The organism is Microbacterium sp. NPDC087592, from assembly GCF_044743585.1.
In the GTDB taxonomy this organism is placed as follows: domain Bacteria; phylum Actinomycetota; class Actinomycetes; order Actinomycetales; family Microbacteriaceae; genus Microbacterium.
In genome coordinates, this window is record NZ_JBIUWT010000001.1 from 57,672 (window position 1) to 113,355 (window position 55,684).

Consider the following 55,684-nt stretch of genomic DNA (forward strand, 5'->3'; position numbering starts at 1 on the left):
TGCCACGATCGCGACGAGCAGTGCCGCCCCGAAGATGCACGCCCATGCCTGCTTCAGCACGAACACCGCGAACTCGATCAGGCCGGCGCGGATTCCGTGCGCCGGAGCGCCGCGGAGGAGCTGGTGAGCGATCGCATCGACGCGCCGCTCCAGGGAAGTCGCTCGCTGCATGCCTCGGACGGTATCGGTCGCCGTCGACAGCCGGCCGGGAGATGACCGACAGATTGCCGAGGATCAGGGATAACGCGGGGAGATGCCGGTGCCGCGTGCTATGAGCCGCGCGACCATCTCGTCGGACGTGGTGTTCTCGCCCGGACGGTTGGGTTTGCCGCTGCCGTGATAGTCGCTGGAACCGGTGATGATGAGGTCGTGCTCGGCGGCGATCTCCCGCAGCTTCCGCTTGCCGGCCTCGGTGTTCTCGCGATGGTCGATCTCGAAGCCACCGAGGCCAGCGGCGATCAGCCGTTCGATGAACGGCACCGGCATCATCCGGTCGCGGCCCGACGTCACGGGGTGCGCGATGACGGCCACTCCCCCGGCCTGCGTGATCAGACGTACGGCGGTGAGGGGATCCGGCGCATAGTGCGGCTCGTAGTACCCCTCGCGCGGGTGCAGGATGCCGTCGAACGCCTCGGTCCGGTCGCGGACGATGCCGCGGGCGATCAGCGCGTCGGCGATGTGGGGGCGCCCCACCGTCGCATCCAGGTTCGTCTGCGCGACGACGTCCTCCCAGTGGAGGTCGTAGTCCCGCCCGATGTTCCGAACGATGCGCTCGGCACGGCCGATCCGGTCTCCGCGGATGCGATCGGTCTCGGTGCGCAGGGCCTCGTTCTCGGGGTCGAAGAGATAGCCCAGTACGTGCACACTGCGCCATTCGTGCTTGGCCGAGAGCTCCATGCCGGGGATGAAGGTCATTCCGAGCGCGACGGCCGTATCGCCCGCCTCGGCCCACCCGGTGGAGCGGTCGTGGTCGGTGAGCGCCGCCGTGCGGATCCCGTGCGCGTGGACCTGCCGCATCACCTCGGCCGGCGACTCCGTGCCGTCGGACTGGTGGGAGTGCAGGTGCAGGTCGGCGGGACCGGCGAACCCGGCAGACGGAGTGGCCATCCTCCGAGCGTACCGAGCGCGACCGTCGCCGGGCGCGGAGGCGCACGGAGAGGATGTCGGGGCAGGGACTTCACAGGCGGCGCTTCTAGGCTGGAGGGGATGTTTCGACTACTGGGGATCCTCTTCACCGTCCTGCTCGCGATCGCGACGGCGATCGTGGTGTGGCCGCAGTTCTTCCACCTCGAGCAGACCTATCCCTTCGCCCAGCTCGTCTCCGTCCGCGGCCTGGTTCTCGGCGGCTTCCTCATCATCGTGGTGCTCGCCCTCCTGCTGTTGTTCGCGCGTCCGCTTCGCGGGTTCGCCGCGTCGGTGCTGATCGTCACCCTGCTGGGAGCGAGCGCCACCGCACTGATCGGAGCCAGCAGGGGCTTCGGAGCGACCGCACTTCCGGAGAAGACCGACAGCAGCGTCCGAGTGCTCACCTGGAACACCGCGGGCGAGGCCGTGTCGGCCGACGTGATCGCACAGCGGATCCTCGACCAGGGCGCGGACGTGGTCGCGCTGCCCGAGACCACCGAAGAGGTCGGTGAGCGGATCGCGATCATGCTGAGGGAGCAGGGGCACCCGATGTGGGTGCACCACGTGCAGTTCCGCCCCGATGTACAGGACGGACCGCAATCCTGGCAGACCACGGTCCTGGTCGCCCCCGACCTCGGCGAGTACTCCGTCATCGAGTCGGCGAAGGACGGCACCAGCAACACGGGTTCCGTGCCCAGCGTCGTCCTGATGCCGATCGACGGCGAAGGTCCCACGATCGTCGCCGTGCACGCGGTCGCACCGCGCATGGAAGAGATGCAGCAGTGGCAGACCGATCTGCAGTGGATCGCCGACCAGTGCCCGCAGGGGGACTTCATCCTGGCGGGAGACTTCAACGCGACGATCGACCACATGGCCGGTCTCGGCGTGGAGGGCGGCGACATCGGCTACTGCCGTGACGTGGCGGCGCGCACCGGCAACGGAGTCACCGGCACCTGGCCGAGCTCGCTCCCGCCGCTCGCCGGTGCGCCGATCGACCACGTGATGGCCTCGCAGAACTGGACTCCGACCGGCTCCGTCGTTCTCGACGACGCCGGCGGCAGCGACCACCGCGCGCTCGTCGTGCAGCTGGAGCCCGCCGGCTGAACTCCCGTGCACTCCCTGCAGATGACAGACTGGAGGGATGAGCACCGGAGAGCGCGACACGATCGCAGAACCCACCGTCGAAGCATCGGCCGAGAACAGCACCACGAACCGCAAGCAGCCGTTCCCCCAGGGCTTCCTCGACACCATCTCCACCGGCTGGGCCGAGCGCCCGGAGACCCTCCCGGCTCCCCGCGCACAGGCCTCCTACGCCGCCGTCCGCCGTGCTGCCGTCTCGGCCGCGTTCCCCGGCAAGCGCCTGGTGATCCCCGCCGGCTCCCTCAAGCAGCGCAGCAACGACACCGACTACGTCTTCCGGGCGCACTCCGCCTTCGCGCACCTCACCGGATGGGCGTCGGACGCGGAGCCCGACTCGGTACTGGTCTTCGCACCCACCGACTCGGGACATGACATCACGCTCTTCTTCCGTGAGCGTGCCGACCGGACGACGACCGAGTTCTATGCCGATGCCACGGTCGGCGAGTTCTGGATCGGCCCCCGCCCGTCCCTGGCCGGCGTCGCCGCCGACCTCGAGATCGCGACCGCCCACCTGGACGAGCTCGAGGCCGTCGCGGGCGAGCTGGTGCTCGAAGAGGACGACGCGCTGACCCGGTTCGTCTCCGAGCTGCGCCTCATCAAGGACGAGTTCGAGATCGCCGAGATGCGCCGTGCGGTCGAGATCACGGCCGACGGGTTCGACGACATCATCCGCGAGCTCCCCGCCGCCGTCGCCCACGCCCGCGGCGAGCGCGTCGTCGAAGGAGTGTTCCACCGCCGGGCTCGCGAAGACGGCAACGGCGAGGGCTACGACACGATCGCCGCGTCGGGGCCCCACGCCTGCTATCTGCACTGGACGCGCAACGACGGCACGGTCGCCCCCGGCGACCTGATCCTGGTCGATGCCGGTGTCGAGGCCGACAGCCTGTACACCGCCGACATCACCCGCACGCTTCCCGTCTCCGGGACGTTCACCGAGGTGCAGCGCCGCGTGTACGAGACGGTGCGCGAAGCAGCGGACGCGGCCTTCGCGGCAGCCCGGATCGGTGTGCGATTCCGCGATGTGCACGGCGCGGCCATGAAGGTCATCGCCGAGCGCACCGCCGAGTGGGGCCTGCTTCCGGTCACCGCCGAGGAGGCGCTCGATGCGGACAAGGGTGGCCAGCACCGCCGGTACATGGTGCACGGCACCTCGCACCACCTCGGCATCGACGTGCACGACTGCGCGCAGGCACGCCGTGAGATGTACTACGACGGCATCCTGGCCCCCGGCATGGTGTTCACGATCGAGCCCGGCCTGTACTTCCAGATCGACGACCTGACGGTTCCGGCCGAGCTCCGCGGGATCGGCGTGCGCATCGAGGACGACATCCTCATGACCGAGGACGGCCCGGTCAACCTGTCGGCGGACATCCCGCGCACGGCCGACGAGGTCGAGGCGTGGATCGCCCGGCTACAGGGCTGACACGGCACGTCGCCGAGTTCGCCGCTAGCGGCGTGTGAACTCGGCGACGATCGGCGCGAGAGATGCGCCGATCTCGGAGGCGGGACGCTTCTGTCCCTTCACCTCGAAGGTGTGGCCGCCGCCCTCGATCCAGACGACTCGGGCATCCTGACAGGACGCGACCGCTTCTTCGAACTGCGAGATCGGCTGGATGAAAGGGTCGTTCGTGCCCTCGACGAACAACTGCGGAACCGCGATGGCCGGCAGATGCTCCACGCGTGGCTTCTCGGGCCTGCCCGGTGGGTGCAGCGGATAGCCGAGGTACGCCAGGCCGTCGACGATGAGACCGTCCGCGATGGCCATCGATGCCATGCGTCCGCCGTAGGACTTACCCGTCGCCCACACCGAATTTCCCGGCTCCTGCGCGCGAGCGAACGCCACAGCGGCCCGCCACGTCGACATCGCGTACGCCGCGGGCCCGGGCATCTTCCTCCCCTGCTCCACATACGGGAAGTTGAAGCGCAGGGTGGAGAAGCCGAGTCCGCCCAGGGCCTCCGTGAACCCCGTGAGGAACGGATGGTCCTTGCCGGTGCCGGCACCGTGCGCGACGAGCACCGTCACGCCGTTCCCGCCGGAGAACCAGTCCGCGCTGACCACGGTCGGCCCCGTCGGGAGATCGACCTGGATCGTCGTCATCAGGCGCGCGCGAAGGGGATGGCGAAGGGGACGCGCATGACGCCTCCCGAAGACACCCGCACCGTGCCGATGATCACGAGCACGACGTGCAGCAGCGAGACGGCGAAGTACAACGTGATGGGGATGCCCAGCGGGAAGAACCCGGTGGAGGCGTTGCCCTGAGAGGTCACGGTGATGAGCAGCACGAAGTGCATGACGAGGAGCACCGTCGACACCATCAGGTAGGTCAGTCCCCAGTTCAAGGCCGACCGCGCGTTCTCCGCAGCGGGTCCGCCGGTTCGACGCGCCGATCCCCCGCTGACAGCCATCGCGAGGCCCGACGCGAGCCCTCCGATGAACGGGAACGGGATGAGGACCAGGAAGCCGAGCGCCCACGGGAGCAGACCGCGTGCCGGCGCGACCGCAGGGGGGAACTGCCCGGGGTGACCGGGAGCGGGATACGTCTGCGACGGATAACCAGGTCCTGGGTACGCCGGCGGGACATACCCGGGCGGCACGGCAGCAGCCTGTTGACCGGGTGCCTGATGCGCAGGTGCCTGGTACGCGGGGGCTGGGTATCCGGGTGCCGGGGTTCCGGGAGGCGGGTATCCCGGCGCCGGATATCCCGCGGGCGCCGCGGGGGCAGCGTATGCCTGAGCAGGCGGTGCGGGCGGCGCAGGGGGCACCGGCAGCGCAGTCGGCGCCGGGGGCACAGGCGGTGCAGTCGACGCCGGGGGCGCAGGCGGCGCAGGCGGTGCAGTCGACGCCGGGGGCGCAGGTGGCGGCGGCGGAGAGAACTCGCCCGGCTCGGGAGACTCGGGGAGCGTCATCGTCGGTCACCTTCCGGCGCATCCGAGCCGGGCGCGATGCCGGGTTCGGGAGCGGGCAGCGGGGAGATCGGCGCCGCCTCGTCGGCAGCGGGCGCCGCCGGGCCGGCCTCGGGGGCGGGATCGCCCTCCGGCAGCTGCGGTTCCGCGACGGGATCGGCGGGACGCGGCGGGACCACGGGCTCCGCGGGCTCGGGAGTCGCCGCACCGGGCGTGATCCGCTCGCCGTACCGCGGCGGCTCGTCGAGGTTCACGGGCGGCCGCACGGGCGCTGTCTTCGTCGCGCCGAGCACCTGACGGGCCTTCGCGAGCGATGCCGTCTGCACCGTGACCTCGTAGTGGTCGGCCGCGAACTGCGTGACGCTCGCGAAGTCGCGCCGGCGACGCACGATCGCGTAGGTGACGAGACTCAGGAGCATGCCGAGTGCGACGCCGATGAAGACGAAGCCGACGAAGAGCTGGATCGGCACCTCGGGGTTGCCGATCACGAGGATCGCCGACAGGAACAGGCCGATCAGGACGCCGTTGACAGCACCCGAACGCGCGGCCGCCGCATACCCCAGCTTTCCGGTCACACGCTCGACCGTGCGCACGCTCTGCCCGACGATCGCGATGTCCCGTGCCGGCACCTCCCCCGCGATCAGCTTCGACACCGTCTTCTGCGCGCTCTCGTAGTCGCGCGTCGAAGCGACCATCTCGCCGGTCTCGGTGCCGCTCGCGGGGCGGTTCAGCATACTCATCCGGCTATTCTTCCACGCGTACCGGTCGACGGCCCGAGGCGCGACCATCCCGCCCTCGACCGGACCCGCCGACTACTCTGGAGAAGTGAGCACACAACGGGTTTTCGCCGCGCGCCTGGCCGGGTGCGCCGTCTTCGACCCCCTCGGCGACCGGCTCGGCAAGGTCCGGGATGTCGTCGTCGTCTACCGAAGTACCGCGGCCCCCCGCGTGATCGGTCTGGTCGTGGAGATCCCGGGGCGACGCCATGTGTTCCTCTCGATCGGCCGGGTCACCTCGATCCGGTCCGGACAGGTCATCACCACCGGCCTGATCAACGTGCGGCGCTTCTCTCCCCGCGCAGGCGAGGTGCGCGTGCTCGCCGAGATGCTCGGACGGCGCGTGAGCTTCGCGGACGGCAGCGGCACGGCCGTCATCGAAGACGTCGCGATCGAGCCGAACCGCCTCGGCGAATGGGCGATCAGTCAGTTGTTCCTCCGCCGCCCGAAGACCAGCGCCTCGCCGTTCGCGAAGGGTCCGACCACGTTCGCCGCCTGGAGCGAGGTCGCCGAGCAGCGTGCACCGGGTGAATCGCAGTCCGCCGAGCAGCTCGTCGCCTCGTACTCGGAGCTGCACGCCGCCGACCTCGCCAACACCCTTCTCGATCTTCCGCAGCAGCGCATGATCGAAGTCGCCGAGGAGCTGTCGGACGACCGTCTCGCCGACGCCCTCGAGGAGATGCCCGAGGACGAGCAGGTGCACATCCTCGATCGTCTTGGCGACGAGCGCGCTGCCGACATCCTCGACCAGATGGAACCGGACGACGCCGCCGACCTGCTCGCCCAGCTGGCCCCGGACCGACTCGAACAGCTTCTCGAGCTGATGGAGCCGGAAGAAGCCGAAGACGTCAGGATGCTGCTGCGCTACGGTCCCGACACCGCGGGTGGCCTGATGACCCCGGAGCCGATCATCCTCTCGGCCGACGCCACCGTCGCGGAGGCGCTGGCCCTGATCCGCCGCCACGAGCTGCACCCCGCGCTGGCCGCCGCTGTGTTCGTCACCCTGCCGCCGTTCGAGACGCCGACCGGGCGTCTGCTCGGACTCGTGCACTTCCAGCGGATGCTGCGCTACCCGCCCCACGAGCGACTCGGCGCGATCCTCGACGACAGCCTCGAGCCCGTTCCCGTCACCGCATCCGCCGCCGAGGTGGCGAGACTGCTGGCGAGCTACGATCTCGTCTCGCTGCCGGTGATCGACGCGGCCCACCGCCTGGTCGGTGCGATCAGCATCGACGACGTGCTCGACTATCTGCTCCCCGACGACTGGCGATCGCACGACAGCGATGACACCTCGTCCTCCGCGAAGGAGGCCCGCTGATGCCCCGGTCGCCGCGCCTCGATGCCCCCGGCCGCAGCACGACGAGGCCCCGCACGACCTCGCGCGATCGGTTCGGCCGGTTCACGGAGTGGGTCGCCCGTGCGATGGGGACCCCGGCGTTCCTGGTCATCCTCAGCCTGTTCTGCGTGGTCTGGATCGTCTGGAACACCCTGATGCCCGACGAGCTCCGCTTCGACGATGCCGCCCTCGGCTTCACCGCCCTGACGCTCATGCTCTCGCTGCAGGCCTCGTACGCCGCGCCGCTGATCCTCCTCGCGCAGAACCGCCAGGACGATCGCGACCGTGTGCAGATCGAGCAGGACCGCCAGCGCGCGGAGCGCAACCTCGCCGACACCGAGTACCTCGCCCGCGAGATCGTGGCGCTGCGCATGTCACTCGAGGAGCGCAACGCGCAGGCCGTGACGCGCGACGTGCTGCGGCAGGAGTTGAAGGCTCTGCTCGCCGAGCTCGAAGACACCGGGGACAAGCCGACGGCAGGCGCCGCATCGTGACCGGGGCCGACCTCGTCCGTGCCGCAGTCTCCGCGGTGACGGACCCGGAGCTGCGCCGCCCCATCGGCGAGCTCGACATGGTCCGCGAGATCGCCGTGGACGGAGACCGCGCTCAGGTCGGCATCGTCCTGACGATCGTGGGCTGCCCTGCGGCGGCGCGCATCGAGTCCGATGTGCGCGAGGCTGCAGCATCCGTCCCCGGCATCGCCGCGGTCGACGTCGAGGTGGGCGTGATGACCCCGGCCGAGCGCAAGGCGCTGACCGAGAAGCTCCGCGACGGCAGGCCCGCCCGCCAGATGCCCTTCGGGCCCGACTCGCTCACCCGCGTGATCCTCGTCTCCAGCGGCAAGGGCGGCGTGGGTAAATCGACGGTCACCGCCAACCTCGCCGTGGCGCTCGCCGACGAGGGACTGTCGGTCGGCCTCGTCGATGCCGACGTGCACGGATTCTCGATTCCCGGGCTCCTCGGCATCCCCGCCGGGACGCAGCCGACTCGTATCGACGACCTCATGCTGCCCCCGGTGGCGCACGGAGTGAAGACCATCTCGATCGGGATGTTCCTCCGCGACGGAGAGGCGGTCGTGGCGTGGCGTGGACCGATGCTGCACCGCACGGTGCAGCAGTTCCTCACCGATGTGTTCTTCGGCGATCTCGACGTGCTGCTCATCGACATGCCGCCCGGCACCGGCGACATCGCCATCTCGATCGGCCAGCTCCTCCCCCACGCGGAGGTCCTCGTCGTGACCACCCCGCAGACCGCTGCCGCGGAGGTGGCGATCCGCAGCGGACTCGTCGCACGGCAGACCGGTCAGCGGGTGATCGGGGTCATCGAGAACATGGCGGCGTACGCGCTCCCCGACGGCACGGTGATCGATCTGTTCGGCTCGGGTGGAGGGGCGGCGGTCGCCGAAGCGCTGTCCGAGCCGGGTACCACGGTCCCGCTGCTGGCCTCCATTCCCCTGAGCCCTGCGCTCCGTGAGGGTGGAGACGCCGGCATCCCGATCGTCGCCGGCGCGACGAAGGATGCCGCGGCCACGACGATCCTCGATCTCGCCCGCACCCTCGCTCGGCAGGGGCGTGGCCTGTCCGGCCGCTCGCTGCCGATGACGATCGGCTGAGTGCGGCTCTCCTAAGGCTCCGGGAACTGCGTCCAGGACGCGTGCGCGCGCTCGGCATCTCGCGTGCTTCTTCGCCTGGTGACGCGTCGGCGGACCAGGATGACCACGGGCAGCACCACGGCGACGGGAAGACAGAACACCGCGCCGAACGCCAGCAACGTCCCCACGGCGAAGTCGTTCCCGCCCGTGCGGCCGAGACCGATGGCGCCGCTTCCGAAGGCGTCCCCGGCGACGAGGAACTCGCCGTCGTAGGTGTCGAGCGAGTCGGCGCAGGTGACGGTGTGGACGCCCGCGCGGACAGCGGTGAACTGCGTGTGCTGCTCGAACCCGCGCTTCGGGGTCATCCACCAGAGCGTGTCGTCCCACGACAGCGAGGGTCCTGCACGCTGAGAGAGCTCGGCGCCGTCCGGATCCGATACCGAACACTCCAGCGTCCCGAGCATCGCGGAGACACCACTGCCCCAGATGCCGACGCGCTCGCCCTCCTGCAGCTCGACCGTCGCCCCGCGTCCCAGCGGAACCGGATCGGCGTCACTCACGGAGGCGGCGACAGGCAATACCCAGAGCGTCCAGATCAGGACGCCGATGCACGCGCACAGAGCGGAGAACCCGAATGCCACGGCATCGCGATCGGCGAGCCGCCCTCGGGTCACGTGGCTTCGGGATCGAAGGGGGGCCGGTTGCTCGCGCTGAACTCCTGCGGGAGCGCACGGGGAGCGACAGGCTCCGCGATCGTCTCCCGCGCCTGCGTCGGCGTCGTCGTCGGCTGCGGCTCCTCGAACAGCGCATCGCGGATGATGCGGCGGGGATCGTACTGACGGGGGTCGAGCTTGCGCCAGTCCACATCGTCGAGCTCCGGACCCATCTCCTCACGCATGCGGGACTTGGTCGAGCGGAGGTACTCGCCGGCTTTTCGGACCATGCGCGAGAAGCCCTCGGCAGCTCGCGGGAGACGCTCCGGGCCGATGATGAGGACCGCGATGAGACCGATCAGCAGCAGCTTCTCGAAGGTGAGCCCGAACGTCATCTCTACAGGCTACCGTCGCGCCTGCGGTCCGCGGGTACACCGAGCGAATACTCTGGAGGGAACCACCGGGCAGGCAGGGAGAAACAGGCCATGAGCGAGCACGACGCGAACGCGCGATTCCTTCGCGAGTCCATCGTGGAACCCGACTCCATCGCACGCGCACGCGCACACGCGGTCGAGCTCGGCGCGATGCCGATCAGCACCGTCGTCGGTTCCCAGATCGCCGTGCTCGCCGCCGCGACCGGCGCACGCTCGATCGTCGAGATCGGCACCGGTGCCGGCGTCTCCGGGCTCTGGCTGCTGCACGGAGCGCCGCAGACCGTGCTCACCTCGATCGACAACGAGCCCGAACACCTCGCGGCAGCGCGACAGGCATTCGCCGACGCGAAGGTACCGTCCACGAAGGTCCGCTTCATCACCGGTCGCGCCATCGACGTGCTCCCCCGTATGAATGAGTCCTCGTACGACATCGTGCTCGTCGACGCCGACCCCGACCACATCATCGAGTACGTCGAGCACGGACTCCGCCTCGCCCGCACCGGCGGCCTGGTGCTGGTGCCGCGGATCCTCGGCGGCGGCCGCGTGGCCGACCCGGTGCAGCGTGATGAGGTCACGTCGGCGTACCGCTCGCTGGTGCAGGAGACCCAGGAGTCGTCGGCCGTGTTGGCGACCGTGTCGCCCGCAGGTGAAGGACTGCTCCAGCTGATCAGACTCGCCGACCGCGACTGAGAGTCTCCTCGCCCGGGTACGCCCCGGAATCGACAAAGGGCGGTGGATCCGAGGATCCACCGCCCTTTCGGTCCGCGGATGCGGACCTCAGATCGTTCAGGCCGGTGCCACGACGGCGGCAAGCACGTCGTGAAGTTCCTTGGCCTCAGCGTCGTTCACGGAGACGACCAGACGGCCGCCGCCTTCGAGCGGAACGCGCACGATGATGAGTCGTCCTTCTTTCACGGCCTCCATGGGTCCGTCTCCGGTCCTCGGCTTCATCGCTGCCATCGTGGCTCCCTTTCCTCCGGTGGTATGGAATGAGTTTATCGGGTGTCACCGGGACCTGGAGGTCACCGAGCAACAATTGGGTCGCCCGACACCGTCAGGGCACCTGCCAGAACGTGCTCCCGAGCGCATACACGTGGTAGATCCAGAGCCATTGGCCCAGGAGGCAGAGAGCCACCACACCGACGCGCCACCACCGCGATCGAGGAACCGCGACGGCGCCCCAGAGCGGGCTGAGAGGCAGCAGCAGGCGGAACGTGCTGGACTGCGGGAAGAACACCGCGAGGAGGTACAGGAGATAGCTGGCGCTCCACAGACGCAGGTCACCGCCGAGGGCGCGCACCTGGGGCGAGCGCAGGAGGGCGACGGCGGCCGCCGCGACGAGCAGCACGAGCGCCACCGGCCCCCACCACTGCGGCATGCCCCAGAGCGCGAACCAGAACTGCGAGGCCTGAACCCATCCTTCGAACGGCAGGAAACCGTCGACGCCGCCGACGATCCAGTGCCGGCGCCACGCGAGTTCGGTCGCGAGATAGGCACCGGGATCGCCCGTGACGACACCGGCGATCAGTTGCCAGGCGAAGCCCGCCGCGGTCGCGAGCGCCCCGAGCGCGACGATGTGCGTGATCTCGCGCCCGGTGAGCGGTTCCTTCTTCCGGCGGAACCAGCGCACGACACCGTGCAACCCGAGGTACAGGGCGAAGGCGAGGATCCCGGGGCGCGTGAAGGCCATCACCGGGATCAGGAGGTAGAGCCGGCCGTACTCGTGTCTGATCGTCGCATCGAGCGCGAGGAACAGCAGCAGCAGGAACAGGGTCTCCGCGTAGCCGACCTGGAACATCGCGGCGATCGGCCCGGCAGCGAAGAACACGACTGCCCAGAGCGCCGCAGAAGCGCCGATGCGGTCACGGAGCAGACGATGGAGCGCGAGGCACGCGAGATACCCCGCGGCCAGCGAGATCAGGAGAGCGCCGACTCCCCAGGACCCGAAGACGAAGCCCACCGCCTTCGCCGCATATGCGAACACGGGCATGAATGCCCAGGCGTTCTCGGCGACTTCGCCCGACTCCGTCAGGGGAAGCTCGGTCGGATAGCCGGACTCCGCGACCAGCCAGTACCACTGGGCGTCCCACCCGAGGATGAAGTCTTCGAGTCCGGCATCGGCCCCGAAGCGCGAGAACGACGTCGACAGCGAGGCGGCGATGAGCAGGAAGATCGTCGTCACGGCCCGGGCAGCGAGGTAGACGACCGCGATCCGCAGCGCGATCGGCGTCTGCGCCCACCGGCGAACCGTGCTCAGCGCGAGGTGAGCCATGCGCGCAGGCCCCGCTCCACGGCGTCGATCTGCGCGAGCGGCACGCGCTCCTCGTCGTGGTGCGCGAGGTGCGGGTCGCCGGGACCGTAGTTCACCGCCGGAATGCCGAGCGCCGAGAAGCGGGCGACGTCGGTCCAGCCGTACTTCGGGCGAGGCTCGGCGCCCACAGCCGCAACGAACTGCTGCGCGATCTCGGCGTCGAGTCCGGGGCGCGCACCCTCGGCTGCATCGGTGATCTCGATCTCGAAGCCGGCGAGAACCCCGCGCAAGTGCGCTTCGGCGTCCGCCGCGGACTTGCTGGGAGCGAAGCGATAGTTGACCTCGACCTCGCACGCGTCGGGGATGACGTTGCCCGCGACGCCGCCGGCGATGCGCACGGCGCTCAGGCTCTCCCGATACAGAAGGCCCTCGACCGGCACCTCCCTGGCGCGGTACTCCGCGAGCCGCGTCAGGATCGGAGCAGCACGGTGGATCGCGTTCTCGCCGATCCACGCTCGTGCACTGTGCGCGCGAACGCCGGTCGTGCGCACGATCGCGCGCAGCGTGCCGTTGCATCCGCCCTCGACCTCGCCGTTGGACGGTTCGCCGAGGATGGCGAAGTCCGCCCGGAACAGGTCGGGTCGCACGGCGGCGAGCAGGCCGAGGCCGTTCTTGGACGCCTCGATCTCCTCGTTGTCGTACCACATCCAGGTGATGTCGATCGCGGGATCGGTGAGCTCTGCGGCGAGCTTGAGCTGCACGGCCGTGCCCGCCTTCATGTCGACGGTTCCCCGCCCCCAGAGGTAGGGCACACCGTCGATCTCGATGTCCCTGGTCGGGAGGTTCGCGTTGATCGGCACGGTGTCGATGTGTCCGGCGATCGCGACGCGCTGAGCGCGCCCGAGTTCGGTGCGGGCGACGATCGTGTTGCCGTGGCGGAAGACCTCGAGGTGGGACAGCGGGGTGATGGCCGCCTCGATCGCATCGGCGAGGGTCTTCTCGTCGCCGGACACGCTCGGGATGTCACAGATCGCACGAGTGAGGTCGACGGAGGACGCGGTCAGATCGAGCACCATGGGTCAAGCCTACTTACCCCGTCATGCGTGAAGTCCCTCGCCTCCCGGCGCGATAGCGTGGAGGGATGAGCGACGCACGCACTGTATGGGGTATCGGCCTGACCACGATCGCCGGCGACGGCACGGTCCTCGATGCGTGGTACCCGGACGTGCGCACGGGATCTGCCGCTGCAGACGATGCCGCCGTCGCCGCGCTCGAGCCCCTGGTCGGCGCCGATGAGCGACGGAACGTGACCGTCGAGATCATCCGGCTCCAGATCGACCTCGACGAGGCTCCCGGTTCCACGGCGGACGCGTACCTGCGGCTGCATGCCCTCTCGCACCTCGTCGTGCGCCCCAACGAGCTGAACCTGGACGGCATCTTCGGCCATCTGCCGAACGTCGCCTGGACGAACGCCGGGCCGGTGCTCCCCGCCGATGCCGCGCGTCTGCGGCCGCACCTCCAGCGCGCCGGCATCCAAGTGCAGGGCCTGGACAAATTCCCCCGCCTGACCGACTACGTGCAGCCTGCGGGCGTCCGGATCGCCGACGCCTCGCGCGTGCGGCTCGGCGCACATCTCTCCCCCGGCACCACCGTCATGCATGAGGGCTTCGTCAACTTCAACGCCGGGACGCTCGGCTCCTCCATGGTCGAGGGACGCATCTCGCAGGGCGTCGTCGTGGGCGACGGCAGCGACATCGGCGGCGGTTCCTCGATCATGGGCACGCTCTCGGGCGGTGGCACTCACCGGGTGTCGATCGGTGCACGCACCCTGCTCGGAGCGAACGCCGGCATCGGCATCTCCCTCGGCGACGACTGCGTCGTCGAGGCGGGCCTGTACGTGACCGCCGGGACGAAGATCGTGCTGGTCGACGGCCCGGTGACGCCGGACGGCGGACGGAAGACCGTGAAGGGCGGAGAGCTCTCCGGCCAGGACGGACTGCTCTTCCGACGGAACTCCCTCAGCGGCGCCGTCGAGGCCGTGCGCCGCGCCGGAGTGGGCGTGACGCTCAACGAGGCCCTCCACGCCTGAGAGCCGCCCGCGCGCCTTCATCGTCAGCCCGCGACCCGCGCGTGGAGGCGGCATGCAGCCGACGGCATGCACGCACTGGTAGACTGACACCGTTGTCCGCACCGCCGGTGCTGCAACATCGTCGTCGTCATGGGGTCTCCGAGGACCGAAGCGAGCAGAACTGCTCCCACCACCAGCATGAGCTGGCATTTCGAACGGCGAACCGATGCGCAATTCCTGCGCCGTCGCCCACCTCACCCCTTATCTCGCGCCGATCACTCGTGCGCTGACGGAGTTTCTGCATGTCTACTTTCCTTGAACTCGGCGTTCCCGCCGAGCTCGCCGCCGTTCTCGCCGATTCGGGCAAGACGGAGGCCTTCGCGATCCAGCGCGACACCCTTCCCGACTCCCTCGCGGGACGCGACCTCCTGGGCCGCGGACGCACGGGCAGCGGCAAGACCATCGCCTTCGCCCTGCCGCTCGTGGCGCGCCTCGCCGCATCCGGCGGTCAGCGCCGCGCAGGTCTCCCGCGCGGACTCGTCCTCGCTCCGACCCGCGAGCTCGCGACGCAGATCGCCGCGACCATCGCCCCGCTCGCCGAGGCTGCCGGTCTGCGCGTCACGACCGTCTTCGGCGGTGTCAGCCAGCGTCCGCAGGAGCAGGCGCTGCGCGGCGGCGTCGACATCGTCGTTGCCTGCCCCGGTCGACTCGAAGACCTCATGAAGCAGCAGGTCGTGCGCCTCAGCGCGATCGAGGTCACCGTGCTCGACGAGGCCGACCACATGGCCGACCTCGGCTTCCTCCCCGGCGTCACCCGCATCCTCACCGCAACGCCGGCCGGTGGCCAGCGTCTCCTGTTCAGCGCCACGCTGGACCGCGGCATCGACACCCTCGCCCGCCGTTTCCTCTCGAACGCGGTCAGCCACGAGGTCGATGAAGAGAGCGTGCCCGTGGGCGAGATGACCCACCGCGTGCTGGTCGTCGACTCCACCGATAACAAGACCGCTCTCGTGAAGGAGCTCGCCTCCGGCACCGGACGCCGCATCCTCTTCACCCGCACCAAGCACCAGGCGAAGAAGCTCGCGAAGCAGCTCACGGCTGCCGGGATCCCGGCCGTCGACCTGCACGGCAACCTGTCGCAGAACGCTCGCGAGCGCAACCTCGGTGCGTTCTCCGCAGCACCGGAAGACGGCGGAGTGCGCGTCCTCGTCGCGACCGATGTCGCCGCCCGTGGTGTGCACGTCGACAACGTCGACCTCGTCGTCCACGTCGACCCGCCCGTCGAGCACAAGGCGTACCTGCACCGTTCCGGACGTACGGCTCGTGCCGGCGCGGCCGGCACCGTCGTGACCGTCGTGCTTCCCGAGCAGCGCCGCGATGTGAAGGACCTGCTGCGCAAGGCGGCCATCTCGGCTCCGCTGGAAGATGTCACGACCGCTGCCGTCACCGCCCTGGTCCCCGAGCGCGCCCCGCACGTGCGTCCGGCCCCGGTGCAGGCTCCGCAGCAGCAGCAGCGTCAGTCCTCCAAGCAGCGTCCGGCCGGCGGCGAGAAGAGCGGCGCGGCGAACCCGCCCGCGCGTCGTCGTCGCCGCCCCCGCGCCGGTGGCGCCGGCGGCCAGGGCAGCGGCTACCAGGGCGGTGGCTACTCCACGCAGAGTGGCCAGTCCCGTCAGGGCGGTGGCCGCAGCTCGCAGGGTCGCTGACCCGCGGACGCAGCTCGACTGAAAAGCGCCCCTTCCGCTTCGGCGGAAGGGGCGCTTTCTCGTTGTGCGCTCAGCGAGTCGGGAACGACCGCTCGGGAGACCCCGTGTACAGCTGCTGCGGACGGCCGATCTTGGTCTGCGGGTCGAGCTGCAGCTCGCGCCACTGGGCCAGCCAGCCGGGCAGACGACCGATGGCGAACAGCACCGTGAACATCCGGGTCGGGAAGCCCATCGCCTTGTAGATGACGCCCGTGTAGAAGTCGACGTTCGGGTACAGTCGACGCTCACGGAAGTAGTCGTCGGCGAGGGCGAGTTCCTCGAGCTCCTTCGCGAGGTCGAGCAGCGGGTCGGTGACGCCCAGCGACGAGAGCACCTCGTCGGCGGCGTCCTTAACCAGCTTGGCCCGCGGGTCGTAGTTCTTGTAAACGCGGTGCCCGAAGCCCATCAGCTTCACGCCCTCTTCCTTGTTCTTCACCCGCTCCACGAAGCGCGAGACGCTCTGGCCGGAGTCGCGGATCTGACCCAGCATGGTCAGGACGGCCTCATTGGCACCGCCGTGCAGCGGACCGGAGAGCGCCTGGATGCCGGCGGAGACCGAGGCGAACTGGTTCGCACCGGTGGAGCCCACGAGGCGGACCGTCGAGGTGGAGGCGTTCTGCTCGTGGTCCTCGTGGAGGATCAGGAGCAGCTCGAGAGCCTTCGACATGACCGGGTTGACCTCGTACTCCTCGCTGTGCACGCCGAAGTTGAGCTTGAGGAAGTTGTCCACGAAACTCAGCGAGTTGTCGGGGTAGAGGAACGCCTGGCCGACGCTCTTCTTGTGCGCGTACGCCGCGATCACGGGCAGCTTGGCGAGCATGCGCACCATGTTGAGCTCGACGTGCTCGGGGTTGTGCGGGTCGGTCTGCCCCTCGTAGTACGTCGAGAGGGCGGCGACCGCCGACGAGAGCACCGACATGGGGTGCGCCGTGTGCGGCAGCGCCGAGAAGAAGCGCTTGAGGTCTTCGTGCAGCAGCGTGTGACGGCGGATCTTCTCGTCGAACTCTGCGAGCTCCGAAGCCGAGGGCAGTTCGCCGTAGATCAGGAGCCAGGCGACCTCGAGGTAGCTCGTGGACCCTGCCAGCTGCTCGATCGGGTACCCGCGGTAGCGCAGGATGCCCTTGTCTCCGTCGATGAAGGTGATGTCGGACTTCGTGGACGCCGTGTTGACGAAGCCGTAATCGAGGCCCGTGTAGCCGGTCTGCCGGGTCAGCGTCGAGAAGTCGATGCTGTCGTGGCCTGCCGTGCCGCGCAGTACCGGGAATTCGGCGGTCGTATCGCCGATCGTCAGCTTCGCCGTCTGCTCTGCCGCTGCGCTCACGCGGTCCTCCTCCTGGCGTCCGACCCCGCTGGTCGCGGTATATCGGACAAGATCTTGATCAAGTCGGAACTGGCGATCTCACGGCGCTGTGGCACCAGGTCGAGACACGACCGAATCGCCATTACAGCCTAGTAGGCACACAGGCCTACTGTGACATCCGCCAAACAGATGCGAACTTCACGGAGAAAACCTACAGAGCGGAGGCGGTGAGGCGGCGCGCGGCTTCTCGCACCCGCTCGGTGGGAGCGGTCAGCGCGAGGCGCACATGCTGCGAGGAGTCCGCACCGTAGAACGGACCGGGACCGGCGAGGATGCCGAGGTCGGCGAGGCGACCCATCGACTCCCAGGCATCGCGCCCTTCCGTCGCCCAGAGGTACAGTCCTGCTTCCGAACCGTCGATGCGGAAGCCTGCGGCCTCCAGCGCGGGGCGCAGCGCTTCTCGCCTGGTGCGGTACAGGTTCTTCTGGGCCGCGACGTGCTCGTCATCACCGAGCGCGACCGCCATGGCGTGTTGCACGGGCGCGGGCGGCATGAGCCCGAGGTGCTTGCGAGCGGTGAGCAGTTCTCCGACCACGCGCGCACAGCCGGCGACGAACGCGGCGCGGTAGCCGGCGAGGTTCGACTGCTTGCTCAGCGAGTACACGCTGAGCAGGTTCGCCCTACTGCCGCCGGTCACCCGAGGGTCGAGGATCGAGGGGATCGGCTCGGTCGCCCAGTTTCCGTCCCAGCCCAGCTCGGCGTAGCACTCGTCGCTCGCGAGGACGGCACCCAGCTCGCGCGCACGGCGCACGGCCGCGGCGAGCTCATCGACCGTCCAGGTCCGGCCGTCCGGGTTGCCCGGAGTGTTGATCCAGATGAGCTTGGTGCCCTCCGGCCACTCGGCGGGATCGTCGGCCGGGAGCGGCGTCGCACCGACCACCCGGGCGCCGACCTCGTATGTCGGGTACGCCACTCGCGGATGCACGACGACGTCGCCCGCACCGAGTCCGAGGAGCGTGGGCAGCAGCGCGACGAGCTCCTTGGAGCCGATCGTCGGCAACACGTTGTCGACGCGGAGGTCGGATACTCCCCGGCGCCGCGCGTACCACTCGACGATGGCTTCGCGCAGCGTCGGCGTGCCGACCGTCTGCGGATAGGCGTGCGCGTCGGTCGCCTCGGCCAGCGCACGGCGGATGAGCTCCGGCGTCGGATCCACCGGCGAGCCCACGGAGAGATCCACGAGACCCTCCGGATGCTGCGCGGCACGCTCACGGAACGGGACGACGGCATCCCACGGGTAGTCGGCGAGGTCGCGGACGCTCACAGAAGACGCCTACTCGCCCTGGGGCGGGAGCGCGGCGATGATCGGGTGGTCGAACGTGTAGACGCCGACCTTGGCGGCACCTCCGGGCGAGCCGATCTCGTCGAAGAACTCGACGTTGGCCTTGTAGTAGTCCTGCCACTCATCGGGCAGGTCGTCTTCGTAGTAGATGGCCTCGACCGGGCACACCGGTTCGCAGGCGCCGCAATCCACGCACTCGTCGGGGTGGATGTACAACGACCGTTCCCCCTCGTAGATGCAGTCAACGGGGCACTCGTCGATGCAGGCGCGATCCTTGACATCGACGCACGGGAGGGCGATCACATACGTCACCCCTTCAGTCTACGACTCGTGGCGCTCGGGTTCCTGCGCGGCAGGTGCGACCGTGCGGACGGGAACCCGTGAGAAAGAGGGCCAGGCGATCACGAACAGCACGATTCCCGCGACCAGGTAGGTCCAGATCTGCCCACTGAGCGAGTCCGGGACGACGACGGATCCGCCGGGACCCACGCCGGAGATCAGCACCAGCATGCCGATCATGCCGAGTCCGGCTGCCACCGCCGCTCCCCTGTCGTGCGTGAGCGCTCGTACGGCGACGAGGATCGCCGCGCAGGCGATGGCGGCCACGATGAGCCCCACCGGGATCGGCCCCCACATCACGCTGTGCGCGATCGTGCCGGCGATGCCGTAGACGCCGCCCACCAGGGCCGCAGCGACCCACGACAACACTCTCGACACCCAGCTCACGCGCACCCGTCGATCTTACCGGCGCCGCCTGTGGCCGAGCAGTCGCTCAGGAGGCGAGACCGAAGAGCCGCAGGAGCGCCGCGACGAGCGCGGCCGCCGCCACGACGACGAGGAACGACTGCCGAAGCCACAGGAGCCCTCCCGCGACCAGCAGGGCGGGCACGCGCGCGTCCACCGTGATGGCCTGGCCGTCGCCGAGGGTCTGCACCGCGACGAGTGCGGCCAGGAGCGCCACGGTCAGCAGGTCGGAGATGCGAGCGGTGCGAGGCGCTTCGAGGACCTTGGGCGGCACCAGGTATCCGGCGGCTTTGAGCGCGACACAGATGAGCGCGGCGAGGAGGATCGCACTCCACAGGCTCATGGCGCCCCCTCCGTTCCGACGCGGGCGTGATCCTCCGGCGGCGTCTCGCGGCGGCCCAGCCAGTTGAACCAGCCGACGGCGATCGCGACGACCGCCGCGACGAGCACCGGGAGACCCGGCATGAGGAAGGGGGTGAACGCCGCAGCGACCACCGCAGCCGCCACGCCCACCACGATGGCCTGCCGCTGCCGGAGCCGCGGCCAGAGCAGCGCGAGGAATGCGGCAGCAGCAGCAGCGTCGAGACCCCAGGTCCGGGGGTCGCCGAGCACGTCACCGACGAGCGCACCGACGAGAGTCGTGATGTTCCAGCCCACGAAGATGCCGATGCCGGTCACCCAGAAGCCCACCTGACGCAGCCGCGGGTCGCCCTGTGAGATCGCCACGGCCGTCGACTCATCGATCGTGAAGTGCGCGGCGGCAGCCTTGCGCACCGGCCCTCCGCCGACGATCGGCGACATGCGCATTCCGTAGGCCACGTTGCGCACGCCGAGGAGGGCGGCGGACGCGACCGCGGAGGGCAGAGCAGCGAGGCCTCCGGCGGTGAAGACGCCGATGAACGCGAACTGCGATCCTCCGGTGAACATCAGCAGGCTGAGGACGCACGTCTGCCAGACGTCGAGTCCGGACGCGACAGCCAACGCGCCGAAGGAGACGCCGTAGGCGCTGGTCGCGAGCACGACGCCGAGCGCCTCGCGCCAGACCTCACGCTCGGCGGTCATCGCACGCCCTGCGGATCCTTGTTCGCTTTGCTGAACACATGACCATAATTCTGAACAGTCGCGAACGGATAGTCAAGCGAACGAACGTTTGACATGATGAACGCATGGAAGACCTTCGCACGCGCATCGCCCGCACTCTGCGCCGAGAACGAGAGGCCGTCGGCCTGTCGGTCTCGGAACTCGCGCGCCGCGCGGGTGTGTCCAAAGCGACCGTGTCGCAGCTCGAGAGCGGAGCGGGCAATCCCAGCGTCGAAACACTGTGGGCCCTCGGAGTGGCCCTCGGAGTGCCGTTCGCCGTCCTCGTCGACCAGCACAGCAACGCGCCCACCCTGATCCGCGCCGACGACCTCGCCGGCGTCCCCTCCTCCGCGGCCGCCTACAGCGCGACGCTGCTGTCGGCCAGCCCTCCCGGCGCGCGCCGTGACATCTACCTGATCCAGGCCGAACCGGGCGATGCCCGACGCTCCGACCCGCACCACCCGGGCACCATCGAGCACGTCATCCTGGTCTCCGGCCAAGCACTGATCGGACCGGTCGACGAGCCGGTGCTCCTCAACCCCGGCGACTACCTGACATATGCCGGCGACGCCCCGCACATCTTCGAAGCGACAGCCGTCGGTACGAGCGCGGCGCTCATCTCCGAGCTCCGCTGAGGCTCACCCACCGCTGGCGACAGGCGACGGGTCGGGGCGTCACGGCCTCAGTACCAGTTCATCGCCTGCGAGTGTGACCAGGCGCTGCACGGGGTTCCGTAGGCCGCCGAGATGTACTCGAGGCCCCAGGCGATCTGCGTAGCGGCGCTGGTCTGCCAGTCGGCTCCCGCCGATGCCATCTTGCTGCCGGGCAGCGCCTGCGGAATGCCGGTAGCCCCGCCGTCGGCGTTGTATGCCTGGTAGTTCCAGCCCGACTCCTTGGTCCACAGGGAGTCCAGGCACGAGAACTGATCCCCACCCCAGCCGTACCGGCTCGACATCTGCTGCTGCGCGGAGGCCTTCGCACCCTCGACGGTGTTGGCGGACGCGAGCGCCGCGGCGGCCGCCCGCTCGGCAGCTGCATGCTCTGCCGCCGCCTTGGCCGCGGCTGCAGCGGCTTCCTCCGCAGCCCGCTTCTCCTGTGCCGCGGTGAGCGCGGCACGCAGATCCTCCGTGTCCGAGACGACCTTCGCGAGCTCCGACTCCACGTCGTCGGTGACGATGCCCACGAGGAGCAACGGGGTCACCTCACTGTCGGAGAGCTTGTCGATGCCGCTCTCGAGCTCGGTCGTGTCGACCGATGTCGAGACACCCACATCGAGGCCGGATGCGGCGACGTCGGCGCTCACCGCCTCGGCGGCCGCGACAGCACTCCGGGCCTCCACGCGCGTGGACGAAGCGTCTGCGGTGATCTGCGCCAGCGGCTCGGCACCGGACAGCGCGGGCGCGGCGACGGCGATGGCCGGGCTCATGGCGGCCGCGGCAGAGGTGGAGGCCAGGCCCACGCTGAGCGTGATTCCGACCAGGGTGGCGGCGGTCACTCCGAGGATGGCCATCGGGCGGCGGGCGGTGACGGCGGCGCGGGCGGACGCCGCGTCAGAGGCGCGCCGAAGCGCACGGGTTTTCTGAAGCATCGGGTTCGACTTTCGGGTTGTCGTACGCCCTCGCAGGAGACTCATCGGGAGCTCGTCCCGGGCGCAAGCCAACGAGTCTGCACCATCAACCTGAGTGAAAACCATCCCTGACCTGGGATTTACATGAGAAGAGGGCCTCGCGCACGCCTTTCGGCGGCACGAGGCCCTCTTCTCGGAGCAGACTCAGGCGCTGGCGTCCTGGCGCTTCAGACGCGCGGTCTCGCGAGCACGGGTGTTCGCATCGAGGTTCACCTTGCGGATGCGGACGACCTCGGGCGTGACCTCGACGCATTCGTCGTCACGTGCGAACTCGAGGCTCTCCTCGAGCGTCAGCTGGCGCGGAGGCGTCATCGACTCGAAGGTGTCGGAGCTCGCCGCACGCATGTTGGTGAGCTTCTTCTCCTTCGTGATGTTCACGTCCATGTCGTCGGCGCGGGAGTTCTCGCCGATGACCATTCCCTCGTAGACCTCCTGCGTGGGCTGCACGAAGAACGACATGCGCTCCTGCAGGGCGATCATCGCGAACGGGGTGACGACACCCTGGCGGTCGGCGACGATCGAGCCGTTCTGACGCGTCGTGATGGAGCCGGCCCACGGCTCGTAGCCGTGCGAGATCGCGTTCGCGATGCCGGTGCCGCGCGTGGTGGTGAGGAACTCGCTGCGGAAGCCGATCAGGCCGCGCGACGGGACGACGAACTCCATGCGCACCCAGCCGGTGCCGTGGTTCGTCATGTTCTCCATGCGACCCTTGCGGCCCGCCAGCAGCTGGGTGATCGCGCCGAGGTGCTCCTCCGGCGTGTCGATCGTGAGGTGCTCGAACGGCTCGTAGGTCTTGCCGTCGATCTTCTTCGTGACCACCTGCGGCTTGCCGACGGTGAGCTCGAAGCCCTCGCGGCGCATGTTCTCGACGAGGATGGCGAGGGCGAGCTCTCCGCGGCCCTGCACCTCCCACGCATCCGGACGTCCGATGTCGACGACCTTGAGCGAGACGTTGCCGATGAGCTCCTTGTCGAGACGGTCCTTGACCATGCGAGCGGTGAGCTTGTGGCCCTTGACCTTGCCCATGAGCGGGGAGGTGTTGGTGCCGATCGTCATCGAGATGGCGGGGTCGTCGACCGTGATGGCCGGCAGCGGACGCACGTCCTCGGGGTCGGCGATGGTCTCGCCGATGGTGATGTTCTCGAAACCGGCGATGGCGACGATGTCGCCGGGGCCTGCGGAATCGGCCGGATAGCGCTCGAGTGCGCGTGTCTTCAGGAGCTCGGTGATGCGCGCGTTCTGGTGCGTGCCGTCGGCACGGACCCAGGCCACGGTCTGGCCCTTCTTGAGCGTGCCGTTGAAGACGCGCAGCAGCGCGAGACGACCGAGGAACGGGCTGGAGTCGAGGTTCGTGACCCAGGCCTGCAGCGGGTGCTCGTCGTCGTAGGACGGCGCGGGCACGTGCTCGAGGATCGCCTCGAACAGCGGCTCGAGGTCGTCGTTGTCGGGCAGCGAGCCGTCGGCGGGACGGTTCTGCGACGCGGCGCCGGCACGACCGGAGGCGTAGACGACCGGCACGTCGAGCAGCGCGTCGACGTCGAGGTCGGGCACGTCGTCGACCAGGTCGGAAGCGAGGCCCAGCAGCAGGTCGTGCGCCTCTTCCTCGACCTCGGCGATGCGCGCGTCGGGACGGTCGGTCTTGTTGACGAGCAGGATGACCGGCAGCTTCGACTCGAGCGCCTTGCGCAGCACGAAGCGGGTCTGGGGCAGCGGACCCTCACTGGCGTCGACCAGCAGCACGACACCGTCGACCATGGACAGGCCGCGCTCGACCTCGCCACCGAAGTCGGCGTGACCGGGGGTGTCGATCACGTTGATCGTGATCTCCTTGCCGCCGGCGTGCTTGCCCTTGTACGTGATCGCCGTGTTCTTGGCGAGGATCGTGATGCCCTTCTCACGCTCCAGGTCGTTGGAGTCCATGGCGCGCTCATCGACGTGGGCGTGTTCGCCGAAGGAGCCCGTCTGACGCAGCATGGCGTCGACGAGAGTCGTCTTGCCGTGGTCGACGTGGGCGACGATTGCGACGTTGCGGAGGTCAGAGCGGAGGGCGTGCGCCATGCAGGTGTCCTAAAGAGTGTGGGATTTTGCCGGGAAGCCGACGTTCCAGGATAACGCAAGCTCAGGGCGTGTTCCTGAAAACAGGTCGTAGCATCGAGATCGTGACCCGACCGCAGGCCTCCGGAGACCTTCCCGAGCTCTCCCCCACCCCCTCTCGCGCACGGCTGTGGTGGGAGATCGCGATCGTCCTGGCGCTCGGGCTCGGGCAATCCGCCGTGTACGCGATCGTGCAGCTCGCCTACCGCCTCACCGATGAGATCCCGATCGCCGATCAGGTCGCGAAGCTGAACCCCTCACGCAGCGACCGGGAGATCTTCGACCTCATCTACCAGGTGCTCGCGATCGGTTTCTCGCTCGTCCCCGTGCTGCTGGTGTGCTTCCTGCTCTGGCAGTCGCGCCGACCGCACCTGGGGCAGCTGGGGCTGGACGGCACCAGGGCGGGGCGCGACATCGGTCGCGGCGTCCTGCTGGTCCTGGCCATCGGCGTGCCCGGCATCGGCCTCTACCTCGCCGGTCGCGCGCTCGGGATGACCGTGGCGATCGACCCCGCCGGCATCGACGCCTACTGGTGGACGGTGCCCGTCCTTCTGCTCGCTGCCGCACGGGCCTCGCTGCAGGAGGAGTTCGTTCTGCTCGGATATCTCTTCACGCGGCTGAAGCAGCTCGGCTGGGGGCCGTGGTCGATCATCATCGGCACATCGGTGCTGCGGGCCAGCTACCACCTGTATCAGGGCTATCCCGCGTTCTTCGGGAACCTCGCGATGGGTCTGCTGTTCGGCTGGCTGTATCAGCGCTCAGGGCGCCTGATGCCGTTCCTGGTCGCGCACTTCCTTATCGATGCGGCCGCGTTCGTCGGGTACCCGTGGGCGGCAGCGCTGTGGCCCGACCTGTTCGGACTCCCCGGCTGAGCCGAAGAGTCGCGGTCAACCCGCGTTCGCCACGAGGACGGCCAGCACGGCCCAGACGACGATCACGACCAGCGCGATCGTGGCCGGACGATCCCAGCTGCGTCGGATCGGGGCGTCCGCGGTGGCGGGGGCGGCTTCCCAGCGCTCCTCGATCTCGGTGAGCGCGCGGATGCCTGCGGGCATCTTCTCCTCGCCGTCGCCCCCGCGAGCGGGCATGCGGATCGGGCCGGCCTTGGCCGGTCCCCCGTAGCAGGCGAGATCCTTCCCGTCGTCGAGCGAGAAGATCAGCTGCCACCGCAGGTCGACGGCGCGCACGCGCTGCCAGCCGAATGTGATGCGGCGGAGCAGGTTCTGCACCACCACACCGTCGTCGTCGATGCGCACGGCCGAGGCGAAGGAGCTCACATACACGAGCCAGAGCACCAGCAGCACCCACGGGGCGAGCAGCAGCATCGGCCCCCACCCGGCCCGCAGGACGGCATCGCCCAACAGGAACAGGGCCAGAAGCGAGCCGATCACGAGCGCGGCGGGACCGGAGGGCGCACGGAATGTCCGTACGCCCTCCGACCTGTCGTCCGTCGTCACCGTCAGTGGCTCCCGAGGGTGATCGACGCGCCGGGAATCGCCTGGAGCAGACGCTCCGTGTACTCCTGCTGCGGGTTCGCGAAGATGTCGTCGACCGTGCCGTGTTCGACGACGCGCCCTTGCTCCATCACACAGACGCGATCCGCGATCACCCGGACGACCGCGAGGTCGTGGGTGATGAACAGATACGTCAGGTCGAGCTCGGACTGGAGTTCGGCGAGCAGGTTCAGCACCTGCGCCTGCACCAGCACGTCCAGCGCCGACACGGCCTCGTCGAGGACGACGATCTCCGGCTTGAGCGCGAGGGCCCTGGCGATGGCGACGCGCTGACGCTGACCGCCCGAGAGCTCGTTCGGATACCGGTCGGCCACACTCGATGGGAGCGCGACCTGGTCCAGCACCTCGAGAACGCGCTTGCGGCGGGAGGCGGAGTCGCCGACCCCGTGCACGCGCAGCGGCTCCGCCACCGTGTTGCCGATGTTGTGCAGCGGATCCAGCGAACCGTACGGGTCCTGGAAGACCGGCTGCATCTCGCGACGCAGTGCCTGCAGCTCGGGCCGCGAGAGCGTGTCGGTGTCCCGACCGTTCACGAGGATCGAGCCCGACGTCTTCGTCTCCAGACGCAGCAGCATCTTGGCGGCGGTCGACTTGCCGGAACCGGACTCGCCGACGATGGCCATCGTGGAGCCCTTGGGCACCTGGAAGGACATCTTGTCGACGGCCGTGAAATCGGTGGAACGGAAGCCGCTCCCCCGAATCTTGTAGACCTTCGTCACATCTCGGAACTCGATCACCGGCTCGGCAGGAACCGCCTCGGTGTGCGCGATCGATGCGAGATCGACCGTGCCCGTGGCCTCCGTGAGCACCTCGGCGAGGGGGTCGACGTGACCCGTGACCGCCGTCTGGATGCGCTTCGACGCCAGGCTCGGCGCCGCGGCGACCAGCCGCTGGGTGTACGGATGCTGCGGGTTCTGCAGGATCTCGAGCGCGGGACCCGATTCCACGATGCGACCGCGATGCATCACGACGAGGTTCTCCGCCCGCTCCGCGGCGAGGCCGAGGTCGTGGGTGATGAACAGGACCGCGGTGTTGCGCTCCTTCGTGAGGGTGTCGAGGTGATCAAGGATCCGCTTCTGCACCGTGACGTCGAGCGCGCTGGTGGGCTCGTCGGCGATGAGCAGTTTCGGATCGGACGACAGCCCGATGCCGATGAGCACCCGCTGGCGCATGCCGCCGGAGAACTCGTGCGGGAACTGCCGCAGACGCCGATCGGCATCCGCCAGTCCCGCCTCCTTCAGCACCTGGATCGCCTGCTTGCGTGCAGCCTTGCGGCCGTCGGCCTGCCCGTTGGCGAGGATGGTCTCCTCCACCTGGAAACCGATGCGGTGCACCGGGTTGAGGCTGTTCATCGGGTCCTGGGGAACCAGGCCGATGAGGTTGCCGCGCACATGCTCGATCTCGGAGCGCCCGAGCTTCGTCAGGTCGCGACCCTCGAATTTGACGGCGCCACCGGTGACCTTCCCGCTGCCGGGCAGCAGGTTGATGATCGCGTGCGCGGTCGTCGACTTGCCCGAGCCGGACTCACCGACGATCGCCATGGTCTCGCCCGGGTAGATGTCGAAGCTGACGCCACGCACCGCTGGGACGAAACCGTCCTGCGTCTTGAACGCGACCTCCAGGTTCTCGATCGACAGGAGCGGGACATCGGGGTTGTATTCGGCGGTCATCGCAGTGCCCTCGCCTTCGGGTCGAGCGCGTCTCGCACCGTCTCGCCGAGCATGATGAACGACAGCACGGTGAGGGAGAGAGCGATCGACGGATAGATCAGCGGCATGGGGTCGGTGCGCAGACGCGTCTGCGCGGCCGCGATGTCGTTACCCCAGGAGATGAACTCCGGCGGCAGACCGACGCCCAGGAAGGACAGCGTGGCCTCGGCCGTGATGGCCGCGGCCAGACCGACCGTGCTGAGCACGATCACCGGGGCGATCGAGTTCGGCATGACGTGCGAGAACATCGTCCGCACCCGGGATACCCCGAGCGCTTCGGACGCCATCACGAAGTCAGCCGAACGCACGCGCAGGATCTCGGCGCGCAGGATGCGCGCCACCGAGGGCCATCCGAAGAAGCCGATCGCGAGGGAGACCACGAGGATGTTCCGGTTGTCGAGAAACATCGACATGATGACCACGGCGGCCAGCACGTAGGGGATCGCGAAGAACATGTCGCCGATGCGCATGAGGAGCGAATCGATCCAGCCGCCGAAGAAACCGGCGAACGCACCGATCACGATGCCCATGGCAGCGATGATGATCGTCACCAGGATGCCGACCGACAGCGAGGTCCCTGCGCCGTGCACGACACGGGAGTACACGTCACAGCCCTGGAAGGTGTACCCGAGCGGGTGCCCTGCGGAAGGGCCGTCGTTCGAGAACTTCAGGTCGCACTGGAAGGGGTCGACCGGAGCGAACAGGTCGGGGAACGACGCGATGATGACCAGCAGCACGACGAAGACGCCGGCGGTCCAGAACATCCAGCGACCACGGAGGTCGCGCCACGCATCGAGCCACAGGTTGCTCTTGCGCTCGCTGACACGGACGGCATCGACGGCCCCGAGGCCGCCCTCGTCTGCCTCGGCCACATAGTGCGCCATGCGGCGGGTGGGAGTGTTATCGGACATAGCGGATCCTCGGGTCGAGCACACCGTAGAGCAGATCGATGAACAGGTTGACCAGGACGTAGATCACGACGAGCACGGTCACGATCGAGACGATCTCCGGCCCATCGTGCTGGTTGATGGCCTTGAAGAGCTCGTTTCCGATACCGGGCACGTTGAACACGCCCTCGGTGACGGTGGCGCCGACGATCAGGATGCCGAAGTCGGCAGCGAGGTTCGTCGTCACGGGAATGAGCGAGTTGCGCAGCACGTGCACCGGGATGACGCGCCGCGTGGGGAGGCCCTTGCCGAACGCCATCCGCACGAAGTCCTGCTGACGCGTCTCGATGACCGAGTTGCGCGTGAGCCGCACCACGTAGGCGAAGTTCAGTGCGGCGAGCACGATCGCCGGGAGTATCAGGTCCGACCAGGGCGCACCTCGTCCGACCGTCGGTCGGAACAGATGCAACTCGATGGCGAGGAAGTACTGCGCGATGAAGGCCAGCACGAACACCGGGATAGAGATGAGCAGAAGGCTCACCAGCATCGAGGCGTGGTCGAAAAGGCTGTTCTTGCGCAGGCCGGAGATGAGACCGACGACGACGCCGAAGAGCAGCTGGATGACGATCGCCAGCAGCGCGAGGCGCAGCGTCACCGGGAACTTCGCGGCGAGGATCTCATTGACGCTCTGGCCGCGGAAAGTCGTTCCCAGGTCGCCCTGGAACAGGTCGCCGAGGTAGATCAGGTAGCGCGTGAAGAACGGCTGGTCCAGGTGGTACTGCGCCTGCAAGGCGGCGTACTGCGCATCGGTCGGTGTCTTGTCACCGAACAGAGCGAGAATCGGGTCACCCGGTAGCAGGAAGACCATCGAGAAGATCAGGAAGGTCGCCCCGAGGAAGACGGGTATCGCCTGAAGAAGGCGACGAATGATGTAGGCAGTCATAGGCGTGAACTCAACCGCGCCGTGCGGGGCGACGCTTGCGCATCGCCCCGCACGGCGGGTTCAGATCAGAGCGGGAGTGTTACTCGCCGGCCTTGGTGATCTCGTACACGATCGGCCAGCTGTCCCAGCCGTACTCGACGTTGTCGACGAGCGTGGAGAAACCGGCGTTGGTCGAGCGGTACCAGAGCGGCAGGACGGGAAGGTCCGTGAACAGGACCTCCTGCGCCTGCTCGAAGAGCTTGTTGCCCTCTTCGACCGACGGCGCCGTGGAGCCCTTCTGCACGAGCTCGTCGTACTCGGGGTTCGAGTAGTCGCCGTCGTTGGAACCGGCACCGGTGATGAACAGCGCGCCCAGGATGTTGTACGCACCCGGGTAGTCGAACTGCCATCCCGAACGCGTCGCCGCGTTCAGCGAACGGTTCTTGATCTCCTCGCGGAGCGTCGCCAGGTCGGGGAAGGACTGACCGGCGGCGTCGATGCCCAGCGTGTTCTTGAGCTGGTTGGTGACCGCGTCGACCCAGGGCTGGTGTCCACCGTCGGCGTTGTACGCGATGGTGAACGTGCCGCTCCACGGGGCGATGGCGTCGGCCTGAGCCCACAGGTCCTTCGCCTTGTCGGCGTCGGCGTGCGTGACCTCGGAACCGGCGATCTCGTCGTTCCAGCCCGCGATCACCGGGGAGGTGAAGTCGACGGCCGGCGTGCGGGTGCCCTCGAAGATCACGTCGGTGACCTGTTCGCGGTCGATCGCGTAGGAGATGGCCTGACGACGCAGGTTGCCCTCTTCGTCGTTGCCGAAGTGGGCGAGGCGTGCCGGGATGGTCAGGCCTTCCCAGATCGCGGCCGGCTGGTCGACGGCGCGGTCGCCCAGGTCGTCCTTGTAGGTGGCCAGAGCCGTCGGCGGCACGCCGGGGTTGATCACGTCGAGGTTGTCCGAGAGCAGGTCGGTGTACGCAGCCTCGGCGGTCGCGTAGCTGACGAAGTCGACTCCGCCGTTCTGCGGCTTGCGGGGACCGTCGTAGCTCTCGTTCGGGAGCAGCGAGATCACGGAGTCGTGCTCCCACTTGTCGAGCACGTACGGGCCGTTGCCGACGGGAGCCTGGCCGAACGCCTCGGGGTCATCGAAGAACGACTCGGGGAGCGGCGCGAACACCTGGTAACCCAGAGTGGTCGGGAAGTCCGACTGCGGAGCGGCGAGCTCGACCGTGAACGTCGTGTCGTCGACGACCTCGAGAGCGAGGGAGTCTTCCTTCACGGCGTCGGCGCTGTAGCCGGAGAAGTTGGCGAACCACCACTGGTTCTCGAAGGCGGGGTCGGAGGCGGCATACTGCCATGCCTCGACGAAGGACTCCGCGGTCACGGGGGTGTCGTCGCTGAACTTCTCACCCTCCTTGATCTTGATGGTCCAGGTCTGGTTGTCTTCCGACTCGATCGACTCGGCGAGGTCGTTGGCGAGGGCACCGTCGGCTTCGTAGTAGACGAGACCGGCGAAGATGTTCTGCAGAACGAGTCCGCCGCCGACCTCGTTGGTCACGGCGGGGAGGAGCGGGTTCTGAGGCTCGTTGCTCTGAACCGTGACGATTCCGGTCGACGCTTCGCCGCCTTCTTCGCCACTGCCGTTGTCGCCGCCGGATGCGCAGCCTGCGAGCGCGATCGCGCCGACGGCCAGCAGAGCGGTGCCCGCGAGGGCAGTCCTGTTTCTTTTCACTTTTGTCCTCCTGTGGACACGGGGATTCTGCGCGCTCACCATCGAGCAGGCAGGGATACCTGAGCGTAACCCGCACCCGCGTCGCCCCCGCCCTCAGCTAACGAACTGTTACTGAGTGGTGACCATACGTAACAAGGCCGAAACACCGGGAAAAGAGAGACGGTGCCGCACCCACAACAGGGGTGCAGCACCGTGTGCTCACATGAGCATCCGACTCAGGCGAAAGCCTCCACCGGCGGGCAGGCGCAGACGAGGTTGCGGTCGCCGTACGCCTGGTCGATGCGGCGCACCGGCGGCCAGTACTTGCCTGCGACGAGGGCGCGCACGGGGTATGCCGCCTCTTCCCGCGAGTACGCGTGGTTCCACTCCCCCGCGATGAGCGAGACCGCGGTGTGCGGCGCGTGCACGAGCGGGTTGTCGTCGGCCGGCCAGCGACCGGCGGCGACCCCCTCCGCCTCGGCCTTGATCATGACCATGGCCTCGATGAAGCGCTCGATCTCGTCGAGGTCCTCCGACTCGGTCGGCTCGACCATCAACGTGCCCGCGACCGGGAACGACATGGTCGGCGCGTGGAAGCCGTAGTCGATGAGGCGCTTGGCGACGTCGTCGACCGTGATGCCGGTGGCCTCCTTGAGCGGACGCAGATCGAGGATGCACTCGTGAGCCACCCGCCCGTTCTCGCCCGTGTAGAGCACCGGGAAGTGCGCGCCGAGCCGCTCCGCCATGTAGTTCGCGGAGAGAACGGCCGCCGCGGTGGCGCGACGCAGCCCGTCGGCGCCCATCATCCGCACATACGCCCACGAGATCGGCAGGATCCCGGCAGAGCCGTAGGGCGCTGCGGAGATCACACCGCCCTCGAACGTGTACCCGCCGAAGTGCTCCGCGCTCTGGGCGAGCGGGTGCGAGGGCAGGAACGGCGCGAGGTGGGCCTTCGCCGCCACCGGACCGATGCCGGGGCCGCCGCCGCCGTGCGGGATGGCGAACGTCTTGTGCAGGTTGAGGTGCGAGACGTCGCCCCCCAGGTCGCCGAAGCGCGCGTAGCCGAGCAGAGCGTTGAGGTTCGCGCCGTCGACGTAGACCTGCCCCCCGGCGTCGTGCACGGCCGCCGTGATGTCGACCACCTGCTCCTCGTACACGCCGTGCGTGGAGGGGTACGTGATCATCAGGGCCGAGAGGTCGTCGGCGTGCAGCGCGACCTTCGCGCGCAGATCCTCGAGGTCGACGTTGCCGAGCTCGTCGGTCGCGACGACCACGACCTTCATGCCGGCGAGGACGGCCGACGCCGCGTTCGTGCCGTGCGCCGAAGACGGGATCAGGCAGATCGTGCGGTGCTGGTCGCCGTTGGCGTGGTGGTAGCCGCGGATCGCGAGCAGCCCCGCGAGTTCACCCTGCGAGCCCGCGTTCGGCTGCAGCGAGACCGCGTCGTACCCGGTGACCTCGGCGAGCCAGCCCTCGAGCTGATCGATGAGCTCGAGGTATCCCTGCACATCGGCCGCCGGAGCGAACGGGTGGATGCCCGCGAACTCGGGCCACGTGATCGCCGCCATCTCGGTGGCCGCGTTGAGCTTCATCGTGCAGGAGCCCAGCGGGATCATGCCGCGGTCGAGCGCGTAGTCGCGGTCGGCGAGGCTCTTCAGATACCGCATCATGGCGGTCTCGCTGCGGTGTGCGTGGAACACCGGGTGCGTGAGGTACTCGTCCTGACGCCCCAGGTCCGACGGCAGGGCGTTGCTGCCACGCTGCAGGAAGCCGAACGCACGCTCCTGTGCGCCACCGAAGACCATCGCCACCTGATGCAGCTCGGTCACCGTGGTGGTCTCATCGACCGAGATGCCGATCGTGTCGGCATCGGCGACGCGGAGCAGGATGCCGTATCCGTCGCGCGCCTGCGCGGCGTGCTCGGCCGCACGCCCCGGCACCCGCACCGTGACCGTGTCGAAGAACGCGTCGTGCACGACCTCGGCGCCCGCCTCGGCGAGCCAGGTACCGAGCAGCGCCGCCTTCGTGGCTGCTTCCGACGCGATCGCACGGAGCCCGTCGGGGCCGTGATAGACCGCGTACATCGCCGCCATCACGGCCAGCAGCACCTGGGCGGTGCAGATGTTCGACGTCGCCTTCTCACGGCGGATGTGCTGCTCGCGCGTCTGCAGAGAGAGACGGTACGCGGGCTTGCCGTCGGCATCCACCGACACCCCGACGAGACGGCCAGGGAGCTGTCGCTCGAGGCCGGAGCGGACGGCCATGTAGCCGGCGTGCGGCCCGCCGAAGCCCATCGGCACTCCGAAGCGCTGCGTCGTGCCGACGGCCACATCCGCGCCCAGCGACCCGGGCGACGCGATCAGTGTGAGCGCGAGCAGATCAGCCGCTGCGACGGCGAGTCCGCCGGCGAGGTGCGCGGCGTCGAACACGGCGGACGGATCCCAGACCCGACCCGATGCGCCCGGGTACTGGACGAAGACACCGAAGAGATCACCGGGCAGCTCCTCCCCCGCGGCGAAGTCGACGGACACGATCTCGATCCCGAGGGCTTCCGCGCGGGTCGCGAGCATCGCCCTGGTCTGCGGCAGTGCGTCGTCGTCGACCGCGAACACGTTCGAGGACGACTTGGAGGCGCGCCGCGCCAGCAGCATCCCCTCGACGACGGCCGTGGACTCGTCCAGCATCGAGGCGTTGGCCGTGGTGAGACCGGTGAGGTCGGAGACCATGGTCTGGAAGTTGATGAGCGCCTCGAGGCGACCCTGCGAGATCTCCGGTTGGTAGGGCGTGTACGCCGTGTACCAGGACGGATTCTCCAGCACGTTGCGCTGGATCACCTGCGGCGTGATGGTCCCGTAGTAGCCGAGGCCGATCATCGGGCGGTTCACGGTGTTGCGGGACGCGAGGGTCCGCAGCTCTGCGAGCGCCTCGGTCTCGCTCGCTGCCGCGGGGATGCGAGTCGGCGTCCCACCCTCGGTTTCGGGAGACGGTCCGGTGTAGATCGACGCCGGCACGGCCTGACGCATCAGCGCCTCGACCGGGCTCAGCGCGTCGTCCGCTCCGGCGGTGTCGAGGCCGAGGGCAGCGAGCATCGTGCGCTGCGCGGCATCCGTGGGTCCGATGTGACGATCGGCGAAAGTGACCACTGGTGAATCAGCCCTCCGTCAGCGCGACGTAGGCGTCGCGGTCCAGCAGACCGTCGAGCGCACCGGCGGAGACGGTGACCTTGAGCAGCCAGCCACCCTCGAACGGTGCCGCGTTGACGAGCGACGGATCGTCGACGGCCGCGTCGTTGATCTCGACGACGGTGCCGGTGACCGGCGCGTAGAGCTCGCCCACCGACTTCGTGGATTCGATCTCTCCCACGACGGAGCCGGCGGTGACCTCGGTGCCGACGGCGGGGAGTTCGACGAACACGACGTCACCCAGCTTCTCGGCGGCGTAGTCGGTGATGCCGATGGTCACGGTGTCGCCGTCAGCGGCGATCCACTCGTGCTCTTCGGTGTAGCTGAGGGCGGCGAGGTCGGTCATTTGGTCCTCCGGTAGAAAGGCAGGGCGGTCACGGTCGCGGGGATCTTCGTCCCCCGCACATCAAGGAATACTGCTGTTCCCTCTTCGGCGGAAGAAGGGTGCACGTAGGCCATCGCGATCGGATGGCCGAGAGTAGGGCTGAGGGCTCCGCTGGTGATCTCGCCGAGCTTCTCCCCTTCGCCGTCGACGACGGCATAGCCGGCGCGGCCGGCGCGCTTGCCCTCGGCGACGAGGCCGACCAGCACGGGGGCGTCGGATGCGCCGGCCCGCTCGACGGCGACGAGCGCTTCCTTGCCGACGAACTCATCCTTGGCGATGACGACGACGCGACCGAGGCCGGCCTGGGACGGCAGGGTCTCGAGGGTCAGCTCATGACCGTACAACGGCATGCCCGCCTCGAGGCGAAGGGTGTCGCGCGCCGCGAGACCGGCGGGCACGAGCCCGTGCGGTTCGCCTGCCGAGACCAGTGCGTCCCACAGTGCGAGCGCGTCAGCAGCAGAGACGAGCAGTTCGAAGCCGTCTTCGCCCGTGTATCCCGTGCGAGCGATGAGCAAGGGCTCTCCGAGGAAACGTGCGTCGGCCCACGCGTAGTACTTCTGATCGGCCCAGGGACTGCTCAGCTCAGTGATGCCGGAGGTCGCAGCGAGGATCGCCTCGGCGGCAGGCCCCTGAACCGCGAGCAGCGCGTAGGAGTCCGACACATCCTCCACATCGACGCCGCGGTCACCGAGGAAACCGGCGAAGCTGCGGTCCTCCCCCGGCGTGAGCGGCGGCTGCTCACGCTCGAGGAGCGAGGGGAAGTCGCGGACGCGTTTCGCGAACGCGGAGTCCACGAAGCCCCGGTTGCCGGCGTTCGCGATCACGAGGTAGCGGTCGTCGGCAAGCCGGTAGGCGATCACGTCGTCGACGATGCCGCCGTTCGCGGCCAGCATCAGCGAGTACTTCGCCTTGCCCACCGGCATCGCGGAGATGCGTCCGGCGAGCGCGAAATCGAGGAACTCGGCCGCCTTCTCGCCCGTGACGAGGAACTCCGCCATGTGCGAGATGTCGAAGATACCGGCGGCCTGTCGCACGGCGTGGTGCTCGGCGAGGTCGGAGGTGTAGCGCACGGGCATCTGCCAGCCGCCGAAATCGGTGAACGACGCGCCGAGCGCCTCGTGGCGTTCACGCAGCGGGGTGTAGCGGGGGTCGGACATGGAGTTCTCCCGGGCTGTGACGGGCGGAACGGCGGCATCGCCGCTCCTCGGAACTCCCCCTCTGTCATAGGCCTGAGAGCTTCACCCGTGCACGGAGGCGGGGTTTTCACCGTCGGCGGATCCGCAGTCTCGCGGGATCGCTTTTCAGAGTGGCCGGAACCGCGCGGTACGCGTACCTGAGAGATTGGCGGGGAGGCTTGCTCCTTCGGTGCCCGGCTGCGTTCGCCGGGGCTCTCCCGCGTGGTTCATTCGGCCTGTCTTCAGTTGTGGGATCAGTCTACCCGGTCCGGCCCCTGGCACCGGGCTCCCGTGACGCGCGTTCGAATCGCGCAAATGGTCCCATTCGGGGCACCGTAGGGACCATTCACGTGATTCGAAGCGAGGCTGTCAGTGCGCGATACCGAGCTCGGCGCGCACCTCGTCGCGGAGGCGTCCGAGGTTGTCGGGCTCGGGAGCGGCACCCAGGAGCGTCTTGGTGTACTCGTGCTGCGGGTTGAGGATGACCTCGTCCGCAGGCCCGCGCTCCACGACGTCGCCCTTGTAGAGCACCATGATCTCGTCCGAGAAGTGTCGGGCGGTGGCCAGGTCGTGCGTGATGTAGAGGACGCCGAGGTTCTCCTCGCGCTGCAGGTCTGCGAGGAGGTTCAGCACCCCGAGACGGATCGACACGTCCAGCATCGACACCGGCTCGTCCGCGACGATGAACCGCGCCCCGGGGGCCAGGGCCCGCGCGATCGCGACACGCTGACGCTGCCCGCCGGACAGCTCGTGCGGGCGGCGATCGGCGTAGCTCTCCCCCGGGGTCAGTCGCACGCGCTCCAGCAGCTCCACGGCCCGCTCCCGCACCTCGCCACGAGACAGCTCCGGGTGGTGCAGGCGGATCGGCCGCTCCAGGTGATGCACGATCGTGTGGAAAGGGTTCAACGACGCGAACGGGTCCTGGAACACCATCTGCACGTCGGCGCGGTAGCGTTCCAGCGCCCGGCCGCGGGTTCCGGACGGTTTCCCGTCCAACAGGATCTCCCCGCTGGTGGGGGTCTCCAGCTTCATGAGCATCCGCGCGATCGTCGACTTCCCCGACCCCGATTCGCCGACCAGCGCGACCGTCTTACCCGCCTCGATCGTGAAGGACACGTCTTTCACCGCGTGCAGGATGTTCGTCTTGAAACCGGAGCGCAGGGGGAAGTCCTTCACCAGGTTCCGGGCCTCCAGCCGCGCCGGCTGCGCCGCGGTGGGTGCGGTCGTGTTCGCGCTCATCGGACGCCCTCCTGGCTGACACCGGTGCGGACGAAGTCGCCGCGTTCGCCCTTGAGCGACGGGAAGCTCGACAGCAGCCGTTTCGTGTACTCGTGCTGCGGGGTCCGGTAGATCTCCTCCGCCGTGCCCTCCTCGACGATCTGTCCCTGCAGCATGATCGCGATCCGGTCGCTGATCTCGATCAGCATCGGCAGGTCGTGGGTGATGAAGATCACCGCGAACCCGAGCTTCTCGCGCAGCCGCATGATCTCGCGGATGATCCCGCGCTGCACGACCACGTCGAGCGCGGTCGTCGGCTCGTCCATGATCATCACCTGCGGATCGAGGGCGAGGGCCATCGCGATCATCATCCGCTGCCGCATGCCGCCCGAGAGTTCGTGCGGGAAGCTCGTCAGGCGGTTCGGGTCGACGCCGACCAGGGTGAGCAGCTCTTCCGCCCGTGCGGTCTTCGCCTTCTTGCTCATGCCAGGGCGGTGCGTGTCGAAGATGTCGAAGATCTGCGCCTTGACCGAGATCACCGGGTTGAGCGAGTTCATCGCCCCCTGGAAGACCATCGAGATCTTGTCCCACCGGAAAGCCCGGAGGCCCTCGCCGTCGAGACCCACGATGTCGATGTCATGACCGTCGCGGTCATGGAAGACGATCTCCCCCGCCGTCATCAGCGCCGGCGCCTTGAGGAGGCGGTTCATCCCATAGGCCAGGGTCGTCTTGCCGCAGCCGGACTCTCCCGCGAGACCCAGGATCTCGCCGCGGTTCAGCGTCAGCGACACATCGCGCACGGCTTTCACCGGCGGGTCGACCTCGTACTCGATCGACACGTTCCGCGCCGTCAGCACCGGCTGGCTCATGCGGTGACCCCCTTGGTCTTCGCGGCCTTGCGCACACGGCGCGCGGCGTCGGGCGCGTTGCGCAGCTTCGGGTTGATGACCTCGTCGATCGCGAAGTTGATCAGTGCGAGGCCGGCGCCGAGGATGGCGATCATGATGCCCGGCGGGACGAACCACCACCACGCTCCGCGGCCGAGCGCCTGGCCGGACTGCGCGTCGTTGAGGATGGTTCCCCAGGTGATCGAGTCCGTCGGTCCGAGCCCCAGGTACGACAGCCCGGCCTCGCCGAGGATCGCGAAGATCAGAGCGAAGAGGAACTGCGCGGTGAGCAGCGGCAGGAGGTTCGGCATGATCTCGACCAGGATCACACGCAGCGATCGCTCGCCGGCCACCTTCGAGGCGTAGACGTAGTCGCGGGTGCGGAGGGAACGGGTCTGCAGGCGCAGGACGTAGGCGGCGCCGGCCCAGGAGGTGATGCCGAGGAAGATCGCGACCAGCTGCCAGGTGCGCTGCGGCACGAAGGAGGCGATCACCATGACCAGCGGCAAGGCGGGGATGACGATCATCACGTTGGTGATGAGGGCGAGTCCGTCTTCACGCCAGCCGCCGAGGTATCCGGCGAGGACACCGAAGACGAGCGACAGCACGATCGCGATCACGCTGGCGATCAACCCGACCATGAGCGATCCCTGCGCACCGATCGCGAGCTGGGCGAACATGTCGTTGCCGAGCTTCGTGGTGCCCAACCAGTGCTCCGCCGACGGCGGCTGGAGTGCAGGGTTCGCCGTGCTGCGCGGATTCTGCGTGAAGAACGGCGCGATGATCGCGAACAACACGATCGCGAGCACGAGGAGCGAGCCGACGATGAACTTCGGCGATGTGCTCGGCAGGATGCGCCGCTTGCGGCCTCCCCGCTGTGTCGCGAGCGAGACGGTGCTGGCCGGCGCCGTCATGGGCGCGTCCTCCACGGTCAGGAGACCGGCGGTGTTCTGCGGATCAGACATTCTGGCGCGCCCTCGGGTCGATGAAGCCATAGACGAGGTCCATGAAGAAGTTGGCGGCGAGCACCGTGATGGTGATCACCAGGAACAGGCCCTGCATCAGTGCATAGTCGTTGTTCGTGACGGCCTGGAACATCAGCTTGCCGATGCCCGGATACGTGAACACCTGCTCCATGACGATGGAGCCGGACACGACGAAGCCGAGCGTGATCGAGAATCCGGCGATCGACGGGATCGCAGCGTTCCTCGCGGCGTACGTCGTCATGATGCGGCGGTGCCGGAGGCCCTTGGCCTCGGCGGTGAGGACGTAGTCCTCGGCGAGGGTGGCGACCATCATGTTGCGCATGCCGAACAGCCAGCCGCCCACGGAGCTGATCACGATCGTGATCGCCGGAAGCAGCGAGTGCGCGAACGCGTCGGAGAAGAACGCCCAGGTGGGCTCCGGCCCGTCCGGGAAGTCGAACACGTCGTAACCCCCGAAGATCGGGAACCAGCCGAGTCCGACCGCGAACACCGACACCAGGATCAGCGCCAGCCAGAAGTACGGGATGGACTGCAGCACGGTGGTCGCGGGGATCACGTGGTCGACCCAGGTGCCCCGCTTCCATCCGGCCCAGGCACCGAGTGCGACGCCGAGGACGAACGAGATGACGGTCGCCGTGCCGACCAGGACGAGTGTCCACGGCAGGGCCCCGGCGATGAGCTCGGTCACCGGGGTCGGGTACTTCGTGACCGAGATCCCGAGGTCGCCGCGGAACATGCGGCCCCAGTACGCCAGGTACTGGTCCCAGAGCGAGGAGTCGTCGCCACCGAGCAGGAGCTTGATGTTGCGGATCGTCGTCTCCGAGATCTCGCCGCCCGCCCGCTGCATCTTGGCGATCATGATGTCGGCGGGGTTCCCCGGCATGAGACGGGGAAGCAGGAAGTTGAGAGAGATCGCGGCCCACAGCGTGAACGCGTAGAACCCGATTCTTCGTGCATAGAACTTCATGTCACTCTTTCCTGACTTCCTGCTTCCCGTCTCCTTTCGACTACTTGGCCGGCTGCAGCTGCGTCAGGACGTAGCCTGCCGCGATCGCACCCCAGGACGGCGGGAAGGCGTAGAGGTCCTCCTCCGTCGGCCAACCCGTGAAGTCCTTCGTGTTGTAGAACGTCTGGGTCGCGTTGATCACCAGCGGGATGTAGGGCAGGTCGCGGACGATCTCGGTCTGGATCGTGCCGTACAGCTCCTTCTTCTCCGCCTCGTCATCGGTGCTGATCGCGGCCTGCACCGCAGCGTCGACCGTCGGGTTGTTGTACCGGCTGAAGTTCCAGCGACCCGCCGGGACCTCGGTGCCGACCGGGCTGGTCGACTGCACCGCGGTGCCGCCGAACCAGTCACGGTAGATCTGGAACGGGTCTGCCACCGACGTGCCGATCATGCCGCCGACGATGAGCTGGAACTCTCCACCCTGTCGGGAGTCGGAGAACTCCTGCCACTGCACGGTCGAGACGTTGATCTTGATGCCGGCCGCGGCCGCCTGCTCGGCGATCAGCTTCGCGGCGTCGTTGTAGTCCGTCCAGCCGTCGACCGAGGTGAGGGTGAGCTCGAGCGGCACGCCGCCCTTCGCATAGAAGTCGCCGTCCTTCGTGTAACCGGCGGCCTCGAGGATCGCGTCCGCCTCGGCGACGTTCGCCTCCTGCGGGCTGACCTCGTTGGCGGGGTCCGCGACCCACTTCTCGTCGCGGGGCAGCAGGGCGTACGTCGGCGAGATGTCACCGGTGAGCCCGACGAACGCCTTGTCCTTAATGGTGGCGCGGTCGATCGCCAGGTTGAGCGCCTGACGCACGGCGACGTCGGTCTGCGGGCCGGTGCAGCCGAGCTCGGCGTTCGAGCAGGTGTACAGGACGGTCGGGTCCTGAGGGGTGTTGATCCAGTCGATCTTCCCGTTGCCCGTCACATCGTCGGGGTTGGGGATGAACATGCCGGTCCAGTCGAGCTCGCCGGCGGCGAGCAGGTCCTGCGCGGTCTGGTTGTTGTCGACCGCGATGTACTGGACCTTCTTGACGCCGAGCTTGTCGGCGTCGCGGAAGTTCTCGTTCGCGACGATGGTGTACGACTCGCTGGTCGTCTTCTCGACGACGTATGCGCCCGAGCCGACGGGCTCCTCGTTGGTGAAGTTCGCGAAGTCCTTGACGTCCGCCCAGATGTGCTCGGGGAGGATGTAGGTCGAGCCGAGGCGCTGGAACTCCGTCGTGTACTGCGCGGACGAGTACGTCAGCACGACGGTGGTGTCGTCGGTGGCCTCGGCGGAGACCAGACCGTTGCCCTCGGGATTGTTCGCCTCGTACTTGAACGAGAACGCGACGTCCTTCGCGGTGAGGGGCTCCCCGTCGCTCCACTTGAGGTCGGGCTTGATGGCGATCGTGATCACCGTGCCGTCCTCGTTGTACTCGAAGGTGTCGCCGATCAGGCCGACGGGCTCGGTGTCGGCGGTCTTGTTGTAGAAGAACAGCGGCTCGTAGATGGGGCCGAGCGCGCCGTGGAGCACGGTGGGCGCGAACGGGTTGTAGTTCGCGGCGATCGGCGTCTGGCTGCCGGCCCAGACGCGAAGGGCGCGGTCGCTGTCGGCATTGCCGTCGTCGCCGCCGCCGGTGCCGCAGGCGGTGAGGCCCATGGCGAGGACGGATGCTCCGGCGATCGCGGTGAGCGCGATTCTGCGCTTTCCGTTTCGGATCATTTCTCTTGTTTCCTCTCGGTGCTGCACTGCAGGAGGGATCGCTCCGGATGGAGCGGAACCCCGACTGTGGGGTTCGTGGTCCCGGGGAGGTGGCCGATCGGCCTCTTCCCGGAGGGGGTTTGTTAGGACAGTAACCTAACAAACCCTGTGGCGGCGAACAACCCTCCTGGAACGCGCCAGATAACGTTTCGGCCTCGACGCGAGAAGGCGTCATGTGCGCGCACTAAGGGTCTCGATGACACTAAGATCGAATCCGGAGGTTAAGGTGTCTATGACTCAAAGCAGGGACATCCGGGTGGCCGTCTCGACGGTCATCCTGACGCTGCGGCGCACCGACGACGGACGCGCGGTCCTCGCGCTGCCCCTCGTCCTGCGCACCCGCGAGCCCTTCGCCGACCAGTGGGCGCTTCCCGGTGGCTGGCTCACCGCGACCGAGTCGCCCGTCGACGCCGCAGCTCGCACCCTTGCCGAGACGACGGGTCTCGCCCCCAGTTACCTGGAGCAGCTCTACGCCTTCGGCGCTGTCGACCGCTCCCCCACCCGAGTCGTCTCGATCGTGTACTGGGCGCTGCTGCGTCAAGACGACGTGACCGCGCAGATCTCGGCCCACCGGGCATCCGGTCATGCCCCCGAGAACGTCCGGTGGTTCGACATCGATCAGTTGCCGCAACTGGCCTTCGACCACGCCAAGATCGTCGAATACGCCCTCTGGCGCCTGCGCAACAAGGTCGGCTACAGCCGGGTCGCACAAGGCTTCCTGCCCGCCGAGTTCACGCTGGCGGAGCTGCGCGAGGCGTACGAATCGATCCTCGGGAAGAGCCTCGATCCCGCCAACTTCCGTCGTCAGGTGGAATCCGCGGGCAACCTGCTCCCCACCGACCGCTTCCGCACCGGGAGCCACCGTCCTGCACGTCTGTACCGCGACAACACCGATGTCGAGCTGGCCGACCGCGGCCCCCTCGGTCCCGAAGAAACGAGCACCCGATGAGCATCACCTTCGTCCCCGCGCCCGCCGTTCCGCCGCTGGACGCCTCTGTGGACCACGCCATCCAGGCGATCGTCGCCGGCACATCCACCGACCCGACCTGCGCCACCGATCTGGCCGCGGGGCCGTGGGACTTCGACTCCCGACCCGGATACGGACCCGGCTCCTCGATGGGTGACGTGATCCCCACGGGATCCCCACGGCAAGGTGAACTCCCCGTCGCATATCGGGAGGCGTCGGAGGACGAACTCGACGCACGCATCCGCGCGGCGAAGGCCACTCTCGGCGATCGGGTCGTGATCCTGGGCCACTTCTACCAGCGCGAAGAGGTCGTGCGGCACGCGGACTACGTCGGCGACTCCTTCCAACTCGCCACGGCAGCCAAAGGCAGAGCAGACGCCGAGGCGATCGTGTTCTGCGGCGTGCACTTCATGGCCGAGACCGCGGATCTGCTCTCGCAGCCCGAGCAGGCCGTGATCCTGCCGAACCTCGCCGCCGGATGCTCGATGGCCGACATGGCCGACATCGACCAGGTCGAGGAGTGCTGGGAGCAGCTGGCAGACGTCTTCGGCGATCTCGACACCCCCGACGCGGACGGCCGCGTGCCGGTGATCCCCGTGACGTACATGAACTCCTCGGCGGCGATCAAGGGCTTCGTCGGACGGCACGGCGGGATCGTGTGCACTTCGTCCAACGCCCAGACCGTGCTCGAGTGGGCCTTCGAGCGCGGCCGGCGGGTGCTGTTCTTCCCCGACCAGCACCTGGGGCGCAACACCGCCAAGGCGATGGGCGTGCCACTCGAGCAGATGCCGATGTGGAACCCGCGGCGAGCGCTCGGCGGCTCCTCGGCCGCTGAGCTCGTCGATTCCCGGGTGATCCTGTGGCACGGCTTCTGCTCCGTGCACCGGCGCTTCACCGTCGGGCAGATCGAGCAGGCCCGCGCCGACCACCCCGGCGTGCGGGTGATCGTGCACCCGGAATGCCCGATGGAGGTGGTCGACGCGGCGGACGAGGCCGGCTCGACCGAGTACATCCGTCGCGCGATCGACTCCGCGACCGAGCCCACGACGTTCGCCATCGGAACCGAGATCAACCTCGTGCGCCGGCTCGCGGCGCAGTACCCGCAGCACGAGATCTTCTGTCTGGACCCGGTCGTCTGCCCATGCTCGACGATGTACCGCATCCACCCCGGCTACCTGGCCTGGGTGCTGGAGGAACTCGTCGCCGGTCGCACGCCGAACAGGATCACGGTCACCGGCGACGTCGCCGAGCCCGCCCGAGTGGCGCTGGAGCGGATGCTCGCTGCGAAGCCCCCGGTGAGTGCGAGCACACGATGAACGTCCTGGTCGTCGGCTCGGGCATCGCCGGTCTCACGGCGGCACTCCACGCGCACGAGGCCGGATACGCGGTGACGCTCGTCACCAAGGGAGCGCTCGGGGACGGGTCGACCGGCCTCGCCCAGGGAGGCGTCGCGGGCATCTACGGGCCCGACGACTCGGCGCAGCAGCATGCCGCCGACACGATCGACGCCGGTGCCGGGCTCTCGGATCCCGCGGCTGTCGACCTGCTGGTGGCCGAGGGCGCCGAGCGGATCGCGGAGCTGATCGCCCGCGGCGTCGGGTTCGATCGGACGGCCGAGGGCGCGTTGCAGCTCGGACGCGAGGCGGCCCACCGGCATGCGCGTATCGTGCACGCCGGCGGGGATGCCACGGGCGCGGCGATCTCCTCGGCGCTGATCGCTGCCGTGCGGCGCACACCGATCACCGCGGTCGAGCACGCTCTGCTCACCGAGTTGGTCGTGGTCGAGGGCGCCGTGTGCGGCATCCGCGTGCTGCATGACGGGGTTGCCACCGGGTTCCGCGCCGACGCCGTGATCCTCGCGACGGGTGGCGCGGGCCGCCTCTACGCGCACACGACCAACCCGACCGGCGCCACCGGCGACGGCGTCGCCGTGGCCCTGCGCGCGGGAGCGGCTGTCGCCGACCTGGAGTTCGTGCAGTTCCATCCGACGATCCTGGCGTCGGGTCCGGCGTTCCTCATCTCGGAGGCCGTGCGCGGGGAAGGTGCGACCCTGCTCGACGACGCCGGCCGACGCTTCACCTTCGACAGCCATCCCGATGGCGAGCTGGCCCCTCGCGATGTGGTCTCCCGGGCCATCGCACGGCAGGCGTCCGCGCAGGGGCGGCCGGTGCGCTTGGACGCCACGATGCTCGGGGCCGAGACCCTCGCCGCGCGCTTCCCGACCATCGATCGGGTGACGAGGGAGCGTGGATTCGACTGGTCGCGCGAGCCGATCCCGGTGACCCCCGCCGCGCACTACCTGATGGGCGGTGTCGTCACCGATCTCGACGGCCGCACGACGCTCCCGGGACTCTTCGCCGTCGGCGAGGTCGCCCGCACCGGCGTGCACGGGGCGAACCGTCTGGCGTCCAACTCCCTGCTCGAGGGCGCCGTCTTCGGCGCGAGGGCCGCTGCTGCCCTGGCGAGGCCCTGGCGTCTCGTGCCGGTGCCCGCACCCCCTGCCGCTGTCCGGCCGCCGATGGAGGACCGCGGATCGGATACGCCGGAATTCAGCCGCGCCGCGCTGCAGCAGCTGATGTGGGATGAGGTCGGGCTGCTCCGCACCCACGACGGCCTCGCACATGCACTGGCCATCGTGCGCGCCTGGACTGCATCTTCGTCGCGGCCGACCACGACCGCCGAGCACGAGGACGCGAACCTGCTGCTCCTCGCTGAAGCCACCGCCTCCGCCGCGCTGGAGCGCACCGGTTCCATCGGCGCCCATTACCGAATCGATGCCGCTGCGCCCGCTGACGCCGCGCCGTCCCGCACCCGCTCATCGATCCTGGAGACCGTCTGATGCTCACCCGCTCCACTCTGACCCGCGTCGTCGGCGCAGCCCTCGAGGAGGATGCGCCGTGGGGCGACCTCACCAGCACGACGCTGCTTCCCGTCGAGGCGACAGCCACCGCCGATCTCGTCGCGCGCGAGGCAGGGGTGTTCAGCGGCGGTGAGGTCTTCACTGCCGCGTTCGCCCTCACCGATCCGACCCTGGTCGTCGATCTGCACGTCGGCGACGGCGACGACTTCACCGCAGGCGACGTCCTCGCGTCGGTCTCCGGGTCGGCGCGCGGCATCCTCACCGCAGAGCGCGTCGCGTTGAATTTCACCCAGCGGATGAGCGGCATCGCGACGCTCACCGCGTCCTACGTCGCGGCTGTCGACGGCACCCGCGCGCGCATCGCCGACACGCGCAAGACGACTCCGGGCCTGCGTGCGTTCGAGCGGCACGCCGTCGAATCCGGCGGCGGCCGCAACCACCGGTACTCGCTGTCCGATGCCGTGATGGCCAAGGACAACCATCTCGCCGTGCTCACCCGTTCCGGCCTCGACCTCGCCTCGGCGCTGCGCGACGCTCTGTCCCGTCTGCCGCACACCACGCACGTCGTCGTCGAGGTCGACCGCCTCGACCAGATCCCTGCCGTCCTCGACGGTGGTGCCCACACCGTGCTGCTGGACAACTTCTCGCTCGACGATCTGCGCGAAGGTGTCGCCCTGATCGGCGACCGGGCCACGGTCGAAGCGTCGGGAGGAGTGAACCTCGACACCGTAGGTGACATCGCACGCACCGGCGTCGACGTGATCTCGGTGGGGGCGCTGACGCACTCCGCGCGCGCTCTCGACCTCGGCCTGGACCTGCGGATCGACTGAGCATCGTGCTCTATCTCGACCATGCCGCGACGTCCCCGGTGCGACCGGAGGTGCTGGAGGCGATGCGCCCGTACCTAACGGGCGTATTCGGCAACCCGTCCAGCCACCACACCGCAGGAGAGGCTGCGGCGAGCGCCCTCGACGACGCCCGTGCGCGGGTCGCACGTGTCCTGGGGATGCGTGTCGGCGACGTCGTGTTCACCGCAGGCGGCACCGAGGCGAACAACCTCGCGGTCAAGGGCATCGCGCTCGCGGCGCTCGAGGCAGGGCGACGACACCTCGTGGTCTCCCCCATCGAGCACGAATCGATCCTGGAGTCGGCCGCGTACCTGAGACGCTTCCACTCCGTCGACGTGACCCCGCTGCCGGTGGACGCCTGCGGGCGGATCTCTGCGGATGCCGTCGCCGCGGCGATCCGCCCTGACACCGCGCTGGTCTCGGTGGGACACGCGAACAACGAGATCGGCACGGTGCAGGATGCAGCGGCGCTGTCGGCCGCCACCCGCGCCGCCCGCGTGCCCCTGCACCTCGACGCCGTGCAGTCGGCCGGGTGGCTTCCCCTTGACGAGCTCGGCGCGGACGCCGTGTCGATCGCCGGGCACAAGCTCGGTGCCCCCAAGGGGATCGGCGCACTGGCCGTGCGCGGACGTGTGCCGATCGAGCCGTTGCTGCACGGCGGCGGTCAGGAACGCGGGCGACGCTCGGGAACCGAGAACGTCGCCGGAGCCGTGGCACTCGCGACCGCACTGGAGCTCGCGGAGCACGAACGGGCGACCGTGACGGCGCGGGTCGGTTCGGCCACTGCACGGTTCCTCTCCCTCGTTCTGAGCAGCGTCCCGGAGGCCGCCCTCACCGGCGATCCCATGCGCCGTCTGCCCGGGACGGCGAGCTTCACGTTCGCCGGCACCAGTGGAGAGGCCGTGCTGCTGGAGCTGGAGCGTCGCGGGGTCATCTCCTCCAGCGGCTCGGCATGCGCCGCCGGCAGCGATGAGCCTTCGCATGTGCTCCTCGCGTGCGGTGTTCCGGCCGAGGTGGCCCAGACATCCGTCCGGTTCACCTTCGGTCGGGAGGAGCTGGCCGAGGACGCACCCGAGCGGCTGTCTGCGCTCGTCGCGGAGTCCGTGCGCGCGGCGCGAGGCTGATGCACAGCCATAGACTCGGCTGGTGACCGCTGCCGCCCCGATCGTGACCGTGATCGTCCCCGGACGCGACATCGCCGCCTTCGCCCCCGCCGCACTCGACTCGCTGCGTGCACAGACCGAGTTGCGATGGCGCGCGATCCTCATCGACGACGGTTCGACCGACGACACCGGTGCGATCTTCGCCGCGGCGGCCGCCGCCGACGACCGGTTCACGGCCATCCACCACGCCGCATCCCGCGGCCTCGGCGCCGCGCGCAACGTCGGCCTCGACCTCGTGGACACGCCCTATCTCGGGTTCCTCGACGGTGACGACGAGCTTCTGCCCCACGCGCTCGCGCGGATGACGGGCACACTCGAAGCGACCGGGAGCGACTTCGTGGCGGGCGCCTACGTGCGCTCACGCTCGCAGGGAGCAGCGTATGTCGCCGGGCGCGTGCAGCCCTGGGTGGCGGCGGCGACCTCGCCGGAGCGCCTCGGCACCGCACTCGCGGCACACCCGCGGGCGGTGTCGAACATCGTCGCCTGGTCCAAGGTGAGCCGCACCGAGTTCTGGCAGGATCTCCGCTTCCCCGAGAGGGTCGCGTACGAGGACCAGGTGGTCGCCCAGCTCATGTACACCCGGGCGCGGGCCTTCGATGTGATCCCCGATGTCGTCGTGCAGTGGCGGCTGCGTGCCGACGGCACCTCGATCACGCAGGGCAAGGCCCAGCTGCCTGTACTGAAGGACTACCTCGCTGCGCTGCGCGGCGGCATCCGTGTGCTGCACGAGGCGGGTGCCCGAGGCTCGGTCGTCGCGCGGCTCGAGCTCATCCTCGCCATGGACATGCCGTCCCTGCTCGACATCGCGAGCAGCCACCCCGACCCGGCATACGCCGCCGAGGTCGACGCCTTCATCGCAGAGCTGCGGGCACTCCCCGAGTTCGCCGATGCCTCCCCCGATCCCACCATCACCGCCGCACTCGCGTGGTGACGCCGCACAGCTGAACGAACGATCCGGATGACCGCATGAACGATTACCTCGCCTCCCTCTTCTCGCTCGAGGGCCGCACCGCGGTCGTCACCGGCGGCAGCTCCGGCATCGGCCGCGGCATCGCCACGGCACTCGCCCGGTCCGGTGCCGCCACGGTCGTCGTCGCGCGCGGCGAGGCCCGTATCGAGGAGACCGTCGAGGAGCTCCGCGCGCACGGCTGCCGCGCGGCCGGAGTCGTCGGCGACCTCAGCACGCGGTCGGGCATCCATGCCGTCGCGGAGGCCGCTGCCCAGCCGTTCGGCGAGCCCGACATCCTGGTGAACTCCGCGGGCATCAACATCCGTCCGCCGTTCGCGGAGATCACCGAAGACGACTGGGATGCGACGATGACCGTCAACGCGCTCGCGCCCTTCCTGCTCGGTCAGCGCTATGCGCAGGGCATGGCGGAGCGCGGCTACGGCAGGCTGATCCACATCAGCTCCCAGCAGGCGCATCGCGCCTTCGTCGGCAGTGGCGTATACGGAGCCTCGAAGGGGGCGGTGGAGTCGCTGATGCGCTCCGAGGCCGAAGCATGGGGAGGGACCGGAGTGACCAGCAACACGCTGGTACCCGGGTTCGTGCTGACGCCGTTGAACGCCCGGCTGCAGCAGGACCCGGCGAAGATCGCCGAGCTGGCCGCCCGCACGATGATCGGCCGCAACGGGCTTCCGAGTGACTTCGCCGGCGCGTCCGTCTTCCTCGCCGGAGCGGGTTCGGGCTATGTCACCGGCCACTCCCTGTTCGTCGACGGTGGGCTGTCGGTGCACTGACTCCCGGCGCAGATCAGGGCTCGGCCGGGTAGACCCGTTCGTCGGGGCGGGGCTCGGCGAACAGCGGAACCGCAGCGGTGATGGCCGCGACGGCATCGGCGCCGGCGGAGTCCGCGGGCGCACGATCCGCACGGCGGTCGGTGAGCGCGGCTCCGACTCCCCCGGTCACGGCCTCTTCGACCGCGGCCTCGGTGTCGAGCACACGCGATGCGGCGACCTGCTGCGCGGCGAGTTCCGCATACAACCCGCCCAGCGCCAACAGCTCCGAGTGGGTCCCCGACTCGACGATGCGCCCCGCCTCGAGCACGTGGATCACATCGGCACCCATCACGGTGGACAGGCGGTGCGCGATGGACAGCGTCGTGCGCCCCTTCGCCGCCTCGTCGAGCGCCTCCTGCACCACGCGCTCCGACACGGTGTCGAGGGCCGACGTCGCCTCATCCAGGAGAAGCACCGGCGGATCCTTCAGCAGCACGCGCGCGATCGCGATGCGCTGCTTCTCCCCGCCCGAGAGCCGGTACCCGCGCTCACCGACCACGGTGTCGTATCCCTGTTCGAACCCGGCGATGATGTGGTGGATGTTGGCCGCGGTGCACGCGGCGATCAGCTCCTGCTCTGTCGCATCCGGCTTGGCATAGCGGAGGTTCTCGCGGATCGTCGCGTGGAACAGGTAGGTCTCCTGCGACACGATGCCCACGTGGTCGATGATCGACTCCTGCGTGAGCGTGCGCACGTCGGCCCCCGCGAAGAGCACGGAGCCGCCCTTCGCTTCGTACAACCGCGGCGCGAGGTAAAGGATCGTCGTCTTGCCCGCGCCCGAGGGGCCGACGAACGCCACGTGCTGTCCGGGCTCGGCGACGAACGAGACGCCGTCCAGTGTCGGTCGGGCGTCGGCCGAGGCGTCGGGGTAGCGGAAGAGCACATCGGCGAACTCGAGCCGCCCCTTGGGCCCCGGTGCCTCGTCGACGGTGATCGCGTCCGGAGCGTCCTGGATCTCCGGCACCAGGTCGAGGTACTCGAAGATGCGCGCGAACAGCGCCGAAGACGTCTGCAGGTCGAGCGAGACCCGCATCAGGCCCATGAGCGGCATGAGGAGCCGCGCCTGCACCGTGGTGAACGCGACGACGGTTCCCGCCGTGATCGCCCCGGTACCCCCGGCGATGAGATAGCCCGAGACGAGGTAGATGACCGCCGGCACGCTGGCCATGAGCACCTGCACGACCGCGAAGAAGCCCTGGCCGCTCATGGCCCTGCGCACCTGCAGGACGACCTGATTGCGGTTCTCGGCTTGATAGCGCTCCGACTCCGTGCGCTGACGGTTGAACGCCTTCGACAGCAGCATGCCCGAGACGCTCAGCGTCTCCTGGGTGATCGATGTGAGCTCGGAGAGGGACTCCTGCGTCTCGCCGGCGATCCGTGCGCGCACCTGGCCCACCTTGCGCTGGACGAAGATGAGGAACGGCATCATGATCACGGCGATGAGGGTGAGGCGCCAGTCGATCAGGATCATCGCGACGAGCGAGGCGATGACGGTCACGACGTTGCCCAGGATGCTGGTGACGGTGTTGGTCAGCACGCCGGAGACGCCGCCCACGTCGTTCTGCAGCCGGGACTGGATCACTCCGGTCTTCGTCCGCGTGAAGAATCCGAGCTCCATGGCCTGGAGGTGCTCGAAGAGCTTCACCCGCAGGTCGCCGGTGACGCTGTTGCCGACGGTGGAGGTGAGCCAGGTCTGCGCCACGCCGAGGACGGCGGAGAGCAGGAAGAGCCCGACCATCGCGGCGACGAGCCAGGCCAGCAGCTCGAGATGCGGCCCGCCGCCGGCGACCGGGAACAACGCATCGTCGAAGATGCGCTGCACGATCAGGGGCGGGATGACGGCGATTGCGGCACCGACGACGACGAGGATCCCGGTGAGGAAGATACGCGCGCGGTAGGCACGGAACAGGGAGACGACCCGTGAACCGAGGCCGCTGATTCGCGGCGCCTCGGCATTCAGCTTCCGCTGCGTATCCTCATCGACCCCGCGGAAGCTCGCTCCTCCACCTCGTCCACCGCCCATGCTCATGGCGCCAGCGTACTCAGCCCCCGCGACATCGAGGCCGCCCGGATCTGCCGACAGCGGATTTCTGTGAGTTCGGAATGAAATGTCCGCACCCGCCGTTACGCTGAAGGACTCTTGCGAACTCTCGCGATATCTCCATTTCTTCTTCGCCCAGGAGGCCGCCCATGTCTGCCGTCGATACCGGCTCCATCTCGACGACCCCCGCACCGGCAGCGGGTGAGATCTCGCGCAAGGACATGCGCGTGATCTGGCTGCTGCTCGTCGCCGCGTTCGTCGCCATCCTCAACGAGACCACGATGGGGATCGCGATCCCGCATCTGAACGCCGATCTCGGCATCCCGCCCGAGCTCGGCCAGTGGCTCACCAGTGCCTTCATGCTGACGATGGCCGTCGTGATCCCGACCACCGGTTTCATCCTGCAGCGCTTCACCACGCGGCAGGTCTTCATCGCCGCGATGATCGCATTCTCGCTCGGCACGCTCGTCGCGCTGGTCGCTCCCGGTTTCTCGATCCTGCTCGTGGGGCGCGTCATCCAGGCCGCCGGTACCGGCATCATGATGCCGCTGCTGATGACGACGATCATGAACGTCGTTCCGCCGCAGTCCCGAGGTCGGATGATGGGCCGCGTCGGCCTGGTCATCTCGCTCGCCCCGGCGATCGGACCCACCATCGCCGGTGCCGTGCTCGAGACGCTGAACTGGCGCGCGCTCTTCGCGATCATCCTCCCGATCGCGCTCATCGCGCTCTTCATGGGCGTGAAGTGGATGACGAACCTCGGCGAGACCCGCGTCGTCCCGCTCGACGTCCTCTCGATCCCTCTCGCGGCGCTCGGCTTCGGCGGCATCGTGTTCGGCCTCAGCCAGTTCGGCGGCGAAGGCGGATCCGGCGAGACCACGGGCATCATCGCTCTGGTCGTCGGCGCGGTGTCGCTGGCGCTGTTCGTGTGGCGTCAGCTCATCCTGCAGCGTGTCGACGACGCACTGCTTGACCTGCGCGTCTTCCGCTCGAGCAACTTCACGTTCTCGGTGATCATCATGACGATCCTGGCGCTGTCGATGTTCGGAACGCTGACCCTGCTGCCGCAGTACCTGCAGAACGTCGCGGGGCTGAACGCCCTCGAGTCCGGCCTGATCCTGCTCCCCGGCTCGGTGCTGATGGGTCTGCTGGGTCCGGTCATGGGTCGCGTGTACGACGCGCGCGGCACGCGTCCGCTGCTGATCCCGGGCACGATCCTCGTGTCGGCGGCGCTGTTCTTCTACTCCACGGTCGGCGAGCACACCGTGTGGTGGGTGCTCATCATCGTGCAGGCGGCCATGTCCGTCGGACTGGCGATGTCGTTCACGCCCCTGTTCTCGGCCTCGCTCGGTTCGCTGCAGCGGTCGTTGTACTCGCACGGTTCCGCTGTGCTGAACACGCTCCAGCAGGTCGGCGGCGCGGCCGGTGTCGCTCTGCTGACGGTCACCTACTCGGCGATCCTGCACGCGGGCGAGGGCGAAGGCCTGTCGCGAGCAGCGGCCGGAGCACCGGGTGCGCGCATGGCGTTCCTCATCGCCGCGATCATCTCGCTCGCAGCGGTGGCGCTCAGCCCGTTCGTCCGCAAGCCCGCCGACGACGCCGGCGAGGGCTTCCACGGCGGCCACTGACCCCGAGCGCTCGCACGCGACGGCGTCTGCTGCCTACTCGGCCTTCGGGGCGGGGAAGTGGCAGATGCCGTTGCTGCAATAGCCGGCGGCATCGCCCTCGAGCAGGTCCAGGGCTCCCGGGAGCGGCTGCAGCCCGATGGGCGCTTCCTGCTGCACGGTGTCCTCCGGCGTCTTCTTCATCCCTCGATCGTACGCCTGCTCCGAGGGAGTGGCGCCGAAGCCGCACGCCGGGTGCGGACAGCGGCTCGACAGCCGTTCTCCCCTACGGTTGATCCATGCTCAAACGACTCCTCGCCCGCATGTTCTGGGCGTTCAGCAGATGGACGCTCACGAGCGAGGCAGCCCCCACACGTCCGACCGTGCTCGTCGGCGCCCCGCATACCAGCAACTGGGACTTCGTCCTCATGCTCGCGATCGCCTGGCGACTCGGCATCGACGTGCACTGGCTCGGGAAGAAGAGCCTCTTCCGCGGCTGGCGAGGTCCGCTCATGCGTGGTCTCGGCGGCATCCCCGTGGATCGCGCGGACCCGGCGCGTGTGGTGAACGATGTCGTCGGGCAGGTGCACGCCGGAACGGTCTTCGGACTCGTGGTCACCCCGGACGGGACCCGTGGCGGCAACGAGTACTGGAAGTCGGGCTTCTACCGCATCGCACGCGAGACGGGGATGCCGGTCACACTCGGCTTCGTCGATCGCATGACGATGACCACGGGCCTCGGTCCCACGATCGACCTCACCGGAGACGTCGCCGCGGACATGGACCGGATCCGAGCGTTCTACGCCGACAAGGCCGGGGCCCGACCCGAGCGTCGCACCGAGCCGCGGCTTCGCGAGGAGCAGCCCGCCCCGGGAGCCGACGCCCGCGAGTGAATCTCCGCGGCTGCCGCGTGGATCAGCCCGCCTCCTCCTCGGCGTGCGCGCGGGCGTAGTCGAGGTCTTCCTCGGTCAAACCCTCCACCATCCCCACCACCGCTCCGGTGATCACCCGGATCTCCTCCCGGACGTCTTCGTCGAGGTGTGGAGAGTCGCCGTCGAGAACAGAGCGGCGTGCGTCCTCCGAGAGTTCGGACCACCAATCGCTGATGGGCGGGAGCGTCATGATGCCTTCTTTCGATCCGTCGGTGCAAGAGCCTGGACATCGTGCGAGCGGCGGCACGACACTGTGATCATGACATCGGATCCTCCGCGCAGCGACCACGAACTCGATGACCGCAGGGACGGACGTGACGAGACCGAGAACGAACGCGCGGACCGCAACTGGGAAGAGCTCCTGCAGGAGCTCCGCGTGATGCAGACGGGGACCCAGATCCTCACCGGGTTCCTCCTCGCCGTGGCATTCCAGCCGAGGTTCACCGAGATGGACGAATTCCAGCGTGACCTCTACGTCGTCCTCGTCGCCCTGGCCGCGATCGCGACCATCCTGGCGCTGGCTCCCGTGGGAATGCACCGCGCTCTGTTCGGACACCGCCGCAAACCCGAGCTCGTGCGGATCGCCGCCCGGATCGTCAGGATCGATCTGATCGTGATCGGAGCGCTGACGATCGGGGTCACGATGCTGATCGTCGACTTCACGGTCAATCGTACGGCCGGGCTCGTAGCCCTGGTATCGGCGCTCGTGCTGGTGATCGCGCTGTGGGCCGCCCTCCCGCGTATCATGCGCGGCCGCCCCCGCTCCCCCGGAACCGCGCCGGACTGATCACGGCCCGAGGAGCAGGGCGAAGTCAGCGACCGGCGGGGCTGCGGTTCTCGGCGCTGACCATCCAGGCGAACTGCTCGAGTCGCTCGATGACCGCGTGCAGGAGATCCGCCGACGTCGGGTCTTCCTCGTCGACGGCGTCGTGCACGTCGCGCATCGTCCCGACCGCCGCCTCCAGTCGTTCGGTCACCAGATCGATGGTCTCGGTGGTCGAGACCTCCCCCGCGGGGAACGCGGGCAGAGTCGTGGTTTTGGCGATGGTGGCGCTGCGCCCGTCCGGAACCGCATGCAGGGCGCGCATCCGCTCCGCGATCGTGTCGCTGAACGCGCGCGCATCGTCGATGATCTCGTCGAGCTGGCGATGGGTGTCGCGGAAGTTGCGGCCCACGACGTTCCAGTGCGCCTGCTTCCCCTGAATCGCCAGTTCGAGCAGGTCGACGAGCACGAGTTGCAGGTTGCTCGCGAGCGCGGGAGAGGCAGTGAAGCCCTTCTCCGCATTCTGCTGACGCGTGGTCTTCACGGAGCCCTTCGTCGAGCTGCCGGTCTTCTTCGTCTTCGTTTCAGCCATGTCTGTGACCTCCTGCCGGTGAGGATAGCCGGGACGGGTACGTCGCCCCGAGGGGGTTGACACGGGGAGTCCGGGCCCCGATTCTGGCGACCGGACCTGAACACGCGACACAAGGAGAAACCCCGCATCGTGACAGAGCAGAGCGATCAGAACGATCAGAACGACCAGAACGACCAGAACGACCAGAACGACCGCGGGATCGTCATCTCCCCCCTCAGCGAGGCGGACGCCGGTGAAGTGCTCACCGTGCAGCGCGCGGCGTTCGTCTCGGAAGCCGCGATCTACGGGAGCGTGGACATGCCTCCCTTGACGCAGACCCTCACCGAGCTCGAGGCGGAGCTGCGCTCAGAGTCCGGCTTGGCGGCGCGCATCGGCGGACGCCTCGTGGGCGCGATCCGATTCGTGGAGAAGGACGGGATGCTCCTGATCGGGAGAATCGCAATCGCCCCGGACATGCAGGGCGAGGGAGTCGGGCGGATGCTGCTCGACCACGCGGAGCGCGCGTCCACCGCACAGGTCGCCGAACTCTTCACCGGCAGCCTGAGCGAGGCGAACATCCGCCTCTACGAGAGGTGCGGCTACGTCGAGCACGAGAGGGTGCCGGACGGCGACGGCACGGAACA

At 68.7% G+C, this 55,684-nt stretch carries 56 protein-coding genes and 1 riboswitch (2 of these 57 only partly in view); of the genes, 21 read left to right on the forward strand and 35 right to left on the reverse strand.

The features are described from left to right. Both ACIOTO_RS00220 and ACIOTO_RS00225 read right to left on the reverse strand, forming a co-directional pair. A protein-coding gene (locus ACIOTO_RS00220) for a DUF817 domain-containing protein (RefSeq protein ID WP_400855812.1) crosses the window boundary here: on the reverse strand, positions 1-171 show its beginning. 717 nt of this gene lie to the left of the window's left edge; only the first 171 of its 888 coding nucleotides appear in the window; the start codon lies at positions 169-171; its stop codon lies off the left edge, out of view. Between the two features lie 63 nt (positions 172-234). Beyond that, positions 235-1,107, reverse strand: a complete 873-nt coding sequence (locus ACIOTO_RS00225; RefSeq protein ID WP_400855813.1) for a PHP domain-containing protein — start codon at positions 1,105-1,107, stop codon at positions 235-237. Positions 1,108-1,206: 99 nt separating this feature from the next. On the opposite strand from ACIOTO_RS00225, the gene ACIOTO_RS00230 reads away from it, so the two are divergent. Both ACIOTO_RS00230 and ACIOTO_RS00235 read left to right on the forward strand, forming a co-directional pair. Next, the gene (locus ACIOTO_RS00230; protein ID WP_400855814.1) at positions 1,207-2,229 is read left to right on the forward strand and encodes an endonuclease/exonuclease/phosphatase family protein; all 1,023 of its coding nucleotides are present in this window, start codon (positions 1,207-1,209) and stop codon (positions 2,227-2,229) included. Between the two features lie 37 nt (positions 2,230-2,266). Next, a complete protein-coding gene (locus ACIOTO_RS00235; RefSeq protein WP_105709604.1) occupies positions 2,267-3,688 on the forward strand; it encodes an aminopeptidase P family protein in 1,422 nt (473 codons plus the stop codon). A 24-nt stretch (positions 3,689-3,712) separates the two neighbouring features. On the opposite strand, the gene ACIOTO_RS00240 is transcribed toward ACIOTO_RS00235, so the two are convergent. From ACIOTO_RS00240 to ACIOTO_RS00250, 3 genes are all read right to left on the reverse strand, one after another. Next, entirely contained in the window at positions 3,713-4,363 is a 651-nt protein-coding gene (locus ACIOTO_RS00240; RefSeq protein WP_400855815.1) for an alpha/beta family hydrolase, read from the reverse strand. Continuing rightward, positions 4,363-4,860, reverse strand: a complete 498-nt coding sequence (locus tag ACIOTO_RS00245; RefSeq protein WP_105709602.1) for a DUF4870 domain-containing protein — start codon at positions 4,858-4,860, stop codon at positions 4,363-4,365. Before ACIOTO_RS00245 ends, ACIOTO_RS00240 begins: the two co-directional genes overlap by 1 nt. A 308-nt stretch (positions 4,861-5,168) precedes the next feature. Continuing rightward, a complete protein-coding gene (locus tag ACIOTO_RS00250; RefSeq protein WP_372467245.1) occupies positions 5,169-5,909 on the reverse strand; it encodes a general stress protein in 741 nt (246 codons plus the stop codon). 85 nt (positions 5,910-5,994) lie between these two features. Between ACIOTO_RS00250 and ACIOTO_RS00255 the strand changes: the two genes are divergently transcribed. From ACIOTO_RS00255 to ACIOTO_RS00265, 3 genes are read left to right on the forward strand one after another with little or no spacing between them, the layout of a single operon-like run. Next, complete coding sequence (locus ACIOTO_RS00255; protein WP_029273778.1) at positions 5,995-7,263, forward strand: magnesium transporter MgtE N-terminal domain-containing protein; 1,269 nt, start codon at positions 5,995-5,997, stop codon at positions 7,261-7,263. Then, positions 7,263-7,775, forward strand: a complete 513-nt coding sequence (locus tag ACIOTO_RS00260) for a DUF1003 domain-containing protein (protein WP_105709600.1) — start codon at positions 7,263-7,265, stop codon at positions 7,773-7,775. Before ACIOTO_RS00255 ends, ACIOTO_RS00260 begins: the two co-directional genes overlap by 1 nt. Then, a complete protein-coding gene (locus tag ACIOTO_RS00265; RefSeq protein ID WP_400855817.1) occupies positions 7,772-8,893 on the forward strand; it encodes an Mrp/NBP35 family ATP-binding protein in 1,122 nt (373 codons plus the stop codon). Before ACIOTO_RS00260 ends, ACIOTO_RS00265 begins: the two co-directional genes overlap by 4 nt. 11 nt (positions 8,894-8,904) lie before the next feature. Here the strand turns inward: ACIOTO_RS00265 and ACIOTO_RS00270 are convergent, their stop codons facing one another. Together ACIOTO_RS00270 and ACIOTO_RS00275 are read right to left on the reverse strand one after the other, a co-directional pair. After that, positions 8,905-9,546, reverse strand: coding sequence for a hypothetical protein (locus ACIOTO_RS00270; RefSeq protein ID WP_400855818.1), 642 nt, complete (start codon positions 9,544-9,546; stop codon positions 8,905-8,907). Then, positions 9,543-9,920, reverse strand: a complete 378-nt coding sequence (locus ACIOTO_RS00275; protein ID WP_029262054.1) for a twin-arginine translocase TatA/TatE family subunit — start codon at positions 9,918-9,920, stop codon at positions 9,543-9,545. The genes ACIOTO_RS00270 and ACIOTO_RS00275 overlap by 4 nt, the downstream gene beginning before the upstream one ends. A 90-nt stretch (positions 9,921-10,010) precedes the next feature. Between ACIOTO_RS00275 and ACIOTO_RS00280 the strand changes: the two genes are divergently transcribed. Continuing rightward, complete coding sequence (locus tag ACIOTO_RS00280) at positions 10,011-10,649, forward strand: O-methyltransferase (RefSeq protein ID WP_262000648.1); 639 nt, start codon at positions 10,011-10,013, stop codon at positions 10,647-10,649. A 96-nt stretch (positions 10,650-10,745) separates the two neighbouring features. Here the strand turns inward: ACIOTO_RS00280 and ACIOTO_RS00285 are convergent, their stop codons facing one another. From ACIOTO_RS00285 to dapE, 3 genes are all read right to left on the reverse strand, one after another. Continuing rightward, positions 10,746-10,919 carry a DUF3117 domain-containing protein gene (locus ACIOTO_RS00285; protein WP_017203323.1) on the reverse strand — a complete coding sequence of 58 codons (174 nt, stop codon included), beginning with the start codon at positions 10,917-10,919 and terminating at the stop codon, positions 10,746-10,748. A gap of 94 nt (positions 10,920-11,013) precedes the next feature. After that, complete coding sequence (locus ACIOTO_RS00290) at positions 11,014-12,231, reverse strand: hypothetical protein (protein ID WP_400855820.1); 1,218 nt, start codon at positions 12,229-12,231, stop codon at positions 11,014-11,016. Beyond that, on the reverse strand, positions 12,213-13,286 hold the full coding sequence (gene dapE / locus ACIOTO_RS00295) for a succinyl-diaminopimelate desuccinylase (protein WP_105709596.1): 1,074 nt from the start codon (positions 13,284-13,286) through the stop codon (positions 12,213-12,215). The genes ACIOTO_RS00290 and dapE overlap by 19 nt, the downstream gene beginning before the upstream one ends. Before the next feature lie 65 nt (positions 13,287-13,351). Between dapE and dapD the strand changes: the two genes are divergently transcribed. Next, a complete protein-coding gene (gene dapD, locus ACIOTO_RS00300; protein ID WP_105709595.1) occupies positions 13,352-14,299 on the forward strand; it encodes a 2,3,4,5-tetrahydropyridine-2,6-dicarboxylate N-succinyltransferase in 948 nt (315 codons plus the stop codon). A 281-nt stretch (positions 14,300-14,580) separates the two neighbouring features. Continuing rightward, entirely contained in the window at positions 14,581-15,981 is a 1,401-nt protein-coding gene (locus tag ACIOTO_RS00305) for a DEAD/DEAH box helicase (protein ID WP_105709594.1), read from the forward strand. Positions 15,982-16,051: 70 nt separating this feature from the next. On the opposite strand, the gene ACIOTO_RS00310 is transcribed toward ACIOTO_RS00305, so the two are convergent. The 6 genes from ACIOTO_RS00310 to ACIOTO_RS00335 all read right to left on the reverse strand — a co-directional run bounded on the left by ACIOTO_RS00310 (position 16,052) and on the right by ACIOTO_RS00335 (position 20,468). Continuing rightward, positions 16,052-17,341, reverse strand: a complete 1,290-nt coding sequence (locus ACIOTO_RS00310) for a citrate synthase (protein WP_081859847.1) — start codon at positions 17,339-17,341, stop codon at positions 16,052-16,054. 190 nt (positions 17,342-17,531) lie between these two features. Further along, a complete protein-coding gene (gene dapC, locus ACIOTO_RS00315) occupies positions 17,532-18,644 on the reverse strand; it encodes a succinyldiaminopimelate transaminase (RefSeq protein ID WP_400855822.1) in 1,113 nt (370 codons plus the stop codon). Positions 18,645-18,653: 9 nt separating this feature from the next. Beyond that, a complete protein-coding gene (gene fdxA / locus ACIOTO_RS00320) occupies positions 18,654-18,974 on the reverse strand; it encodes a ferredoxin (RefSeq protein WP_046013877.1) in 321 nt (106 codons plus the stop codon). 9 nt (positions 18,975-18,983) lie between these two features. Then, a complete protein-coding gene (locus tag ACIOTO_RS00325; RefSeq protein WP_400855823.1) occupies positions 18,984-19,394 on the reverse strand; it encodes a histidinol dehydrogenase in 411 nt (136 codons plus the stop codon). Between the two features lie 40 nt (positions 19,395-19,434). Further along, positions 19,435-19,749: an AzlD domain-containing protein gene (locus tag ACIOTO_RS00330; RefSeq protein ID WP_029262903.1), complete on the reverse strand. Its 315-nt coding sequence runs from the start codon at positions 19,747-19,749 to the stop codon at positions 19,435-19,437. Next, positions 19,746-20,468 carry an AzlC family ABC transporter permease gene (locus tag ACIOTO_RS00335; protein WP_372467259.1) on the reverse strand — a complete coding sequence of 241 codons (723 nt, stop codon included), beginning with the start codon at positions 20,466-20,468 and terminating at the stop codon, positions 19,746-19,748. The genes ACIOTO_RS00330 and ACIOTO_RS00335 overlap by 4 nt, the downstream gene beginning before the upstream one ends. A gap of 104 nt (positions 20,469-20,572) precedes the next feature. Here ACIOTO_RS00335 and ACIOTO_RS00340 point away from each other — a divergent pair, with 104 nt between their 5' ends. Next, entirely contained in the window at positions 20,573-21,121 is a 549-nt protein-coding gene (locus ACIOTO_RS00340; RefSeq protein ID WP_105709591.1) for a helix-turn-helix domain-containing protein, read from the forward strand. Positions 21,122-21,168: 47 nt separating this feature from the next. On the opposite strand, the gene ACIOTO_RS00345 is transcribed toward ACIOTO_RS00340, so the two are convergent. Together ACIOTO_RS00345 and typA are read right to left on the reverse strand one after the other, a co-directional pair. After that, positions 21,169-22,074 (reverse strand): phospholipase, encoded by a 906-nt coding sequence (locus ACIOTO_RS00345; RefSeq protein WP_262000643.1) that lies wholly within the window; start codon positions 22,072-22,074, stop codon positions 21,169-21,171. Positions 22,075-22,257: 183 nt separating this feature from the next. Continuing rightward, positions 22,258-24,171, reverse strand: a complete 1,914-nt coding sequence (gene typA / locus ACIOTO_RS00350) for a translational GTPase TypA (protein ID WP_029262907.1) — start codon at positions 24,169-24,171, stop codon at positions 22,258-22,260. A gap of 101 nt (positions 24,172-24,272) precedes the next feature. Between typA and ACIOTO_RS00355 the strand changes: the two genes are divergently transcribed. Further along, positions 24,273-25,079 carry a CPBP family intramembrane glutamic endopeptidase gene (locus ACIOTO_RS00355; RefSeq protein ID WP_400855826.1) on the forward strand — a complete coding sequence of 269 codons (807 nt, stop codon included), beginning with the start codon at positions 24,273-24,275 and terminating at the stop codon, positions 25,077-25,079. Between the two features lie 15 nt (positions 25,080-25,094). Here ACIOTO_RS00355 and ACIOTO_RS00360 read toward each other — a convergent pair whose 3' ends face one another. The 13 genes from ACIOTO_RS00360 to ACIOTO_RS00420 all read right to left on the reverse strand — a co-directional run bounded on the left by ACIOTO_RS00360 (position 25,095) and on the right by ACIOTO_RS00420 (position 41,473). Next, a complete protein-coding gene (locus ACIOTO_RS00360; protein WP_029262909.1) occupies positions 25,095-25,664 on the reverse strand; it encodes a PH domain-containing protein in 570 nt (189 codons plus the stop codon). Between the two features lie 2 nt (positions 25,665-25,666). Beyond that, positions 25,667-27,391: an ABC transporter ATP-binding protein gene (locus tag ACIOTO_RS00365; protein ID WP_400855828.1), complete on the reverse strand. Its 1,725-nt coding sequence runs from the start codon at positions 27,389-27,391 to the stop codon at positions 25,667-25,669. Continuing rightward, on the reverse strand, positions 27,388-28,341 hold the full coding sequence (locus tag ACIOTO_RS00370; RefSeq protein WP_029262911.1) for an ABC transporter permease: 954 nt from the start codon (positions 28,339-28,341) through the stop codon (positions 27,388-27,390). The genes ACIOTO_RS00365 and ACIOTO_RS00370 overlap by 4 nt, the downstream gene beginning before the upstream one ends. After that, a complete protein-coding gene (locus ACIOTO_RS00375) occupies positions 28,331-29,260 on the reverse strand; it encodes an ABC transporter permease (protein WP_029262912.1) in 930 nt (309 codons plus the stop codon). The genes ACIOTO_RS00370 and ACIOTO_RS00375 overlap by 11 nt, the downstream gene beginning before the upstream one ends. Before the next feature lie 79 nt (positions 29,261-29,339). After that, on the reverse strand, positions 29,340-30,965 hold the full coding sequence (locus ACIOTO_RS00380; protein ID WP_029262913.1) for an ABC transporter substrate-binding protein: 1,626 nt from the start codon (positions 30,963-30,965) through the stop codon (positions 29,340-29,342). 215 nt (positions 30,966-31,180) lie between these two features. Then, positions 31,181-34,033 carry an aminomethyl-transferring glycine dehydrogenase gene (gcvP, locus tag ACIOTO_RS00385; RefSeq protein ID WP_400858063.1) on the reverse strand — a complete coding sequence of 951 codons (2,853 nt, stop codon included), beginning with the start codon at positions 34,031-34,033 and terminating at the stop codon, positions 31,181-31,183. Positions 34,034-34,094: 61 nt separating this feature from the next. Next, positions 34,095-34,472, reverse strand: coding sequence for a glycine cleavage system protein GcvH (gcvH, locus tag ACIOTO_RS00390; RefSeq protein WP_105709585.1), 378 nt, complete (start codon positions 34,470-34,472; stop codon positions 34,095-34,097). Then, positions 34,469-35,668, reverse strand: a complete 1,200-nt coding sequence (locus ACIOTO_RS00395; protein ID WP_105709584.1) for a glycine cleavage system aminomethyltransferase GcvT — start codon at positions 35,666-35,668, stop codon at positions 34,469-34,471. Before ACIOTO_RS00395 ends, gcvH begins: the two co-directional genes overlap by 4 nt. A 154-nt stretch (positions 35,669-35,822) precedes the next feature. After that, positions 35,823-35,917: riboswitch (glycine riboswitch) on the reverse strand. 138 nt (positions 35,918-36,055) lie between these two features. After that, positions 36,056-36,925 (reverse strand): ABC transporter ATP-binding protein, encoded by an 870-nt coding sequence (locus tag ACIOTO_RS00400; RefSeq protein WP_400855830.1) that lies wholly within the window; start codon positions 36,923-36,925, stop codon positions 36,056-36,058. Beyond that, positions 36,922-37,773 (reverse strand): ABC transporter ATP-binding protein, encoded by an 852-nt coding sequence (locus ACIOTO_RS00405; protein WP_400855831.1) that lies wholly within the window; start codon positions 37,771-37,773, stop codon positions 36,922-36,924. The genes ACIOTO_RS00400 and ACIOTO_RS00405 overlap by 4 nt, the downstream gene beginning before the upstream one ends. Next, complete coding sequence (locus ACIOTO_RS00410; protein WP_400855833.1) at positions 37,770-38,756, reverse strand: ABC transporter permease; 987 nt, start codon at positions 38,754-38,756, stop codon at positions 37,770-37,772. Before ACIOTO_RS00410 ends, ACIOTO_RS00405 begins: the two co-directional genes overlap by 4 nt. Then, positions 38,749-39,744 carry an ABC transporter permease gene (locus ACIOTO_RS00415; RefSeq protein ID WP_091034174.1) on the reverse strand — a complete coding sequence of 332 codons (996 nt, stop codon included), beginning with the start codon at positions 39,742-39,744 and terminating at the stop codon, positions 38,749-38,751. The genes ACIOTO_RS00410 and ACIOTO_RS00415 overlap by 8 nt, the downstream gene beginning before the upstream one ends. A 40-nt stretch (positions 39,745-39,784) precedes the next feature. After that, positions 39,785-41,473 (reverse strand): ABC transporter substrate-binding protein, encoded by a 1,689-nt coding sequence (locus ACIOTO_RS00420; protein WP_400855835.1) that lies wholly within the window; start codon positions 41,471-41,473, stop codon positions 39,785-39,787. A gap of 271 nt (positions 41,474-41,744) precedes the next feature. Between ACIOTO_RS00420 and ACIOTO_RS00425 the strand changes: the two genes are divergently transcribed. Genes ACIOTO_RS00425 through ACIOTO_RS00455 form a run of 7 tightly spaced genes read left to right on the forward strand, consistent with a single transcriptional unit; the run spans position 41,745 to position 49,090 of the window. Then, positions 41,745-42,461 (forward strand): NrtR DNA-binding winged helix domain-containing protein, encoded by a 717-nt coding sequence (locus ACIOTO_RS00425; protein ID WP_029262922.1) that lies wholly within the window; start codon positions 41,745-41,747, stop codon positions 42,459-42,461. Beyond that, positions 42,458-43,795, forward strand: a complete 1,338-nt coding sequence (nadA, locus tag ACIOTO_RS00430; protein ID WP_400855836.1) for a quinolinate synthase NadA — start codon at positions 42,458-42,460, stop codon at positions 43,793-43,795. The genes ACIOTO_RS00425 and nadA overlap by 4 nt, the downstream gene beginning before the upstream one ends. Continuing rightward, on the forward strand, positions 43,792-45,318 hold the full coding sequence (nadB, locus tag ACIOTO_RS00435; protein ID WP_400855837.1) for an L-aspartate oxidase: 1,527 nt from the start codon (positions 43,792-43,794) through the stop codon (positions 45,316-45,318). The genes nadA and nadB overlap by 4 nt, the downstream gene beginning before the upstream one ends. After that, complete coding sequence (nadC, locus tag ACIOTO_RS00440) at positions 45,318-46,169, forward strand: carboxylating nicotinate-nucleotide diphosphorylase (protein ID WP_400855838.1); 852 nt, start codon at positions 45,318-45,320, stop codon at positions 46,167-46,169. The genes nadB and nadC overlap by 1 nt, the downstream gene beginning before the upstream one ends. A 5-nt stretch (positions 46,170-46,174) precedes the next feature. Further along, a complete protein-coding gene (locus ACIOTO_RS00445) occupies positions 46,175-47,311 on the forward strand; it encodes a cysteine desulfurase family protein (protein WP_400855839.1) in 1,137 nt (378 codons plus the stop codon). Positions 47,312-47,333: 22 nt separating this feature from the next. Further along, on the forward strand, positions 47,334-48,281 hold the full coding sequence (locus tag ACIOTO_RS00450) for a glycosyltransferase family 2 protein (protein WP_400855841.1): 948 nt from the start codon (positions 47,334-47,336) through the stop codon (positions 48,279-48,281). Between the two features lie 35 nt (positions 48,282-48,316). Beyond that, complete coding sequence (locus tag ACIOTO_RS00455; protein ID WP_400855842.1) at positions 48,317-49,090, forward strand: SDR family NAD(P)-dependent oxidoreductase; 774 nt, start codon at positions 48,317-48,319, stop codon at positions 49,088-49,090. 13 nt (positions 49,091-49,103) lie between these two features. On the opposite strand, the gene ACIOTO_RS00460 is transcribed toward ACIOTO_RS00455, so the two are convergent. Then, entirely contained in the window at positions 49,104-51,152 is a 2,049-nt protein-coding gene (locus tag ACIOTO_RS00460; protein WP_400858064.1) for an ABC transporter ATP-binding protein, read from the reverse strand. A gap of 167 nt (positions 51,153-51,319) precedes the next feature. On the opposite strand from ACIOTO_RS00460, the gene ACIOTO_RS00465 reads away from it, so the two are divergent. After that, positions 51,320-52,798 (forward strand): MDR family MFS transporter, encoded by a 1,479-nt coding sequence (locus ACIOTO_RS00465; RefSeq protein ID WP_029262930.1) that lies wholly within the window; start codon positions 51,320-51,322, stop codon positions 52,796-52,798. A 33-nt stretch (positions 52,799-52,831) separates the two neighbouring features. Here ACIOTO_RS00465 and ACIOTO_RS00470 read toward each other — a convergent pair whose 3' ends face one another. Continuing rightward, positions 52,832-52,978, reverse strand: a complete 147-nt coding sequence (locus tag ACIOTO_RS00470; protein ID WP_400855846.1) for a hypothetical protein — start codon at positions 52,976-52,978, stop codon at positions 52,832-52,834. A 95-nt stretch (positions 52,979-53,073) separates the two neighbouring features. On the opposite strand from ACIOTO_RS00470, the gene ACIOTO_RS00475 reads away from it, so the two are divergent. Continuing rightward, positions 53,074-53,667, forward strand: a complete 594-nt coding sequence (locus tag ACIOTO_RS00475) for a 1-acyl-sn-glycerol-3-phosphate acyltransferase (protein ID WP_400855848.1) — start codon at positions 53,074-53,076, stop codon at positions 53,665-53,667. Positions 53,668-53,689: 22 nt separating this feature from the next. Here the strand turns inward: ACIOTO_RS00475 and ACIOTO_RS00480 are convergent, their stop codons facing one another. Further along, positions 53,690-53,896 (reverse strand): hypothetical protein, encoded by a 207-nt coding sequence (locus tag ACIOTO_RS00480; RefSeq protein ID WP_029262932.1) that lies wholly within the window; start codon positions 53,894-53,896, stop codon positions 53,690-53,692. A gap of 69 nt (positions 53,897-53,965) precedes the next feature. Between ACIOTO_RS00480 and ACIOTO_RS00485 the strand changes: the two genes are divergently transcribed. Further along, positions 53,966-54,493 carry a DUF6328 family protein gene (locus ACIOTO_RS00485; protein WP_400855849.1) on the forward strand — a complete coding sequence of 176 codons (528 nt, stop codon included), beginning with the start codon at positions 53,966-53,968 and terminating at the stop codon, positions 54,491-54,493. 25 nt (positions 54,494-54,518) lie between these two features. On the opposite strand, the gene ACIOTO_RS00490 is transcribed toward ACIOTO_RS00485, so the two are convergent. Beyond that, on the reverse strand, positions 54,519-55,061 hold the full coding sequence (locus tag ACIOTO_RS00490) for a Dps family protein (RefSeq protein WP_105709569.1): 543 nt from the start codon (positions 55,059-55,061) through the stop codon (positions 54,519-54,521). Positions 55,062-55,190: 129 nt separating this feature from the next. Between ACIOTO_RS00490 and ACIOTO_RS00495 the strand changes: the two genes are divergently transcribed. Further along, a protein-coding gene (locus ACIOTO_RS00495; RefSeq protein ID WP_400855852.1) for a GNAT family N-acetyltransferase crosses the window boundary here: on the forward strand, positions 55,191-55,684 show its 5' portion. It continues 34 nt past the right edge of the window; 494 of the gene's 528 nt are visible here — the first part of the coding sequence; the start codon lies at positions 55,191-55,193; the stop codon falls past the right edge of the window.

Coding starts and splice junctions, on each gene's coding strand:
- ACIOTO_RS00225 (WP_400855813.1), bottom strand. CDS start 1,107: ATGGCCACTCCGTCTGCCGGGTTCGCCGGTCCCGCCGACCTGCACCTG.
- ACIOTO_RS00230 (WP_400855814.1), top strand. CDS start 1,207: ATGTTTCGACTACTGGGGATCCTCTTCACCGTCCTGCTCGCGATCGCG.
- ACIOTO_RS00235 (WP_105709604.1), top strand. CDS start 2,267: ATGAGCACCGGAGAGCGCGACACGATCGCAGAACCCACCGTCGAAGCA.
- ACIOTO_RS00240 (WP_400855815.1), bottom strand. CDS start 4,363: ATGACGACGATCCAGGTCGATCTCCCGACGGGGCCGACCGTGGTCAGC.
- ACIOTO_RS00250 (WP_372467245.1), bottom strand. CDS start 5,909: ATGAGTATGCTGAACCGCCCCGCGAGCGGCACCGAGACCGGCGAGATG.
- ACIOTO_RS00260 (WP_105709600.1), top strand. CDS start 7,263: ATGCCCCGGTCGCCGCGCCTCGATGCCCCCGGCCGCAGCACGACGAGG.
- ACIOTO_RS00275 (WP_029262054.1), bottom strand. CDS start 9,920: ATGACGTTCGGGCTCACCTTCGAGAAGCTGCTGCTGATCGGTCTCATC.
- ACIOTO_RS00280 (WP_262000648.1), top strand. CDS start 10,011: ATGAGCGAGCACGACGCGAACGCGCGATTCCTTCGCGAGTCCATCGTG.
- ACIOTO_RS00285 (WP_017203323.1), bottom strand. CDS start 10,919: ATGGCAGCGATGAAGCCGAGGACCGGAGACGGACCCATGGAGGCCGTG.
- ACIOTO_RS00290 (WP_400855820.1), bottom strand. CDS start 12,231: ATGGCTCACCTCGCGCTGAGCACGGTTCGCCGGTGGGCGCAGACGCCG.
- dapE (WP_105709596.1), bottom strand. CDS start 13,286: ATGGTGCTCGATCTGACCGCGTCCTCCGTCGACCTCACTCGTGCGATC.
- dapD (WP_105709595.1), top strand. CDS start 13,352: ATGAGCGACGCACGCACTGTATGGGGTATCGGCCTGACCACGATCGCC.
- ACIOTO_RS00305 (WP_105709594.1), top strand. CDS start 14,581: ATGTCTACTTTCCTTGAACTCGGCGTTCCCGCCGAGCTCGCCGCCGTT.
- ACIOTO_RS00330 (WP_029262903.1), bottom strand. CDS start 19,749: ATGAGCCTGTGGAGTGCGATCCTCCTCGCCGCGCTCATCTGTGTCGCG.
- ACIOTO_RS00335 (WP_372467259.1), bottom strand. CDS start 20,468: ATGACCGCCGAGCGTGAGGTCTGGCGCGAGGCGCTCGGCGTCGTGCTC.
- ACIOTO_RS00340 (WP_105709591.1), top strand. CDS start 20,573: ATGGAAGACCTTCGCACGCGCATCGCCCGCACTCTGCGCCGAGAACGA.
- ACIOTO_RS00345 (WP_262000643.1), bottom strand. CDS start 22,074: ATGCTTCAGAAAACCCGTGCGCTTCGGCGCGCCTCTGACGCGGCGTCC.
- typA (WP_029262907.1), bottom strand. CDS start 24,171: ATGGCGCACGCCCTCCGCTCTGACCTCCGCAACGTCGCAATCGTCGCC.
- ACIOTO_RS00365 (WP_400855828.1), bottom strand. CDS start 27,391: ATGACCGCCGAATACAACCCCGATGTCCCGCTCCTGTCGATCGAGAAC.
- ACIOTO_RS00370 (WP_029262911.1), bottom strand. CDS start 28,341: ATGTCCGATAACACTCCCACCCGCCGCATGGCGCACTATGTGGCCGAG.
- ACIOTO_RS00375 (WP_029262912.1), bottom strand. CDS start 29,260: ATGACTGCCTACATCATTCGTCGCCTTCTTCAGGCGATACCCGTCTTC.
- gcvP (WP_400858063.1), bottom strand. CDS start 34,033: ATGCTCGCTGCCCTCGGCCTCGACACCGCCGGAGCGGACGACGCGCTG.
- gcvH (WP_105709585.1), bottom strand. CDS start 34,472: ATGACCGACCTCGCCGCCCTCAGCTACACCGAAGAGCACGAGTGGATC.
- ACIOTO_RS00395 (WP_105709584.1), bottom strand. CDS start 35,668: ATGTCCGACCCCCGCTACACCCCGCTGCGTGAACGCCACGAGGCGCTC.
- ACIOTO_RS00400 (WP_400855830.1), bottom strand. CDS start 36,925: ATGAGCGCGAACACGACCGCACCCACCGCGGCGCAGCCGGCGCGGCTG.
- ACIOTO_RS00405 (WP_400855831.1), bottom strand. CDS start 37,773: ATGAGCCAGCCGGTGCTGACGGCGCGGAACGTGTCGATCGAGTACGAG.
- ACIOTO_RS00410 (WP_400855833.1), bottom strand. CDS start 38,756: ATGTCTGATCCGCAGAACACCGCCGGTCTCCTGACCGTGGAGGACGCG.
- ACIOTO_RS00415 (WP_091034174.1), bottom strand. CDS start 39,744: ATGAAGTTCTATGCACGAAGAATCGGGTTCTACGCGTTCACGCTGTGG.
- ACIOTO_RS00420 (WP_400855835.1), bottom strand. CDS start 41,473: ATGATCCGAAACGGAAAGCGCAGAATCGCGCTCACCGCGATCGCCGGA.
- ACIOTO_RS00425 (WP_029262922.1), top strand. CDS start 41,745: ATGACTCAAAGCAGGGACATCCGGGTGGCCGTCTCGACGGTCATCCTG.
- nadA (WP_400855836.1), top strand. CDS start 42,458: ATGAGCATCACCTTCGTCCCCGCGCCCGCCGTTCCGCCGCTGGACGCC.
- nadB (WP_400855837.1), top strand. CDS start 43,792: ATGAACGTCCTGGTCGTCGGCTCGGGCATCGCCGGTCTCACGGCGGCA.
- nadC (WP_400855838.1), top strand. CDS start 45,318: ATGCTCACCCGCTCCACTCTGACCCGCGTCGTCGGCGCAGCCCTCGAG.
- ACIOTO_RS00455 (WP_400855842.1), top strand. CDS start 48,317: ATGAACGATTACCTCGCCTCCCTCTTCTCGCTCGAGGGCCGCACCGCG.
- ACIOTO_RS00460 (WP_400858064.1), bottom strand. CDS start 51,152: ATGGGCGGTGGACGAGGTGGAGGAGCGAGCTTCCGCGGGGTCGATGAG.
- ACIOTO_RS00465 (WP_029262930.1), top strand. CDS start 51,320: ATGTCTGCCGTCGATACCGGCTCCATCTCGACGACCCCCGCACCGGCA.
- ACIOTO_RS00470 (WP_400855846.1), bottom strand. CDS start 52,978: ATGAAGAAGACGCCGGAGGACACCGTGCAGCAGGAAGCGCCCATCGGG.
- ACIOTO_RS00475 (WP_400855848.1), top strand. CDS start 53,074: ATGCTCAAACGACTCCTCGCCCGCATGTTCTGGGCGTTCAGCAGATGG.
- ACIOTO_RS00480 (WP_029262932.1), bottom strand. CDS start 53,896: ATGACGCTCCCGCCCATCAGCGATTGGTGGTCCGAACTCTCGGAGGAC.
- ACIOTO_RS00485 (WP_400855849.1), top strand. CDS start 53,966: ATGACATCGGATCCTCCGCGCAGCGACCACGAACTCGATGACCGCAGG.
- ACIOTO_RS00490 (WP_105709569.1), bottom strand. CDS start 55,061: ATGGCTGAAACGAAGACGAAGAAGACCGGCAGCTCGACGAAGGGCTCC.